Origin of the sequence: Promicromonospora alba, from assembly GCF_042654905.1 — a bacterium.
Classification (GTDB): Bacteria; Actinomycetota; Actinomycetes; order Actinomycetales; family Cellulomonadaceae; genus Promicromonospora; species Promicromonospora alba.
Genome location: NZ_JBHSFI010000012.1, coordinates 112,262 through 155,447, shown reverse-complemented (window position 1 = coordinate 155,447; position 43,186 = coordinate 112,262). Strand labels below are relative to the sequence as shown.

39 protein-coding genes are annotated in these 43,186 nt (G+C 72.0%); 16 read left to right on the top strand and 23 right to left on the bottom strand.

Annotation, left to right across the window (positions count from 1 at the left end):
• Positions 1-8: 8 nt before the first annotated feature.
• Positions 9-839, bottom strand: coding sequence for a GAP family protein (locus tag ACFO6V_RS28605; RefSeq protein WP_377142660.1), 831 nt, complete (start codon positions 837-839; stop codon positions 9-11).
• 109 nt (positions 840-948) lie between these two features.
• On the opposite strand from ACFO6V_RS28605, the gene ACFO6V_RS28600 reads away from it, so the two are divergent.
• The 3 genes from ACFO6V_RS28600 to ACFO6V_RS28590 all read left to right on the top strand — a co-directional run bounded on the left by ACFO6V_RS28600 (position 949) and on the right by ACFO6V_RS28590 (position 4,831).
• Positions 949-2,313, top strand: coding sequence for a sensor histidine kinase (locus tag ACFO6V_RS28600; protein WP_377142658.1), 1,365 nt, complete (start codon positions 949-951; stop codon positions 2,311-2,313).
• Entirely contained in the window at positions 2,310-2,969 is a 660-nt protein-coding gene (locus ACFO6V_RS28595; RefSeq protein WP_377142656.1) for a response regulator, read from the top strand. The genes ACFO6V_RS28600 and ACFO6V_RS28595 overlap by 4 nt, the downstream gene beginning before the upstream one ends.
• A 95-nt stretch (positions 2,970-3,064) precedes the next feature.
• The gene (locus ACFO6V_RS28590; protein ID WP_377142655.1) at positions 3,065-4,831 is read left to right on the top strand and encodes a cellulase family glycosylhydrolase; all 1,767 of its coding nucleotides are present in this window, start codon (positions 3,065-3,067) and stop codon (positions 4,829-4,831) included.
• 70 nt (positions 4,832-4,901) lie between these two features.
• Here ACFO6V_RS28590 and ACFO6V_RS28585 read toward each other — a convergent pair whose 3' ends face one another.
• The 4 genes from ACFO6V_RS28585 to ACFO6V_RS28570 all read right to left on the bottom strand — a co-directional run bounded on the left by ACFO6V_RS28585 (position 4,902) and on the right by ACFO6V_RS28570 (position 9,578).
• Positions 4,902-7,622 (bottom strand): FtsX-like permease family protein, encoded by a 2,721-nt coding sequence (locus ACFO6V_RS28585; protein ID WP_377142653.1) that lies wholly within the window; start codon positions 7,620-7,622, stop codon positions 4,902-4,904.
• Entirely contained in the window at positions 7,619-8,356 is a 738-nt protein-coding gene (locus tag ACFO6V_RS28580) for an ABC transporter ATP-binding protein (protein ID WP_377142651.1), read from the bottom strand. The genes ACFO6V_RS28585 and ACFO6V_RS28580 overlap by 4 nt, the downstream gene beginning before the upstream one ends.
• A complete protein-coding gene (locus ACFO6V_RS28575) occupies positions 8,353-8,937 on the bottom strand; it encodes a PadR family transcriptional regulator (protein WP_377142649.1) in 585 nt (194 codons plus the stop codon). The genes ACFO6V_RS28580 and ACFO6V_RS28575 overlap by 4 nt, the downstream gene beginning before the upstream one ends.
• Before the next feature lie 140 nt (positions 8,938-9,077).
• Positions 9,078-9,578, bottom strand: coding sequence for a DUF6069 family protein (locus tag ACFO6V_RS28570; RefSeq protein ID WP_377142647.1), 501 nt, complete (start codon positions 9,576-9,578; stop codon positions 9,078-9,080).
• A gap of 245 nt (positions 9,579-9,823) precedes the next feature.
• Between ACFO6V_RS28570 and ACFO6V_RS28565 the strand changes: the two genes are divergently transcribed.
• Both ACFO6V_RS28565 and ACFO6V_RS28560 read left to right on the top strand, forming a co-directional pair.
• Positions 9,824-10,921, top strand: coding sequence for a C2 family cysteine protease (locus ACFO6V_RS28565; RefSeq protein ID WP_377142645.1), 1,098 nt, complete (start codon positions 9,824-9,826; stop codon positions 10,919-10,921).
• 32 nt (positions 10,922-10,953) lie between these two features.
• The gene (locus ACFO6V_RS28560; protein WP_377142643.1) at positions 10,954-11,298 is read left to right on the top strand and encodes a hypothetical protein; all 345 of its coding nucleotides are present in this window, start codon (positions 10,954-10,956) and stop codon (positions 11,296-11,298) included.
• Here the strand turns inward: ACFO6V_RS28560 and ACFO6V_RS28555 are convergent.
• Genes ACFO6V_RS28555 through ACFO6V_RS28525 form a run of 7 tightly spaced genes read right to left on the bottom strand, consistent with a single transcriptional unit; the run spans position 11,295 to position 18,544 of the window.
• Complete coding sequence (locus ACFO6V_RS28555) at positions 11,295-12,695, bottom strand: alkaline phosphatase family protein (protein ID WP_377142641.1); 1,401 nt, start codon at positions 12,693-12,695, stop codon at positions 11,295-11,297. The two genes, ACFO6V_RS28560 and ACFO6V_RS28555, sit on opposite strands and share 4 nt — an antisense overlap.
• The gene (gene eboE / locus ACFO6V_RS28550) at positions 12,692-13,909 is read right to left on the bottom strand and encodes a metabolite traffic protein EboE (RefSeq protein WP_377142639.1); all 1,218 of its coding nucleotides are present in this window, start codon (positions 13,907-13,909) and stop codon (positions 12,692-12,694) included. The genes ACFO6V_RS28555 and eboE overlap by 4 nt, the downstream gene beginning before the upstream one ends.
• 10 nt (positions 13,910-13,919) lie before the next feature.
• On the bottom strand, positions 13,920-14,798 hold the full coding sequence (locus ACFO6V_RS28545; RefSeq protein ID WP_465264129.1) for a TatD family hydrolase: 879 nt from the start codon (positions 14,796-14,798) through the stop codon (positions 13,920-13,922).
• A gap of 2 nt (positions 14,799-14,800) precedes the next feature.
• Positions 14,801-15,445 (bottom strand): EboA domain-containing protein, encoded by a 645-nt coding sequence (locus ACFO6V_RS28540; RefSeq protein ID WP_377142635.1) that lies wholly within the window; start codon positions 15,443-15,445, stop codon positions 14,801-14,803.
• Positions 15,442-16,329: a sugar phosphate isomerase/epimerase family protein gene (locus ACFO6V_RS28535; RefSeq protein WP_377142633.1), complete on the bottom strand. Its 888-nt coding sequence runs from the start codon at positions 16,327-16,329 to the stop codon at positions 15,442-15,444. Before ACFO6V_RS28535 ends, ACFO6V_RS28540 begins: the two co-directional genes overlap by 4 nt.
• Positions 16,326-17,348, bottom strand: a complete 1,023-nt coding sequence (locus ACFO6V_RS28530; protein WP_377142631.1) for an SCO3242 family prenyltransferase — start codon at positions 17,346-17,348, stop codon at positions 16,326-16,328. Before ACFO6V_RS28530 ends, ACFO6V_RS28535 begins: the two co-directional genes overlap by 4 nt.
• A complete protein-coding gene (locus ACFO6V_RS28525; protein ID WP_377142629.1) occupies positions 17,345-18,544 on the bottom strand; it encodes an inositol-3-phosphate synthase in 1,200 nt (399 codons plus the stop codon). The genes ACFO6V_RS28530 and ACFO6V_RS28525 overlap by 4 nt, the downstream gene beginning before the upstream one ends.
• Positions 18,545-18,941: 397 nt before the next feature.
• On the opposite strand from ACFO6V_RS28525, the gene cimA reads away from it, so the two are divergent.
• Complete coding sequence (gene cimA, locus ACFO6V_RS28520) at positions 18,942-20,573, top strand: citramalate synthase (protein WP_377142627.1); 1,632 nt, start codon at positions 18,942-18,944, stop codon at positions 20,571-20,573.
• Between the two features lie 69 nt (positions 20,574-20,642).
• Here cimA and ACFO6V_RS28515 read toward each other — a convergent pair whose 3' ends face one another.
• Entirely contained in the window at positions 20,643-21,509 is an 867-nt protein-coding gene (locus ACFO6V_RS28515; RefSeq protein ID WP_377142625.1) for a MurR/RpiR family transcriptional regulator, read from the bottom strand.
• A gap of 177 nt (positions 21,510-21,686) precedes the next feature.
• Positions 21,687-22,817: an N-acetylglucosamine kinase gene (locus ACFO6V_RS28510; protein ID WP_377142623.1), complete on the bottom strand. Its 1,131-nt coding sequence runs from the start codon at positions 22,815-22,817 to the stop codon at positions 21,687-21,689.
• A 190-nt stretch (positions 22,818-23,007) separates the two neighbouring features.
• Between ACFO6V_RS28510 and ACFO6V_RS28505 the strand changes: the two genes are divergently transcribed.
• From ACFO6V_RS28505 to murQ, 6 genes are all read left to right on the top strand, one after another.
• Entirely contained in the window at positions 23,008-24,069 is a 1,062-nt protein-coding gene (locus tag ACFO6V_RS28505) for a lipoate--protein ligase family protein (protein WP_377142621.1), read from the top strand.
• 167 nt (positions 24,070-24,236) lie between these two features.
• Complete coding sequence (locus ACFO6V_RS28500; protein ID WP_377142620.1) at positions 24,237-25,532, top strand: sugar ABC transporter substrate-binding protein; 1,296 nt, start codon at positions 24,237-24,239, stop codon at positions 25,530-25,532.
• Positions 25,533-25,579: 47 nt separating this feature from the next.
• Entirely contained in the window at positions 25,580-26,488 is a 909-nt protein-coding gene (locus ACFO6V_RS28495; protein WP_377142723.1) for a carbohydrate ABC transporter permease, read from the top strand.
• Positions 26,485-27,315 (top strand): carbohydrate ABC transporter permease, encoded by an 831-nt coding sequence (locus tag ACFO6V_RS28490; RefSeq protein WP_377142618.1) that lies wholly within the window; start codon positions 26,485-26,487, stop codon positions 27,313-27,315. The genes ACFO6V_RS28495 and ACFO6V_RS28490 overlap by 4 nt, the downstream gene beginning before the upstream one ends.
• Positions 27,312-29,099: a glycoside hydrolase family 3 N-terminal domain-containing protein gene (locus tag ACFO6V_RS28485; RefSeq protein ID WP_377142616.1), complete on the top strand. Its 1,788-nt coding sequence runs from the start codon at positions 27,312-27,314 to the stop codon at positions 29,097-29,099. The genes ACFO6V_RS28490 and ACFO6V_RS28485 overlap by 4 nt, the downstream gene beginning before the upstream one ends.
• Positions 29,100-29,223: 124 nt before the next feature.
• Entirely contained in the window at positions 29,224-30,183 is a 960-nt protein-coding gene (gene murQ, locus ACFO6V_RS28480; protein ID WP_377142614.1) for an N-acetylmuramic acid 6-phosphate etherase, read from the top strand.
• A 115-nt stretch (positions 30,184-30,298) separates the two neighbouring features.
• Here murQ and ACFO6V_RS28475 read toward each other — a convergent pair whose 3' ends face one another.
• Positions 30,299-30,805 (bottom strand): GNAT family N-acetyltransferase, encoded by a 507-nt coding sequence (locus tag ACFO6V_RS28475; protein ID WP_377142612.1) that lies wholly within the window; start codon positions 30,803-30,805, stop codon positions 30,299-30,301.
• A gap of 76 nt (positions 30,806-30,881) precedes the next feature.
• Complete coding sequence (locus tag ACFO6V_RS28470) at positions 30,882-31,694, bottom strand: YggS family pyridoxal phosphate-dependent enzyme (RefSeq protein WP_377142610.1); 813 nt, start codon at positions 31,692-31,694, stop codon at positions 30,882-30,884.
• 117 nt (positions 31,695-31,811) lie between these two features.
• Here ACFO6V_RS28470 and ACFO6V_RS28465 point away from each other — a divergent pair, with 117 nt between their 5' ends.
• A complete protein-coding gene (locus ACFO6V_RS28465; RefSeq protein ID WP_116676562.1) occupies positions 31,812-32,225 on the top strand; it encodes a YccF domain-containing protein in 414 nt (137 codons plus the stop codon).
• An 86-nt stretch (positions 32,226-32,311) separates the two neighbouring features.
• Here the strand turns inward: ACFO6V_RS28465 and ybaK are convergent, their stop codons facing one another.
• Complete coding sequence (ybaK, locus tag ACFO6V_RS28460; protein ID WP_377142608.1) at positions 32,312-32,812, bottom strand: Cys-tRNA(Pro) deacylase; 501 nt, start codon at positions 32,810-32,812, stop codon at positions 32,312-32,314.
• 70 nt (positions 32,813-32,882) lie between these two features.
• Here ybaK and ACFO6V_RS28455 point away from each other — a divergent pair, with 70 nt between their 5' ends.
• The gene (locus tag ACFO6V_RS28455) at positions 32,883-33,632 is read left to right on the top strand and encodes a TSUP family transporter (RefSeq protein WP_377142606.1); all 750 of its coding nucleotides are present in this window, start codon (positions 32,883-32,885) and stop codon (positions 33,630-33,632) included.
• 20 nt (positions 33,633-33,652) lie between these two features.
• On the opposite strand, the gene ACFO6V_RS28450 is transcribed toward ACFO6V_RS28455, so the two are convergent.
• The 3 genes from ACFO6V_RS28450 to ACFO6V_RS28440 all read right to left on the bottom strand — a co-directional run bounded on the left by ACFO6V_RS28450 (position 33,653) and on the right by ACFO6V_RS28440 (position 38,952).
• Positions 33,653-34,936, bottom strand: a complete 1,284-nt coding sequence (locus ACFO6V_RS28450; protein WP_377142604.1) for an SGNH/GDSL hydrolase family protein — start codon at positions 34,934-34,936, stop codon at positions 33,653-33,655.
• 177 nt (positions 34,937-35,113) lie between these two features.
• Positions 35,114-37,900 carry a DEAD/DEAH box helicase gene (locus ACFO6V_RS28445; RefSeq protein WP_377142602.1) on the bottom strand — a complete coding sequence of 929 codons (2,787 nt, stop codon included), beginning with the start codon at positions 37,898-37,900 and terminating at the stop codon, positions 35,114-35,116.
• A gap of 35 nt (positions 37,901-37,935) precedes the next feature.
• Complete coding sequence (locus tag ACFO6V_RS28440) at positions 37,936-38,952, bottom strand: EamA family transporter (RefSeq protein WP_377142600.1); 1,017 nt, start codon at positions 38,950-38,952, stop codon at positions 37,936-37,938.
• 39 nt (positions 38,953-38,991) lie between these two features.
• On the opposite strand from ACFO6V_RS28440, the gene ACFO6V_RS28435 reads away from it, so the two are divergent.
• Complete coding sequence (locus tag ACFO6V_RS28435) at positions 38,992-39,540, top strand: CGNR zinc finger domain-containing protein (RefSeq protein ID WP_377142598.1); 549 nt, start codon at positions 38,992-38,994, stop codon at positions 39,538-39,540.
• On the opposite strand, the gene ACFO6V_RS28430 is transcribed toward ACFO6V_RS28435, so the two are convergent.
• Together ACFO6V_RS28430 and ACFO6V_RS28425 are read right to left on the bottom strand one after the other, a co-directional pair.
• Positions 39,522-40,097 (bottom strand): AAA family ATPase, encoded by a 576-nt coding sequence (locus ACFO6V_RS28430; RefSeq protein WP_377142596.1) that lies wholly within the window; start codon positions 40,095-40,097, stop codon positions 39,522-39,524. The genes ACFO6V_RS28435 and ACFO6V_RS28430 overlap by 19 nt on opposite strands.
• Complete coding sequence (locus ACFO6V_RS28425; protein WP_377142594.1) at positions 40,094-40,888, bottom strand: phosphotransferase; 795 nt, start codon at positions 40,886-40,888, stop codon at positions 40,094-40,096. Before ACFO6V_RS28425 ends, ACFO6V_RS28430 begins: the two co-directional genes overlap by 4 nt.
• A gap of 170 nt (positions 40,889-41,058) precedes the next feature.
• Between ACFO6V_RS28425 and ACFO6V_RS28420 the strand changes: the two genes are divergently transcribed.
• Positions 41,059-42,282 (top strand): DUF418 domain-containing protein, encoded by a 1,224-nt coding sequence (locus tag ACFO6V_RS28420; protein ID WP_377142592.1) that lies wholly within the window; start codon positions 41,059-41,061, stop codon positions 42,280-42,282.
• On the opposite strand, the gene ACFO6V_RS28415 is transcribed toward ACFO6V_RS28420, so the two are convergent.
• A complete protein-coding gene (locus ACFO6V_RS28415; protein ID WP_377142590.1) occupies positions 42,261-43,142 on the bottom strand; it encodes a phosphotransferase in 882 nt (293 codons plus the stop codon). The two genes, ACFO6V_RS28420 and ACFO6V_RS28415, sit on opposite strands and share 22 nt — an antisense overlap.
• Positions 43,143-43,186: the final 44 nt, after the last annotated feature.

Sequence of the window (43,186 nt, the reverse complement as noted above, 5' to 3'; positions counted from 1 at the left end):
CGGGCTGGTCAGGTCCAGAGGCGGCCTATCGCGTCGCGCGCCACGAGGAACCCCACGATCCCCACCACCCACGCGGTGGTGCTCGCCGCGTTCTTCGTCAGCCAGCCGTCCAGCCGTCCGAGCGGTCGTTCCACGAGGCGCGACGCGAACACCCGAGCCGCGGTCAGTACGAGGGCCGGCGCGATCATGACCAGGCAGTACCCGAGGATCCACAGGCCCGACACCGGCCAGCCCGGCCCCTGCGTCCCGATCAGGCCCAGCGCCGCGAGGTAGGGGAGCATCGTCGCGACCTCGACGAGCCCGGCCCCGATGGCGAGGGCCGCGAGCGCCCGCCCGCTGCCGGACTCGCTGCTGAGCACCCGTTCGCGCCAGCGGCTCAGCCGCCCGGCCCGGCCTGGCTCGGTGGCGGGCAGGGCGGCCACCTGGCTGTTCGCCGCACCGGCCGTCACGGCGCCGTCCGCCGTGGTGCCCGTCACCGGCGTCCCCGCAGCAGGCTCCGTCGGCTTCTTGCCGCCGACCGGGTCGAGCTTGAAGCTCCACGCGAAGAGCGCTGCACCGAGCACGAGCTGCGCGATGAGGAACGGGCGGGTCTCGGACAGGGTGCTCAGCGTGTCGCTCAGGGCGCCGGCGCCGAGCAGGATCGCCAGCCCGACCAGCGCGTAGAACCCGGCGATCGACCCGAGGTAGAGAAGCATCCGTCCCACGCGCACCCGCCCGGGCGACATGAGGAGCCATACGGGGATGAGCAGGGTCCCGAAGCTCGTCGAGTCGATGAGTGCGAGCACGGCCAGGGCACCGATCAGCGCGGCCCCCGTGAGCTCGGCGGAGAAGAAGTCCATGCGGCTCAGCCTGGTGCAGGCCCTGTCCGGGCACATCGGCCGAAGCGCCGAGAAGGCGATACATCCTTCGGATGACACACGCCGCGCCCCCGCGTGCTGAGATGGTGGCATGTCCCGCACTGCCGAGCTGCTCGCGCCGATCACCAAGGTGGTCTTGGCCGAGGACCGGCGCGGCGACGTCATCACGGCGGTCGGCCTCCTGGCCATCGCGCTCGCGCTCGACGCGCTCGGCCTGGTCCGGACGTCGTGGAGCGGCCTGGCCGGTGTGTCGTCGTGGTGGTTCGTCGCCCCCGCCGTCGTCGGCTGTACCGCGCTGGTGTGGCGCCGGTTCTACCCGCTCGGTGCGCTGGGCGTCGTCACCGTCGCGTTCGCCGCCGACGTGGCGCTCGGCGGTAGCGTCGGCCTGCTCGTGGTGCTGTGGGAGGCGCTGTACGCAGTGCACCTCCACGGCCGCCCGGCGGCGCGCCGGGTCACCGCGATCGGCGTCGGCGCGGCATCGCTCGCCTCGATGATCGTGGTCGGCGAGGCCACCGGTGAGGCGAGGTTCGCGATCCTCGCCGGGCTCCAGGCGGTCACCCTCCTGGTCATGCCGATGTGGTGGGGTGCGAACGTCCGGCAGGGCAGGGAGCTCACCGCGTCCGCGCACGAGCTGGCGCGGCTCGAGCGCGAGCGGGGCACCGCGCTCCTCAGCCTCTCCGAGGCCGCCCGGCACGACGCCGTCCGCGCCGAGCGCACCTCCGTCGCCCGCGACCTGCACGACGTCGTCGCCTCGCACCTCTCCGCGATCACCATCACGTCCGGCGCGGCGCTGGCGGGGGCGCCGGAGCCCGAGCGGGACCGTGCGGCGCTGCGCAGCATCCGTGCCGAGAGCCTCGCCTCGCTGCAGGACATGCAGGCCATGATCCGGGTGCTCTCCGCGGGCGACACCGGGGTCACAGCCCACAGCTCCGACCTGCTGGCCGCGCCGCGCGTCGCGCAGCTGCCGCCCGTGCTGGAGCAGGTGCGGCTCGCGGGACTGGACCTCGCGGTGGCCGATCCCGGTGGCGTGCTCAGCGGCGACGCGGTCCTGCCGGCGGCCGTGGACCATGCGGTGTACCGCGTCGTGCGGGAGTCGCTGACGAACGTGCTCAAGCACGGCGGGGCCCGTGTGGAGGTGCGGGTCGCCGCGGCCGACACGCTGGAGCTCGAGGTGTCCGACGACGGCGTCCGTCCCGGGAGTGCTACCCGCGACCCGGCCGACGTCGGCGAGGGGACCGGCCTGGGACTGGTGTCGATGCGGGAACGGGTCGAGTCGCTGGGCGGCTCGTTCGCCGCTGGACCGGCGGAGGACCCGTCGGGCGGCGGAACCGACAGCGCCGGATGGCGGGTCCGCGCGGTCCTGCCGCTGCCGGACAGAGTGCCGGACAGAGCGCCGGACAGAGTGGCTGCGGACTCCGCGCCGTCCGACCGGGCGATCCCGGGGCTCCACGCATGATCCGCGTCCTGCTCGCCGACGACCACGCGGCCATCCGCGCGGGCCTGCGCATGCTGCTCGCGACCGCCGGCGACATCGAGGTGATCGGCGAGGCCGGTGACGGCGCGGTCGCCGTGTCGAACGCGCGGGCGCTGCGGCCCGACGTCGTCCTCATGGACGTCCGGATGCCGGGGACCGACGGCGTGACCGCGACCCGGCAGATCGTCGAGGAGGGCCTGGCGGAGGTCCTGGTGCTCACGACGTTCGACCTGGACGAGTACGTGTTCGGCGCGCTGCGGGCCGGGGCCGCGGGCTTCCTCCTGAAGACCGCGGAGGCGACGGCGCTGGTCGACGCGGTACGGCACGTCGCGGCAGGCGACGGCGTGGTGGCGCCGGAGGTGACCCGTCGGCTCATCGCGAAGCTGGCGGAACCGCAGGGCGGGAACGGCGCGGCCGGCCGGGGCGGTCCCGTGCGGTCCCTGCCCGCGGACCTGACGCCGCGGGAACGCGACGTGCTGGCCGGTCTCGGGAGCGGCCTGTCGAACGCTGAGCTCGCCGCCGAGCTGGTGATCAGCGAGGCCACCGCGAAGACCCATGTGTCGCGGGTGCTCGCCAAGCTCGGCGTCACGTCCCGGGTCCAGGCCGCGATCGCGGCCCGCGACGCGGGTCTCGCGTAGATCATCGAAGCGCTTGCGTCCAGCTATTGACTTCACTCTCGGGGCACCCCCAGCATGGGAGCGTTCCCACAGGTGCACACGAGAAAGGCCTCGTCATGCAGAGAACTGCGCGCACCCTGGCCGGCATAGTCGCCGGCCTCGCACTGACCTTCGCTTCGGTCGCCCCGGCGGCTGGAGCCGCGACGACCACCGCCCCCGAGCCCGGCAGCGTAGCCGGCCAGACACAAGCCACGGACAAGCACAAGGGCAAGCACAAGCACAGCCGCAAGTGCAAGCACACCATCGCGGACATCGCCGCCGACATGCAGCCGGGCTGGAACCTGGGCAACACCTTCGACTCGACCGGCAGCGACGAGACGTCTTGGGGCAATCCGCGCGTCACCGAGGAGTTCCTGGACCAGATTCGCGCCCAGGGCTTCAAGAGCATCCGCATCCCCGTCACGTGGGGCCAGCACCAGGGCGGCGCCCCGGACCACACCATCGACCCGGCATATCTCGACCGCGTCGAAGAGGTCGTGAGCTGGGCGCTCGACGACGGCTTCCACGTGATGATCAACATCCATCACGACTCCTGGCAGTGGGTGAACACGATGCCCACGAACCACGACGCCGTGCTCGACCGCTACAGCGACACCTGGACCCAGGTCGCCGACCGGTTCCGTGACGCCGACACCCGCCTGCAGTTCGAGAGCGTCAACGAGCCGCAGTTCGCGAACAGCTCTGGCGAGGCCGCCGAGCTCGAGCTCCTGGCCGAGCTCAACAGTGTGTTCCACGAGATCGTGCGCGGCTCCGGCGGCCGGAACGCCGTCCGGCCGCTGGTGCTGCCGACGCTGCACACCGGGTCCGATCCGGCCCTGCTCGACGCGCTGGCCGCGGAGATCGCCGCTCTGGACGACCCGAACCTCATCGCCACCGTGCACAACTACGGGTTCTGGCCGTTCAGCGTGAACATCGCCGGGTACACCCGGTTCAACGCCGAGGTGCAGCAGAACCTGACGGACCAGCTCGACCTGGTGCACGCCGCGTTCACCGCCCGTGGCATACCGGTGGTCATCGGGGAGTACGGGCTGCTCGGGTTCGACCGGCACACCGGGACCGTCGAGCAGGGCGAGAAGCTGAAGTTCTTCGAGTTCTTCGGCCACGCGGCCCGGCAGCGCGGCTTCACCACCATGCTGTGGGACAACGGCCAGCACTTCGACCGCACCGCGTACAGGTGGCGGGACCAGGCGCTGTTCGACCAGATCTCGTCGAGCTGGACGGAGCGGTCCGGGACGGCGTCGTCGGACCTGGTGTTCGTGCCCGCCTCGGGCGACGTCGCCGCCCAGAGCCTGACGCTCAACCCGAACGGGACCACCTTCGACGCGCTCCTGCACGACGGCGCGGAGCTGACGGCCGGGACCGACTACACGCTCACGGGCGACGAGCTCACGCTGTCCGCGGCGCTGCTGGAACAGCTCGCGGGGGACCGCACACCAGGTCCGGCCGACGAGCTGGTGGTCCGCTACTCGAGCGGCGTGCCGTGGACGGTGCGGATCCTCAACCAGGAGACGCCCGTCCTGCAGGGCGCGTCGGGAACCACCGGATCGTTCGCGATCCCGACGTCGTTCACGGGCGACCAGCTCGCGACGATGGAGGCGAAGTACGCCGACGGGACCAACGCCGGGCCGCAGAACTGGACGTCGTACAAGGAGTTCGACGTGGCGTTCGCGCCGGACTACGCCGCCGGGACGATCAAGCTCACCCCGGCGTTCTTCGCCGAGGTCAACGACGGGACGGTCAACCTGACCTTCCACTTCTGGAGCGGTGACACGGTGACCTACACCCTGACGAAGAACGGATCGACAGTGGTGGGGGCGCCGTAGCGCCTCCGGGCAGTGTCCGTGGGCCGAGGAAGGTGGCAAGGCCGCTACCTCGGCCCACGGGCTGGAGGAGCTACGCCAACCGCCGGGTCAGCGTCAGCCGCGGACGGGTTACCAGCCAGGCCGCGCCGATCGCAAGGACCGGAAGAACCACCGCCAGGCCGATGAGCCACAGCCAGGGAACCTCGACGGTCCAGGCTGCGGCGGTCGACGCCGCCTCCCAGGAACGCAGGAGGCGGACGAGGGCGGCGCCGAGGACTCCGCCGGTGCCGAGCCCCAGGACCGTTCCGACTACCGAGATCGCTCCCGCCTGCGCGGCGACGACCGTCCGGCGGGTCCAGGGTGTGGCGCCGACTGCTTCGAGCGTTGCCAGGTCCGGCCGGGACTCCGCTGCGGCCAGCCCGGCCGCGAGCCAGGTGACCCCCAGTGCGACGGCCGCCGCGATCAGCGCGATGAGCAGGGCTGTGAAGGCCTCGCCAGTGGGTTCGGGGCCCCGCTCGGTGCTGGCGGTCACGAACGCCGTGCCGCCCCCGGCCGAAGCCGACCCGGCCACGCCCGGGTCGAGCCCCGGGGGGAACGTGAGGTCGCCGAGCCGGTCCGCGAGGGTCTCTGTCTGAGCTGTCGTCGGGACCGTGCCGGTCTCGACCACGAAGCGCTCGAGTCGTTCCTCGCCGCCCAGCTCATCGAGCAGCGCGGGCGGGACGATCGGAAGATTCGGCACCGCTTCCACGCCGTCGCCTACCTCCGTGGCGGGGACCCGGACGGTCCGGACATCCAACGTCTCGCCCATCTCGTCCGCGCCGACGGTGGAGTAGGTCTGGATATCCAGCCGGACCGTGCCGTCAGCGGCAGCCGTGCCGTGCGGGACGACCACTCGGCCCGCACGGAGGGCCGCGACCGCGGCGTCCGCCGTCTTGCCGGTCAGACCGAGCACCGGAACCAGATCGCCGTCGTCGACCACCGGCGTTCCGAGGCCACCGGGACCGCGACCGCGCCCGGCACCGGACGGGTCGACGGTCATGACCATCGTGTTGGTGCCGTCCGTCGCGTCCGCGAAGACGGGGACGGGAGTGATCGCGGTGACCCCCGGGAGGACGTCCCGGATCGTGGCCTCTATCTCCGGACGCGGCCCGTCGAGAGGCAGCGCCGTGTCTGTGGAGTGGACGACCGTGGTGCCGGGCGCCGAGATCGGCATGTGGACGTGCTCCCGGAACTGGGCACCGGACGTCAGGTAGATGAGGCCCGCGGTCGCGCCGGCGACGGCGACGAGCACCGCGGCGATGGCCGGCGACGTCCGTGAACGGTGCCTGGCGGCGTCCCGCAGAGCGAAGCGGGCGGGCAGCGGGAGCCTCCCGGAGATCCTGGCGAGCCCGGCCACGATGCCGCCGGTCGTCATGACGAGCCCGATCTCGGCAACGACGATGCACCAGGCGAGCACGTTGGCGTTTCCGTTGGCGGCCGTGGCCGCGAAGGTGCCGGCCAGCCCGGCGCCCGCGAGGAGGACGCCGAACGCGGCGACCCATCCAGTGGCCCGGCGGTTCCCGCGGCGCCCGGTGAGCGTGGCGACGATGTCCAGCCGGGCCGCGGTCCGGGCCGGCAACCACGCCGCGGCGACCGCCACGACCAGCCCGACGAGCACCATGCCGCCGACCCGGGACCACGGCACGACGACGGCGGGCAGCTCGTAGTACGCCACAGGAACAGCGGCCACGGCGATCCCGGCGAGGGCCGCGACCACCGACGCGCAGAGCCCGATCACGACGGCGGGAGCCATGGCCAGCGCGCGGAGGGCTCTCGGGGAGGCGCCCTGGGCGGCAGCGATCGCGAGCGAACGCTCCTGCCTCCGCGCGCTGACGGCGAAGGCCGGACCGACGACGAGAATCCCCTCGAGCAGGGCGATGATCGTGATGGCGCCGCCGAGCGCGATCTCGTCCGTGGTCCGGCCCCCTCCGGGACGGAAGAGGGTCTCCTCCTCTATCGGCGGAAGGTTCGTCAGCACCTCCTGGCTGATGACGGCGACGCCGTGCTCGTTGAGGCGCAGCGCGTCGTCCCACGTCACCGGGGTGGGCCCGGAGACGAACCACCCGACCTCCGGGGTGGGGCCGTGCCCGATAGCCGGTGACACGTCTTCGGGATCGGTGTGCACCACCGCGCCCGCCTCCTTGGGGAGGTGTCTGGCGAGCAGCCCCGAGACCGTGCGGGTCTCGGTGCCGCCGCCCCGGACCTGGACCTCGACGCTGTCGCCGATCTCGACGCCTATCTGCTCGGCCACGCCGCGTGAGAGGGCGATCTCGCCGGGTCCGGGGGCGGCTCCGTCCCGCAGCTTGAAGGCGGCCGTGACGTCCGCGTCGCGCAGGTCTGTCCGCGCCATCCTGCTGGTGAGGTGCAGCTCCGGCCCGTGCAGCACCACCTCGACCGCCTCGACCGGCACGAGCCGGTCACCCGGTGGCAGCACGTCGGAGAGCTCCGCCTCGTACTCGGCCCGGGTCGGCAGCTCTCCGGGCTCTGTACCTCCGTCCCAGGTGGTGTTCGTCGCGTCGAACGTCTGCCGCACGTGCCCGCCCTGATAGATGAGCGAGGCCTGCAGGTCGGGCCCGAGCGACTCGACGCGGACACGCTCAGGGCTGTCCTTGCTCGACTCCAGCGCGATGAGCGCCGTGGTCCCCGCCAGCACCGGCAGCGCCACCATCACGGCGACCAGTACGGTCCGGCCGACGTGCCGCCGCGCGTCCCGCCGGGCGAGCCGCAGCCCGAGCCGCCAGCGGGCGAGGAGGGCGCCACGCGTCCCGCTCATGTGTCGGCCTCCATCAGGTCGGCGGGCTCGCCCATCGGGCCGACGGGGTAGCCGCCGGCATCCGTGCCGACGATCTCGCCGTCGCGAAGGTGGATCGTGCGGTCCGCCCACGCCGCGTACCGCGCGTCGTGGGTGACGAGGAGGCCCGCCGCGCCGGCGTCGACCCGGTCGCGGAGCAGACGCATCACTGCCTCGCCGGTCACCGAGTCGAGCGCGCCGGTGGGTTCGTCCGCGAGGACCAGCCGGCGCGGTCCCACCAGGGCTCGCGCGATCGCGACCCGCTGCTGCTGCCCGCCGGACAGGTCCTCCGGGAACCGTCGGTGCGCCGAGGCCAGCCCGACGGCATCCAGCGCGTCGACGGCCTGTTCCCGCGCCGCGCTGACGCCCATGCCGTCGAGCTCCAGCGGGAGCGCCACGTTCTCCAGCGCGGTCAGCGCCGGGATCAGGTTCAGGTCCTGGAACACGTAGCCGACGTCGCGCCGCCTCACCTCCGCGCGACGCCGCGCGTCCATCGCGGTGACGTCGCGCCCACCGACGAGCACGGTGCCCGACGTCACCGAGTCCAGGCCGCCTGCCACGTTCAGCAGGGTCGACTTGCCCGATCCTGACGGGCCCATCACGGCGACGAGCTCGCCCTCCCGGACCGTGAGGTCGACGCAGTCGAGAGCGCGGACCTGCGTCGGTCCTTGTCCGTGGATGCGAGATACGTCTGCCAGCTCCAGCACGACGCTCATCGTGTGCTCCTCTTCGGTGGTCGTTCGGTCTGGGGTTCGCCGGCCACCGTCGCCTCGACGTGATCCAGCCAACGGGCCTCCGCCTCGATGGCGAAGACCTGTGCGTCCAGCACCAGGGAGCGGGCCCGGTCGGCCGCGGGGTCTACCTGGCGTTTGGCCCGGGTCAGCGCGCGCAGCGCGCGCATGGTCTCGGCCCGCTGGTGGCGCACGACGGCGGCCACGTCGACCCCCGGGACGGTGACGGCCAGGGCGATCTTGATCGCGAGCTCGTCGCGCTCGGCCTTGCCGCGGGGGACCGGCGTCTCCCACCAGCTGACGGCCGCTCGCCGGCCCTGCTCCGTGAGGTGGTAGCGCTCGGCGGTCCGGCCGGTCGTGGAGGCGGTCGGCGGGTCGACGTCGGTCGTCTCGCCGGTGGTTGCCTCGACGAGCCCGTCACGGGACAGCCGGTTGAGGGTGGTGTACGCCTGGCCGATGTTGAGGGGCCAGGAGCTACCGGTGCGACGTTCGAACTCCTGACGGAGCTGGTAGCCGTGCATCGGTTGTTCGCTGAGCAGGGCGAGGAAGCCCTGTCGGACGGACACGATGGCCTCCAGTAGTTACCGGGTAAGTATCTGTCGGAGGCATGCTTACCCGGTAACTATCGTGGATGTCAACAAGAACGCCTCGGGCCCACAGGTCGCACGAGGCGGCCTGTGGGCCCGAGGCATCGAAGGGCTGGTTGTCAGGCGGTCGTGCGACGGACCACCGTGCGGCTCAGCGTTCCCGTGAGCAGGGACCAGACCGCACAGCCGATGACTATCCACACGATCGCCGCGAGGATGGCCGGAACGATCTCGAACTCGCCCGCGAAGGGCACCATCGCGAGGATCACCGTGGCCAGCGCGACGACCCAGCCGAAGAACGACCTCGGCCGTGGCGTGCTCATGACGAGCAGGTAGAGCACTATCGCCGCCACGAGGGCGAACAGCGCGCCTGCCACCACCCAGGCCATCATGTCGGACCCGGTGGCGAACAGGTCGGCCTGCGCCCGGACCTCGAGGTTGAGGACCTCCTCGAGGATGAAGTCGGCGGCCAGCCCGATCAGGGCCGCCACGGCCATCGTCGCCAGCGCACCTGCCCAGAACCGGCCGACCTCGAGGCCGAGCCGCGGGTCCTCGGTACCGGACGTGACCGGCTGCACGTGTGCTTCGTCGGGCGTCTGTCCCACCGCCTGGGTGGGCATTCCCGGCGCCTGAGCAGGCGGCGGATGGACCGGCGGTGGCTGCTCCCCATACTCCTGCCCGTAGGGGCGGTTCGGGTCACTCATGGTGTACCTCCCGGTTGTGAGCCCTATGTCCCACTCCACCATGGAACCGAAAGGAGTGCGCGGTCGCAACAGGACGAACGCGGGTAGTGATGCCCATGGTGTCCGCGTCGTGCGATCGCTATGGTCCGCAAGCCCTATTGTCTGCACGTGGAGGTGTGGGTATGAGCGAAATGTACGGCGCAGACGTCGAGGCGCTGCGAGCGCTGGGTCATGCCATGAAAGAACACGGCGAGACCCTCGAGCTTGCGGTCGGGCAGCTCACCGATGCCGTGACGTCGGTCCAGTGGTCCGGACAGGACCACGAGGAGTTCGTCAACGAGTGGCAGGTGGGCCATGCCGTGGCGCTCCTGGCCGTGGCGCAGGCGATCGCGGCCGCGGGGGCGAAGGCGGTAGCCAACGCGGACGCGCAGGAGCAGACGAGCGAGTCCTACGACGGCGGCGGGGGCCCGTCGGGGATCCCGGAGGGGACCGACGGGAGCTCGTCGGAGGGGCAGGGGAACAAGCGGAAAGAGCCGGAGGGCGCGCCGAGCGGCCTGGGCAAGGTCGAGGACATCGGCGCGGTGCCGCTCGACACCGCGGCGATCGACGCGAGCAAGATCGAGCAGGGATCGCTCGCCGACTGCTGGTTCCTCGCGTCCGCGGGTGCGGTTGCCGAGAGCGACCCGGAGTGGATCCAGGAGCACATCAAGTACAACGCCCAGGACGGCACCTACACGGTGACGTTCTACCGGGACGGCGAGCCTGTGGAGATCACCGTCGAGGACACCGCGTACCAGAATGCCGCGGGTGACCCGAGCGGCGACCCGTCGTGGATCACGGTCTACGAGAAGGCTGCCGTGGTGTACATGGGCGGCGAGTACGGGGACATCGAGTACGACAGCGCCTCGAAGGCGATGGAGATGATCACCGGTAAGGACACCTCGAGCGAGTCGCTCGACCCCGCCCTGCCGTGGGAGGACCCGCCCAGCCTGCAGTCCATCGGCGAGCGGGTGAAGAACGGCGAGCCCGTCGTGGCCGCCAGCCCGGACGGCGGCGGCTGGTTCGGCGACCCGCCACCCGACAAGGAGGTCGTGAACAACCACGTGTACACCGTGCAGGGCGTGTCGGAGGACGGGAAGACCATCACCCTGGTCAATCCGTGGGGACCCGACGGCGGCACCGGGTCGGACGGCAACACGAAGCCCGGCACGATCACGATGTCGGCGGACGAGTTCTACGAGAACTTCGACTCGGTGACCTACGGTGAGTCGACCAAGTGACCGACCTCGAAGCCCTGGCGGAAGGACCTGCCGTGCCTGACGAAGGACGCCCCACCGTGCCCACGGAGTCCGTGCCCGCGGAATCACCGGTCCGCGTGAAGCAGAGTGCTCAGCTGCGGATCGGGACGGCTCGGGTCGCCGTGATGGTCGCCGGCCCGCGCGAGGGCGTGCCGACGGCGCGCCTGCTCGTGCGCGCCGACGACGGCCGCCGCGCCCAGACCGACGTCGAGGTCGGTCAGCGGGTGGACCTGTTCGACGAGGGCGAGCTCGAGCTCGTCGGCGTCGAGGGCGGCCGCGACCCGAAGGAGAAGAGCGCCGTCCTGGTCCGGCACGTCCCCCACGGGCCCGGACCCCACCGGCCCCGAACAGAGTCCTAGCGGAGGCCCTGGAGGTCCAGGACCAGCTCCTTGACGGCGGACGCCGGGACCTGACCGGCGTCGTCGTCGACCCAGCGGGCCACCGACGCCGGGACGTCCGCGTCCGAGCACAGCACGAGCGGCGTGTCCGCCGACGAGTCCGGCAGGCGCCCGTGCGTCCCGCGCACGTAGGACGCGTCGAGCGGCGTCGTGCTCATGGCGTACCGCAGGCCGAGCTTCTTGCGCACCAGGTTCAGGCCCGCCTTCGCCTTGGCCAGGGGATCGGCGGGGTTGAAGAACAGCTCGGCGGGGTCGTAGCCGGGCTTGCGGTGGATGTCGACACCGCGCGCGAACTCGGGCGCCCGGTCGTCGTCGAGCCAGTAGTAGTACGTGAACCACGCGCGCGGCTCGGCAACGACGACCAGCTCGCCCGCGCGCTCGTGGTCCAGCCCGTACTTCGCCTGCGCCTCGCGGTCCAGGACCTCGTCGACGCCGGGTACGCCCCGCAGCAGGTCCGCGACCCGGTTCACGTCCGAGGCGTCGTCGACGTACACGTGCGCCACCTGGTGGTCGGCGACGGCGAAGGCGCGTGAGGTCCACGGGTCGAGCTGTTCGCGGCCGTCCTGGGTGTAGACCTCCAGGAAGCCCTCGCGCCGCAGGATCCGGTTGATGTCCACCGGCTGGTTCGCAGGCCCGATGCCGTACTCCGACACGACGACGACGGTGACGCCCGCCGCCTCGGCGTCGTCCAGGAGCGGGGTCAGCACGACGTCGAGCTCGGCCGCCGCCCGGTCCGCCTCGGGCGACTCCGGACCGAACCGCTGCAGGTCGTAGTCGAGGTGCGGCACGTACGCGGTGGTGAGCTGGGACTTCCGGGTCCGCAGCAGGTGCCGGGTCACGTCGACTATCCACCGCGACGAGGCGATGGATGCCGTCGGGCCCCAGTAGGTGAACAGCGGGAAGTCGCCGAACCTGCCGACCAGGTCGTCGTGCAGCGCCGCCGGCCGGACGTACGCGTCGGGCGACTTGCGCCCGTCGGCGTGGTAGATCGGGCGGGGCGTGATCGTGACGTCAGTGGTCATGCCCATCGCGTACCACCAGCAGACGTTGTCGGCGGTGTACATCGCGTCGTGCCGACGGCCCGCCTCCCAGATCTTCTCGCCCCCGACCAGCTTGTTGTGCTGCCGCCAGAGGTACACGTCGCCGAGCTCACGGAAGTACCAGCCGTTGCCGACTATCCCGTGCTCGGCCGGCATCAGGCCGGTGAGCATCGTCGACTGCACGCTGCACGTCACCGCGGGCAGCACGGTGGCGAGCTCGGACTGCCAGCCGGCTGCGGACAGCCGCCGCAGCCGCGGCATGTGGGCCAGCGCCCGGGCGGTGAGCCCGACGACGTCGAGCAGCAGGACGGGCCTCATGCGTAGGTTCCTTCCGGAGAGGTGGCGGCGGCGGTGCCGGTGGCGTCGGCGCGGATCAGCAGGTTCTCCCGGGCCCAGCGCAGCTCCGCGGCGATCCCGGTGACGAGCTCGTCGGCGCCGTCGGGAAGCACGTCGGGCGGCAGGACGGACCACGTGTACGTCTCGACGTCGAGGTGCGCCTCGGCGCCGTGCGGCGCGGCCCGGACGGCGGCGACGGCGTCGCGCAGCACCTGGGTCGTCGCCGTGAGCGGAGGCGCGGGCTCGTGGTGCAGCGGCACGTGGAAGTGCACGCGCCACGGGCCCTCACCTGGCAGGCCAGGCCGGCGCTCGGTGTCCCCGAGCGCCACGGGCAGGTCGTCCGAGGCCAGCACGTCGCCGGTCGCCGTCAGCTCGCGTACCTGGTGCAGGTACCGCTTCTCGACGAACCGTCCGACGGCGTCCCGCGCGCCCGGCGCGGACACGTCCGCGACCTCCAGGGCCGCGGACGCCTGCACCTTCACCACGCGCAGGCCCGCGTCGGTGATGCGGCGTACGGCGCCCGCGGGGTCGGCGAACGACACCGCCAGGTGGCACGTGTCCAGGCAGACGCCGACGTACTCGGGGTCGATCCGCCGGTCCTCGGGCCACTCCGGCCCTGTCCGGGCGGCGAGCCACGCCACGACGTCCTCCACCGTGTCGAGCACGCAGCCCGGCTCCGGCTCGACGGCGATCCGCACGGTCCTGCCCGTACGCCGTTCCAGCTCGCGCAGCTCTGCCGAGAGCGTGGCGAACGCCTTGGTCGCCTCGTCGTCGTCGGCGCGGGTCCAGGGCGCGCGCCACGCCAGGGGCAGGGTGGAGATCGACCCGGGGACGCCGTCGGGCAGCAGGTCGGCCAGCACCCGCGCGCACGCGAGCACGTAGTCGAGGCGGGCGCGCTCGGCCCAGGTGGGGGAGTAGACGGCGAGCTTGACCACCTCGCGGTGGAACCCGCCGTACGGGAAGGCGTTCAGGGTGTGCACCTGCAGGCGGTGCTCGGCGAGCGCCGCGCGTAGCCGTTCCCGGTCCTCGGCGGACGAGTCGAGGCGGTGTGCCAGCTCGGCGGGCAGCCACAGGCCGACGCCGAGGGTGTCGAGGCCCGCGGCCTCGCGCACCGGGCCGGCGTAGCGGGCGAGCTGGTCGATGACCCCGTCGAGGTCCTCGGAGGGGTGGACGTTGGTGCAGTAGGAGAGCAGCATCGTGGTCCCTTCAGGCCCGCGCGCCGCGGAGCACGGACGAGCCCTCGAACTCGACGCCGGGGGTTGGTGGCGCCCCCTCGGTGAACCCGGGGACGGGATCGAGCACGAGGTTGCCGGACTGCCCGTAGAACGCGACGGGGTTGCGCCACAGCACCTGGTCGACGTCGTCGTCGGTGAACCCGGCGGCGAGCATCGCCCGGCCGGTCTTCGCGGTCTTGAGCGGGTCCGAGCGGCCCCAGTCGGCGGCGGAGTTCACGATCATGCGCTCCGTCCCGTACTCCTTGAGCAGCGCGACCATGCGGTCCTCGTCCATCTTGGTGTCGGGGTAGATGGAGAACCCGGCCCACGCCCCGGCGTCGCGCACCAGCTCTACGTTGGTCTCGTTGAGGTGGTCCACGAGCACCCGCTCGGGCGGCAGGCCCGACTCCCGCACCACGTCGAGGGTGCGGCGCGTGCCGGCGAGCTTGTCGCGGTGCGGGGTGTGCACCAGGACGGGAAGCTCGGCGTCGTGCGCCATCTGGAGCTGGGCGGCGAACACCTCGTCCTCCTCGGGCGTCATCGAGTCGTAGCCGACCTCGCCTACGGCCACGACGCCGTCCTTGAGCAGGTAGCGGGGCACCTCGGCGAGCACCTCGCGCAGGCGCGGGTCGTTCGCCTCCTTGGGGTTGAGCGCGATGGTCGCGTGGTGCCGGATGCCGAACTGCGCGGCCCGGAACCTCTCCCAGCCGAGCAGGGAGTCGAAGTAGTCGGTGAACGAGCCCACGCTGGTGCGCGGCTGCCCCAGCCAGAACGCGGGCTCGACGACGGCGCGCACGCCCGCGGCGTACATGGCCTCGTAGTCGTCGGTGGTGCGGCTCGTCATGTGGATGTGGGGGTCGAGGATGCGCAACGTCACTCCTTCGTGAGCCGGTCGAGATCTGTAGGTACTGGACGGCCGGCCGCCCGGCGTTCGGCCGCGAAGTCGCGGGCCATGCGGTCCAGCTCGTCGTCGGCCCGGGTGTCCAGGTCGCTGACGGCGCCGAGGCTCACGCCCTGGAAGACGAGCTTGAGGACCGCGTGCCGCCACGTGTGCTGGTCGAGGTACCGGGCCCCGAACGGGCCGACGGCGGCCGCGACGAGGCTCGGGTCGTTGGCGCGCAGGGCGTCCGCGGCGAGGTCGAGGCCTGCCGCGACGAGCGCCCCGGCGTCACCGCCACCGAGGCCGCCCTGTTCCGTGAGCGCGTCGAGCCCGCGCAGCACCCCGCGCCGCTCGGCGGCGTCGCCCTGGCGGTAGAGGGAGACCAGGCGGTCCGCGCAGTCGGGACCGGTGCCGACCGCATCTGCCAGCGCGACGACGAGGGCCGCCCGGGCGGCGTCGTCGACTGTGCCGTGCACGACGCCGGACGGGTCGGCGTCGGGCTGCCGCGGCGCGCGACCCACCCGGCGGGCGGCGAACGCGAACGCGCGGGTGATGCTGTCGGGGTCGCGGGCGACCTCGGCAAGGGCAGTGGTCAGCCAGTCCGAACCGGCCCGGTCGATGGGGAGGTCGGCGTTCATTGCCCGGTCCTTTCTCCGGTGGGCGTGCCGATGACGGCGCCCCACGCCCGCATCAGGGCCGCGCGGCTGTCGAGGGCGAGCCGGGGGGCGTCGTGCGAGTGGCGGGGCAGCTCGACGGCGGCGACCCCCGTGTAGCCGATGTCGGCCAGGGTGGCGAGCACCATCGGCAGGTCGATGGCGCCCTCGCCGAACGGCCTGTGCTCGTGGTGCGTGCGCGGCATGTCGTCGAGCTGCACGTTGCTCAGGTACGGCGCGGCGGCGCGGAGCGCGCCCTCCACGCCGCCGGGCTCCACGACGAGGCAGTGCCCGACGTCGACGGTGATCCCCAGCTCGGGCGGCAGGCCGACGTCGGCCAGGAGCCGCAGGGCGTCGTCCACGGTCTCCACGAGCATGCCCGGTTCGGGCTCGACCGCGAGCCGCACCCCGCGCTCCCCGGCGTACTCCACCAGCGCCGGGATCCGGTCCCGGAGCCTCGCCCAGCCGTCCGCCGGGGCGGCGTCGTCCGGCAGGATCCCCGAGAAGAACGAGACGCACCGGGCGTCGAGGTCCGCGGCGATCTCGACGGCTCGTTCGAGGTAGCGCATGCGCAGCGTGGCGTCCCGGTCGACGAGCGTGGGCCGGTGCTTGTGCAGCGGGTCGAGCAGGTACCGGGTGCCGGTCTCCACGACCACCGCCGCACCCGTGCCGCCGCGCATCCGCGCGAGATGGGCGCGGAGCGCGGTGACGTCGTCGCCGGCCAGCGGCGCGAACGGGTCGAGGTGCGGAAAGCCCAGGGTGAGCGCCACCGCGTCGTACCCGACGTCGTCGAGCACGTCGAGCGCGCTGTGCAGCGGGTGGTCGCCGAAGCCGTTGGTGCCGTAGCCCAGCAGGAACGGGGGCTTCATGTGATGCTCACCCCTGCCTTGCCGCGAGCACGGCCCAGGAACCGCAGCCCGTACCCGACGGCGGCGACGCCGGCCAGGAGCGCCGTCGTGCCGAGGCCCCCCGAGCGGGCGGCCCAGGTGGCCTGGAGCGGCACCATCGCCTGGATCCCGGACCGGGTGGCGGCCTTGGCGTTGCCCGCGGTCGGCGTGACCGCCGTGCGGACCTGCGCGGGCAGGCAGGCCGCCGCGTAGGCGCCCGCGGCCGCGACGGTGGTCCAGCGGACGGCCGTGCGCCGGCCGGTGGAGCCCGCGGCGGGCGCGGTGGCAGCGGCAGCGGCAGCCCCCGCGAGGGTGCCGACGGCGACGCCGCCCGCGACCCGCGTCGTCGTGCCGTGCACCTCGCCGCGCGAGAGCACCGTGACGCCGAGCGTGTGGGCGGCGAGGCCCGCGGCGGCCGGGAGCGCGGACCGCAGGTGCCCCGGCGTCGCGCCGAGCAGCACGTCCAGCCCGCGGCAGGCAGCCATGACGAACGGCCCCGTGGGGTGGTCCTTGGCGACCAGGTCGTAGGTCCAGACGCAGGCGGCGAGCGGCACGGCGACCGCAAGGGCCCGGCGTCCGCCCGCGAGGCCTGCCGCCGCCACGCCGGCCGCGGTGAGCGCCGTGCCCACGCCCAGCGCGCCGCGCGGCGTGACCCGGCCGGAGGGGATCGGCCGTTCGGGCCGTTCGACGGCGTCCAGGTGCCGGTCGGCGTAGTCGTTCAGCGCCATACCGCCCAGGTAGAGGCAGGCCGACGCGACGGGGAGCAGGGCGTGGCGGCCCCGGAGCGCCGTCGGCGTCCCCGCGCGGGCGGCGGCCAGCCCGGCGAGCGAGTCGCCGACCACGCTCAGCGCGGCGGGCGCCCGGACCAGCTCGCCGATGTCCCGGAGGCTCGGCCGCACATCAGGCAGGCGTGGGGCCGTGTACCGGGCGGGTTCGTCCGACGAGTCGCGGAGTGGAGGGTCGAAGCGGGGGGTGAACCGGGGTTGCGGCACCGGGTTCATCGTTGAACCTGCGCCGACGTACGACGGACCCATTCCTCGAGGGCGCGGGCCTGATCGGCGGCGTCGTGCACGTCGGAGCCCCACGGATCCTTGAAGAAGAATCCCAGCTCCTCGATGGTCCCGCTGATCCCGGCGGCGTGCGCGAGCGCGAGCAGGCGGGCCAGGTCCAGCACGAGCGGCGCGGCGAGCATCGAGTCGTGGGCGCTCCAGGTGGTCTGGAGCGTGAGCCGCGAGCCGAGGAAACCCTCGACGTGCACGTGGTCCCAGGCGACCTTGATGTCCCCGAGGTCGGGCACGTTGTCGATGTGCAGGGGCGTCGTCTCGCTGCCCGTCAGCGCTGTCAGGCCGCGGGCCTTCGTGGCGAGCTTGCTGCGGACGGCGTCCGGGTCGGCGAGCGTGGCGCCGTCGCCGCCGCCCAGCAGGTTGGTGCCGGACCACGACAGCACCTTCAGGTTGCGCGCGGCGAACGCCGGGGCCAGGACGGTGCGCAGCCAGGTCTGGCCGGTCTTGCCGTCCTGTCCCGCGACGGGGATGCCGCGCTCGCGTGCGAGCCGGGCCAGGGCGGGGATGCCCATGCCGGCCGACGGCGTGAAGGCGGCGTACGCGGCTCCGGCAAGGATCGCCGCGTACGCCGAGACGGAGGACGGCGGGAGCACCGCGCGGGTCGGGTCCGCCAGGGCGGTGAGCAGGGCGTCGGTGTCGTCGTGCTCGGGCACGTGGACGACCGGTGGCTCGGTCGAGGAGAGGTCCACCAGCACTACCCGGGCCAGGTCGTGCCGCTCGCGGAAGGAGGTGATGTCGGCCGCGAGGCGTTCGGCGACCGCCTGCTGAGAGGCGTTCTCCTTGCCCGCGTGCGGGTCGTACCCGGGACGCACCTCAGCGTCGGCCCGTTCGAGCGCGTCGTGGGTCGCGGCGAGCAGCCGCGGCGGGATCATCCCCGTCTCGACGAGGGCTTCCGCCCGCTTCGCCATGGTGACGGAGGAGATGTCGTGCCCGCCCACCACGAGGTCGGCGAACCCGGGCAGCCCCGCTGAGGCGAAGGGTTCACGTGCCGTGACGCAGCCCGTCGGCGGGGACTGCCCGTCGGCGATGGCCGCGAGGCCTGCTGTTGCGGTACTGGCCACGGAGCCCCTGGCTCCGACGAACCAGATCCCCGTGCGTTCTGCTGCATCGTGGCGTGCAGAGGCGTCGTGCATCATCGCTCCCCGGTTCGACGTCGTCGTCCCGAGCAACCTATCCCGGACTTATGGCGATTAGCAAACAAAAGTTCAAACATCCGCGTAAGAAGCGAGATGCCCGACATGGACCGGAACTTCTCCGCCGCTGACGGACGCGGCCCGGAGAAGCTCGGGCGGCCCGCTGGTCCGCCTGCTGGTCACCACTTCCGTCGTCCGCCGCGCTATGGCACGATGACCCGCATGACGACCCCGCGCTCCACCCTGCGACTGGTGATCATCATTTCTTAGCGCGTCCGGAGACACCCCACCGGACGCGCAGACCTTCCACACTCGGAGGGTCTTTTTTTGTTGGCCCGTCAGCCCCGCTCCAGCGGGCGCGTCAGCCATCTCGTCAGCCACATCGTTGGGAGCATCGATGACCACCGCCTCGTTCCAGGTGTACGACACGACGTTGCGCGACGGCGCGCAGCAGGAGGGGATGAGCCTCTCCGTCTCCGACAAGCTCGCTATCGCGGTACTCCTCGACGAGCTGGGCGTCGGTTACATCGAGGGCGGCTGGCCGGGCGCGGTCCCCAAGGACACCGACTTCTTCGCGCGGGCAGCCTCGGAGCTCACCCTGAAGAACGCGGTGCTCGCCGCGTTCGGTGCGACGCGTCGCGCCGGGGTCCGGGCGGGCGACGACCCGCAGGTACGCGCCCTGCTCGACGCGGCGACCCCCGTCGTGACGCTCGTCGCCAAGTCGGACGTGCGGCACGTGGAGCGGGCGCTGAAGACGACCCGCGCCGAGAACCTCGCGATGATCGCCGACACCGTGAGCTTCCTCGTCGCGGAGGGCCGCCGTGTGGTCCTCGACGCCGAGCACTTCTTCGACGGCTACCGGCACGACGCCGACTACGCGACGAGCGCCGTCACCACCGCGTTCGAGGCGGGGGCGGAGGTCGTCACGCTCTGCGACACCAACGGCGGGATGCTGCCGACCTGGGTCGGCGAGGTGGTGCGCGAGCTGCGCGCCCGGACCGGCGTCGGCCCGGAGCAGAGGCTCGGCGTGCACGCGCACAACGACAGCGGGTGCGCCGTCGCGAACTCGCTCGCCGCGGTCGAGGCCGGCGCGACGCACGTGCAGGGCACGGTCAACGGGTACGGCGAGCGCACGGGCAACGCCGACCTCGTCACCGTCGTCGCCAACCTGGAGCTGAAGGCCGGCATGTCGCTCCTGGCCGACGGCGGCCTGCGGGAGGCCGCCCGGATCTCGCACGCCATCAGCGAGATCACGAACATCTCGCCCTTCGCGCGCCAGCCGTACGTCGGGGCGAGCGCGTTCGCGCACAAGGGCGGGCTGCACGCCAGCGCCATCCGCGTGGACCCGGACATGTACCAGCACACCGACCCCACCCTGGTCGGCAACGACATGCGCATGCTCGTCTCCGACATGGCCGGCCGGGCCTCGATCGAGCTCAAGGGGCGCGAGCTCGGCTTCGACCTCGCGGGCCAGGGCGAGCTGCTGTCCCGGGTCACGAACCGCGTGAAGGAGGACGAGGCGGCCGGCTACACCTACGAGGCCGCCGACGCGTCGTTCGAGCTGCTGCTGCGGTCGGAGCTGGGCGGCCGCCCGGAGTTCTACACGGTCGAGTCGTGGCGGACCATCATCGAGACCGTCCCCGCGGGTGCCGCCCCGCCGTCGGTCCACGCGCCCGACGCCGTCGCCGTGGCCGAGGCGACCGTGAAGATCCGGGCCGGCGGCGAGCGCATCGTGACGACGGGGGAGGGCAACGGTCCGGTCAACGCGCTGGACCACGCGCTGCGGACCGGGCTGTCCCGCGTCTACCCGGAGCTCAGCCGGTTCGAGCTCATCGACTTCAAGGTACGCATCCTCGACCAGGAGCTCGGCACCGACGCGATCACGCGCGTGCTGATCGAGACGACCGACGGCGAGCACTCGTGGTCCACGGTCGGCGTCGGGCCCAACGTGGTCGAGGCGGCGTGGGAGGCGGTCACCGAGGCGTACGTGTACGGCCTCCTGAAGTCGGGCGTGGAGCCCCGCCTGTAGCAAGGTCCGCGAAGTAGAGCGCCTGTCCGAGTCTCCCTGGCGACACCCAGGGAGACTCGGACAGGCGCTCTACTTCGCGGACCCTGCTTGGGGGTCAGGCGACCGGGGCCGCCGGGTGCTCCGTCTTGGCCCTGCCCAGGTCGAGACGCTGGTCGCGCACCGCTTCGACGTCGCCTTGATGGCGATCGACGAGCGGTCGTACGTGCGCTGCGCGACGCGGACGAACAGGTAGTCCACGACAGTGAGCTGCGCGATGCGGCTCGACATGGCCCCGACCCGGAACTGGGTCTCGCGGGCCGTGGTGGCCAGGACGACATCGGACACGAGGCCGATCGGCGCGTCCGGGAAGTTCGTGATCGCCGCGGTGAGGGCGCCGCGCTTGCGTGCGATCTCGAGCGCCTGGTTGGTCTCCCGGGTCTGACCCGAGTGCGACACGGCGATCGCGACGTTGCCCGGCTCGAGCAGCGCCGACGAGGCGAGCTGCTGGTGCGGGTCGGGCGAGGTGAACACGAAGACGCCGATGCGCTGCAGCTTCATCGCGAGGTCGGCGGCGGCGAGGTTGGACGAGCCGACGCCGTAGACGTCTACCCGCTTGGCCTCGGCGATGGCCGTGGCCACCCGCTCGATCGCGTCGGTGTCGATCATGCGGGCGGTCTCTTCGATGGTCCGCGCCTCGTGGAACGCGATCTTCGAGACGACGGCCTCGATGTCGTCGGTCTGGTTGATCTCGCCTTCGGCGATGCCGGACCGCTCCATCTCGACCTCGCGCCGGCTGGTCGCCTGGGCCAGGTCGATCCGGAACTCGGGGTAACCCGCATAGCCGACGGCGCGGCAGAACCGCACCACCGTGGCCTGTGACGTGTCCGCGTGACCGGCGAGCTCCGTGATGGTCGACTGGACGACGGTGTTGGGGTCGTCGAGGACCGTCTGAGCCACTCTGGCTTCTGCTGGTCGCAGCGTCGGTAGTGCGCGCCTGAGTCGGACGAGGACGTCACCTGTCATGTCGCATCTCCCGGGATGGGGTGGTGGGGGTCTGGGGCTCGTGAACATACACCCGTACCGGGGATTCGGGCATAACGCAGTAGTAAAGGACCTGGCCAGAGCAACAGCCGGTCACTGAAGCTCGTCACCAGGCAGTTCGGTGGCCGAGAGCTCTGCGGCGAGGATCTCCTTGGCGCCGGTGTCTTCCGGAGTCTCGTGCAGGGTGTGGTGGCCGTCGACACGGACGGTCAGCCACGGGCGGAAGCCACCGACCGACTGCGGCGCGTTGGTCAGGCGCCGGGCCAGGGTGAGCGCACCGTCCAGCGGCGTGCCGCCGCTGGGTACGAGGGAGACGTCGGGCCGGTCCTCGGAGAGGTGCTTGGTCAGCGACACCGTGAGCGGTGACTCCTCCTGCACCAGGCGGCCGGTCGTCGAGGCGAGTGGCGGGATCCCGCGGCCGAGCGCGCTCGAGAGCGTGTCGGCGAGGTGCCGCCCGGCCTCTTCGAGGATGCGGATCGACGTCGGGTCGCCCTCGGCAGCGGCGATGATGACCTCAGGGGCCATCGAGGCGAGCTGCTTGGCGCGCTCAGCGTTCTTGTAGAACTGGTTGGGCCAGCTCTCGATGAGGCCGAACTTGGCTACGGCTGCTTCCAGCAGGCGCTTCGAGGCGCCGCGGCTCGCGCCGTCGTGGTACCGACCGGCGGCACGCAGTGCCTCGCCACCGACCCAGACACCGGCTCCGAGGTCACCGAGCAGGTGGCCCCAGCCGTCGGCGCGACGCCAGCGGTTCACACCGTCGAACCCGAACGCGACAGCACCCGTGCCGACGGAGAGCACGGCACCAGCGCGCCCGCGGAGGGCTCCGATGTGTGCGGTGAGCGCGTCACCCGCGACGGCGGTCCGGTTGGTCCGCAGCTCGCGGGCCAGGATGTCGTGGATCTCCATGGGCTTCTCGACCAGGGAGGTCAGCCCGGTGATGCCGACGGCGGCGGACGAGACGGGAGCGGTGCTGCCGTCGCTCATGCCGTCGTGGCCCATGCGAGCGGCCCACGCGTTGAAGGACTGGCACAGGGAGGCGACGACCGCCGCGGCATCGCTGCCGTGGTGGTTCACCTTCACGGCGCGGCCGGTCAGGCTGATGCGCTCGGGGTGCGTGGAGTTGCCGAACTCTGCGACCAGGCGCGAGCCACTACCGCCTACGTCGAGAGCGACGACCCAGGCGTCGATCGCCACTTCATCGATATCCAGTGCGAGTTCGGACACCAGGTCATTCTGACACGGAACCGGGGCAAGGATGTCTAAAGAAAGGAGGAAATTCTGGTCTGTTCTGCCGCGCCATCTTGCCAAATGTCGCTTGTGTCCGACCGGTGTGCCCGACGCCGGAGTCGCACCTTCCGTACCAAGGGCGGATCCGGCGCCGGACACCGCAGGCACCGTCGCCTACTGTGAACACGTGCGCGGAGAGTTCAAGGTTCCACACGGAAAGCTGGTTCGTGTCGAGACCGAGGTGGTCGACACCGAGGGGCCGGCCGGCCGGCTGGCCGACACGAGGGTGAGCGGGGACTTCTTCCTCGAACCCGACGAGGCCCTGGAGGCCATGGGCGAGGCCCTCGACGGACTGCCCGCCGACGCCTCCAAGGCCCAGCTGGCCGAGGCGGTGCGGGGGGCGCTGCGGGGTGCCACCGCCGTAGGGTTCGACGCCGACGCCGTGGCCGTCGCCGCCCGGCGGGCGCTGGGCCACGCGACCGCCTGGGAGGACCACGAGTTCCAGGTGATCCGCACCCCCGCGGTGTCGCCCCTGCTCAACGTCGCGCTCGACCAGGTGCTGACCGAGGAGCTGGGTGCCGGACGGCGTGGGCCGACCCTCAGGTTCTGGGAGTGGGACGAGTCCGCGGTGATCATCGGATCGTTCCAGTCGCTGCGCAACGAGGTGGACGTCGAGGGCGCCGCACGGCACGGGGCCCGCGTGATCCGGCGGATCTCCGGGGGTGGCGCCATGTTCATGGAGCCCGGCAACACCATCTCGTACTCCCTGTACGTGCCGGGCTCGCTCGTGGACGGGCTGAGCTTCGAACGGTCCTACGCGTTCCTGGACGACTGGGTGATCGGCGCCCTGCACGGGCTCGGCATCGACGCCGCGTACGTGCCGCTCAACGACATCGCCTCGCCGGCCGGCAAGATCGCCGGCGCCGCCCAGAAGCGGCTCGCCGGGGGCGCCGTCCTGCACCACGCGACCATGGCCTACGACATGGATGCCGACAAGATGACGGACGTGCTGCGGATCGGGCGCGAGAAGCTCAGCGACAAGGGCACCCGCAGCGCCAACAAGCGCGTGGACCCGCTGCGCTCCCAGACCGGGCTCGGCCGGACCGCGGTGATCGACGCGCTGGAGGCGTCGTTCCGTGCGCGGTACCGGACCGTGACCGGCGAGATCACCGCCGCCGAGTGGGCGCTCGCCGAGGGCCTGGTCGAGTCGAAGTTCGGCACGCAGAAATGGACCGCCCGCGTGCCATAGGCCTCAGGCGATGATGAGCAATCACAGTTTGGTAACACCCCTAGCAGATCATTCATCACGACAGTAATCTCCACGCAATGCCGCGTATTGGGAATTTCATTTCTCAGCAATTTCACCTGGCTACTCTCGCGGCGCTCAGCGCAGGACCAGCGGAAGGAAGCCGAACGATGACTCGAGCGATGCGGCGGCCCATAGCGGCGGCCACCGGTGCACTGCTGATCGCGGCCACGACGGCGGCGTGCGCCGGCGGTAGCGGGAGCGGCGACGGCGAGGGAGACGGCTCCCTCAGCGTGTGGATCATGCAGGGCACGAACCCGGACGCCGAGGACTTCTTCGCAGACGTCTCCACCGCGTTCGAGGAGCAGACCGGCGCGACGCTCGACGTTGAGTTCGTCGAGTGGGGCGACGCGCACGACCGGTTTGTCACCTCCATCGCCGGCGGTACCACCCCCGACGTCGCGGAGACCGGCACCACCTGGACGCCCGAGTTCGCCGACGCCGGCGCGCTCGCGCCGCTCGACGAGTACGTGGACGGCGCCGGGATCGGCGACGACCTGGTCGAGGGCCTCGTGGAGGCCGGGACCTACGACGAGCAGCTCTACGGCATGCCCTGGTACGCCGGCGTGCGCTCGCTGGTCTACAACACGGAGATGTTCGAGCAGGCCGGCGTCGAGCCGCCCACCACGTGGGCCGAGCTCGAGGAGGCCGCGGCGGGGCTCAAGGAGGAGTACCCCGACAAGATCGCCGTCGCCGTCCCGGGCGACGCCGAGTTCACGGTCTACCCGTGGGTGTGGGGTGCGGGCGGCGAGGTAGCCACGCTCGAGGGCGACACGTGGACGTCGGGTCTCGACAGCCCCGAGTCGCAGGAGGGCATCGAGTTCTGGACCGGGCTGGCCACCGAGGGTGACTACTCCTCGGAAGGCGCCACCACGTGGCGGGAGACCGACGTGCTCGACGCGTTCGCAGCGGGCGACGTCGGCATGGCGGTCATGGGCTCCTGGACGCCGGCCGCGATCGTCGAGGCGAACGCGGACATGGAGGGCAAGTTCGCCGCCGTGCCGATCCCGGGCAAGGAGGGCGGCATCGCCCCCTCGGTCCTCGGCGGCTCGCACCTGAGCATGTTCGAGACGGCCGAGGACAAGGAGCTGGCCTTCGCGTTCATCGAGATGATGACCACCGGTGAGTTCGCGCAGCAGTGGGGCGAGCAGTCCGGGTACTTCCCCGGCCAGGTCTCCCTGCTGGACGAGACCCTGGCGAGCACCGACCCGCTCGTGGCGCCGTTCGCGCAGCAGTTCGTCGAGGGCGGCGCCTCCGTGCCGGTCGCGCCCACCTACGGCGCGGTGCAGGCGAAGCTCACCACGAGCACGATGATGCAGTCGATCCTCTCCGGGGACGCGGACGTCGCGGAAGCGAGCAAGGCCGCCGCCGAGGAGATGACGAGCGTGCTGAACGGGTCTGAGTGACCCAGCAAGCGACTCAGCCGCTGGCGGAGACCCGTCCGCGAGAGAGGCTGCCGCGGCTCAGCCGGGCCAGGGCCGCCGTCGTGCGGCCCTGGCTGCTGCTCGCCCCCGCGCTGATCGTGCTCGCGGTGCTGCTGCTGTGGCCGCTCGTGCGGGTGTTCCTCTTCTCCCTGCAGGACTACGGCCTGCGCGAGATCACCACCGGCGAGCCGAACTGGATCGGCACGGCGAACTACGCCGAGATCCTCACGTCCCCCGAGCTGTGGACGGTGGTGCTGCCCAACACCGTCGGGTTCGCCGTGCTGTCCGTGGCGGGGACCGTCGCGTTCGGCACCGGCGTCGCTGTCCTGCTCGCGTCGCTCGGGACCTTCTGGCGCACCGTCACGTCCAGCGCGATCATGGCGGCCTGGGCCATGCCGGCGGTCACCGGCACGTACGTGTGGGTCTGGATCTTCGACGCCGACCGCGGGGTCTTCAACGACGTCCTCATGGGTCTGGGCCTGTTGGACGACCCCACCAACTGGTTCACCGACCGGTGGTCGTTCTACGCCATCGTGCTCCTGAACGTGATCCACCACGGCTTCCCGTTCGTCGCGATCACGGTGCTCGCGGGGCTGCTCGGGGTGCCGAAGGAGATGCTGGAGGCCGCCGAGATGGACGGCGCCGGATCGTTCCGCAGGTTCTTCTCGATCATCGTTCCGCAGCTGCGGCAGGTGTTCGCCGTCGTGATCATCCTGTCGACGATCTGGGACTTCAAGGTGTTCGCGCAGGTGTACCTCATGCCCGGCGGCGCCGGCTCGAATCGATCGGTGCTCAACCTCGGGGTGTGGTCGTACGTCGAGTCGTTCGGGCAGAACAGGTACGGCTTCGGCTCGGCGATCGCCGTCCTGCTGACCCTGCTGCTGCTCGCGATCACCGCGGTCTACGTGCGTACCGTGCTGGCGGAGGAGGAACGATGAGCTCACGGCGCTCACCGCTGCGGCAGCTCGGCAAGGGCGTGCTCGTCGCGCTCCTGCTCGTGTTCACCCTGTTCCCCGTCTACTGGATGCTGAACAGCTCGCTCGACGCGCGGGCCGGGCACACCAGCAGCTTCTGGCCGGCCGAGCCGACCCTCGACCACTACGTGTTCGTGCTCACCGAGGGCGGGTTCGGCACGTTCCTGCGCAACTCCCTGCTCGTGGCACTCGGCACCGTGCTGGTCTCCTCGGTGCTGGCCCTGCTCGCGTCGGTCGCCGTGGCGCGGTTCCGGTTCCGGATGCGCACGCAGATCCTCATGCTGGTGCTGATCGTCCAGATGGTGCCGCTCGAGGCGCTCGTCATCCCGCTGTTCGTCCAGGTCCGTGACCTGCAGCTGCTGGAGACCCTGGCCGGCCTCGTGGTGGTCTACGTGGCGCTCGCGCTGCCGTTCGGGATCTGGATGCTGCGCGGCTTCGTCGCGGCGGTCCCGGTCGAGCTGGAGGAGGCCGCCTATCTCGACGGCGCGAGCTGGGGCCGGATGTTCTGGTCGGTCCTGCTGCCGCTGGTGGCGCCGGGCCTGGTCGCGACGAGCATCTTCAGCTTCATCACCGCGTGGAACGAGTTCATCTTCGCGATGACGATGCTCGGCGGCGCGACGGAGAACTACACGGTGGCGATCGGCCTGCGCTCGTTCTTCGGCGTCCACTCCAACGACTGGGGCGCCATCATGGCGGCCTCGACGATCATCACCGTGCCGGTCATGATCTTCTTCATCCTGGTCCAGCGCCGGCTCGCCTCGGGTCTGACCGCGGGGGCCGTCAAGGCATGACGGCGGAGCCCGCCGGGCCTGCGCGCACCGCCTCCCGCACCATCTCCCGCACCGCCTCCCGCACCGAGCGCGCGGTCAACGGCGTGCTCCTGCCGGGCTTCGAGGGCGTGCAGGTACCGGACTGGCTGGCCGACGCCGCGCGCGCCGGCCTGGCCGGCGTCGTCTACTTCGCGCGGAACACGCCGGACGTCGCCACCACCGCCGCGCTGTCCGCCGCCCTGCACTCGATCTCGCCCGACCTGCTGATCACGGTCGACGAGGAGGGCGGCGACGTCTCGCGGCTCGAGGCGTCGACCGGGTCGTCCCTGCCCGGTGCGGCGGCGCTCGGCGCCTACCCCGGCGGCGGCACCGTCTCCCTGGACGCCGGCCGGGCACTGGGCCGGCTGCTGGCCGCGACCGGCATCGACCTGCTCCTCGGCCCGGTGCTCGACGTCGTCTCCGAGCCGGACAACCCGGTGATCGGCGTCCGCGCCTTCGGAACCACGCCCGACGCCGTAGCCCGGCACGGCATCGCGTTCGCCCGCGGCGTGCGCAGTGCGGGTGTGGGCGTCTGCGGCAAGCACTTCCCCGGCCACGGCGCCACCACCGTCGACTCCCACGTGGGGCTGCCGGTCGTCGACGAGCCGCTCGACGTCGTCCGGGCGCGCGACCTGCTCCCCTTCGCGCGCGCCCTGCGGCCCGACGGCCGGGACACCGGCCAGTCGGCCCTCGACGCGGTCATGACCGCCCACGTGCTCTTCCCCGCGCTCGGCCCGGCGCCCGCCTCCGTCGAGCCGGCCGCCACCCGGCTGCTCCGCGAGCTCGGCCACACCGGCCCGATCATCACCGATGCGCTCGACATGGGCGCCCTCCGCCAGCTCACGGGCTCGGTGGGGGAGGCCGCCGTCCGCGCCGTCGAGGCCGGAGCCGACCTGCTCTGCCTGGGACTCGACCCGGCCCTGTACCCGGAGTCGTACGACGCGCTGAGCCGAGCCGTCGCCGCCGGCCGCCTGACCGTCGAGCGGCTCGAGGAGTCGGGGGAGCGCACGCAGGAGCTCGTGGCAGCGCTCGGGGACCGGCGGGCCGCAGCCGGTGCGGCGACCGGCGACCATGCCGCGCGGGAGGCGCTCGCGGACCTGTCGGCGCTCGGGGCGCACATCGCGGACGCCGTCGTGCACGTGCGGGGCGGCCGGCTGGTGCCGCTCGCGCCGGAGGCCGAACCCGACGTCGTCGACCTGCGCACCCGGCTGGACCATGCCGCCGGACGCACGGCCCGCCACGTGCAGTCCGCGATCGCGGCGGTATGGCCGGGCGCCAGGCTGTCGCGGAGTCCCTCACCGGACGAGGCCGGGAAAACGCCTGGTGAGGAGGCGGCCGGGGAGAGGGCTGCGGAACTTCTTCTCGACGAATCTGGACTTGCGGTGCTTATTGCCCGAATCTCCCGGTACGGTGTATCGGCGGATCTCGACAGAACTGGTGTCAAACGTGGCGCAGAATTTCCTGGGGGCGTTCCCCGGGGTGTGCCCCGCTCCGGACCACTCGTCGTGATCACCCGTGAACCCGTCCCGGGTTCGGCTGAACGTGCCTGCCTGGAACGGCTCTGGGCGGTCCGGCCGGATCTCGTAGTGGTCCACACGGGGCTTCCCGGACCGGTGGACGACTGGTTCGGGACGCTGAGTGGTGGTGGCCCGGCTGTCGTGGTGGCGTGCGGGACCGGACGAGCGAACGCGGCGGCCGCCGTCGAGCGTCTCCGCGGCCCTGTGGACCGGCGGGACAGCGAAGAACAGCGCAGCAGCGAGCAGTGAGAGCAGCCATGAGCGATGAGCAGTACGGGTTCCAGAAGAGGGACCGAGATCAACAGCAGGACAGAGACCGACAGCAGGACAGAGACCGACAGCACAGAGCAGGTAATGAGAGAGGGGCCCGCCGATGATCGCGGAGGCTGGATTCGAACGGCACGCACAGTCGTTGCCGCGCCCGGTCTCACCCACCGAGGAGCGCAACCCGCGGACCCGCGACATCGACGTGGTCTCCACGGCCGAGATGGTGCGCATGATCACCGACGAGGACGCCGCGGTGATCGCCGCCGTACGCGCCGCGCACCCGCGCATCGTCGAGGCGATCGACATCGCGGTGGACGGGATCCGCGCCGGCGGGCGGGTGCACTACGTGGGCTCTGGCACGTCGGGTCGCATGGGTCTGCTCGACGCCGCGGAGCTCCTGCCGACCTTCGGCGTGGGCGAGGAGATGTTCGTGCCGCACCTCGCGGGCGGGCTGAACGCCTTCAAGAAGGCGGCTGAGGGCGCGGAGGACGACATCGCGGCGGGTGGCGCGCTGGTCGCCGACGTCGGGCCGGCCGACATCGTGTTCGGGATCGCCGCCAGCGGCGGCACCCCGTACGTCGGGGGAGCGCTCGACATGGGCCGTGCCCGCGGGGCGCGCACCGTGCTGCTCGCGTCGAACCCCTTCGCGTCGCTGGCGCCCAAGGCGGACATCCCGATCCTGGTGAACACCGGGCCCGAGGCCATCACGGGGTCCACGCGCATGAAGGCCGGCACCGCCCAGAAGATGGTGCTCAACACCTTCTCGACGGCGGTCATGGTGCGGCTCGGGAAGACCTACTCGAACCTCATGGTCGAGGTGCTCGCGACCAACGCCAAGCTGCGCATGCGGCTGATCCGGCTGCTCACGCAGGCGACGGACCTGGAGCCGGACGTGTGCGAGAACGCGCTGGCCGCGACCGACGGCGACCTGCGGGCCGCGCTCGTGATGCTCGTGGCGGGCGTCGACCGGTCGGTGGCGACGCGTGCGCTGGCCATCACCCCGGGCAGGATCGGTGGCCCGTCCGTGCGTGAGGCGCTGGCAACCCTGGGCATCGCCCCGGCGTGACGCGAGGGGGTCCGCGAGGTGGGTTCCGCGAAGTAGAGCGCCTGTCCGGGTCTCCCTGGCGACACCGGGGAGACCCGGACAGGCGCTCTACTTCGCGGAACCCACCTCGCCGGCGTCAGACGGCGGCGGCCAGCTTCGCGACCAGGATGTCGCCGCCCTTGGTGAGCTGCTGCCCGCGCTCCTCGAACCCGAGGCGGCCGTGGAAGCGCAGCGAACCGGGGTTCGGCGGGTCCAGGTTGACCTCGCAGGTGACGACGTCGTGTCCGGCCGTGCGGGCGGCGTCGAACACCGCGTCGTAGAAGAGCTTGCCGATGCCCCGGCCCCGGGCGCCCTCGCCCACCACTATGCGGTCCACGTACAGGTGGTCCAGGCCCCGCTCCTCGAACCAGGCGTAGTTCTCGCCGGCCCAGTCCTCGCCGCCCTCGAGCGCGACGACGAAGCCGAGCGGGTCCGCGGGCGTCTCGGGGTCGACGGCGACCAGGGCGAGCGACGAGGCGTCGAGCAGCTCGACCATGTCGTCGGCAGGAGTGTCCGGGACGGCGGGGATCGATGCGTTGTTGAGCGTGACCAGGCGAGAGACGTCGGCGTCAGTGGCGGGGCGCAGCAGGGTGGCCATGGGCATGGCGCGATCACTCCAAGGAGGTCGAGGGGGAGCCCCCGACGTTAGCCGTTTCGCCCGCGCGGGTCTGTGACCTGGGTCAAAGAGTGGTGGCGGTCACTCGTGGACCGAACACCGCGGTGCCCACGCGCACGATGGTCGCGCCCTCGGCGATCGCCAGCTCCAGGTCGCCGGTCATGCCCATCGAGAGGTTGACGGCGGCGCTCGTCCCCGGGGCGCCCGACGCGCGGACCTCGTCACGGACTGCCCGCAGCCGCGCGAACCCCGCACGGACCGCGTCCTCCGCCGAGCCGTCGTCCGCCGCGCCGTCTCCCGTCGGATCGGGGAGGCGCGCGCCGATGGTCATGAACCCGGTCAGCCGCAGGCCCGGCAGAGCGGCGGCCGCGATCGCGAGCGGTACGGCGTCGTCGGGCCGGACGCCGTACTTGCTCTCCTCGCCCGTGACGTTGACCTGGACCATCACGTCCAGGGCGTGGTCGCCGGTGCGGCCGTTGCGCACGCAGCGGTCCGAGACGGCCTGGGCGAGCTCCAGCGAGTCGAGCGTCTCCAGGCCCGTGGCGGTCGCCAGCACCTGGTTGATCTTGTTGCGCTGCAGGTGGCCGATCATGTGCACCTGCAGCGCGCCGGCCGCCACCCGGTCCGCGACGGCGGGCGCCTTCGCGACCAGCTCCTGCACCCGGTTCTCGCCGATCAGGTCGACGCCCGCCGCCAGCGCCTCGAGCACGGCCTCCGGCGTCTGCGTCTTGGTCGCGACGAGGAGGCGCACCTCGGCCGGGTCACGTCCGGCGGCGACGGCGGCCGCGGCGATGCGGTCGCGGACGACGGCGAGCCGGGCGGCTACCGACCCGGAGGCGCCGGGCTCTGTTGCGGAGGGCTGGGACTGGTCGGGCACGCGGCGAGTCTATTTCGGCAGGGCCGTGCGGTTGCACGGCCGTCCGCTGCCGGTTCAGGGTGGGATCAGGGGGTTTCCCGGTTCCGAGGACCTGTTCACTACGGAAGGATGGGACCCATGAAGACGCTGCTGAACATCATCTGGGTCATCTTCGCGGGGTTCGGGCTGTGGCTCGGATACATGCTCGCGGGGATCATCTGCTGCCTGCTCATCGTCACCATCCCGTTCGGCATCGCGTCCTTCCGCATCGCGGGGTACGCCCTGTGGCCGTTCGGCCGTGAGGTCGTCGAGAGCCCACGCTCCGGTGCGTTCGCCCTGATCGGGAACGTCATCTGGGTGATCGTGGCCGGCTGGTGGCTCGCGCTGGGGCACATCGTCACCGCGATCCCGCTCGCCATCTCGATCATCGGCATCCCGATGGCCTGGGCGAACCTCAAGCTCATCCCGGTCTCGCTCATGCCGCTCGGCAAGCAGATCGTCTCCAGCGACGCCCTCCTCCCGACCTACCGCAAGCAGGTCACTGCGGCCTGATCGAGCACGGCCGCCGACAACGGGGTTGTGTTCCTCACCAAGCGCGGTGAGGAACACAACCCCGTTCTCGCCGGGCCCGGCCCCGGTTAGTCGCGGGCTATCGGGGCCGTTCGTCCGGCGGTCAGGGTCAGCAGGGCCGACGGCGCCAGGCCGATGTCCAGGCCGCGCCGGCCGCCGGAGACGTAGACGACGTCGTACGCCTCAGCGGACTCGTCGAGCACGGTGAGGTGCCGCGTCTTCTGGCCCAGCGGCGAGATGCCGCCGACCACGTACCCGGTCGCCCGCTCCGCCGCCGCGGGCTCGGCCATCGCGGCCTTCTTGCCGCCGGCGGCCCGGGCGAGGGCCTTGAGGTCCAGCTTGCGGTCCACCGGCACGATGCCGACGACGAGCTTCCCGTCGACGTCGGCGAGCAGCGTCTTGAACACCTGCGGGGCGTCGACGCCTATCGCCTCCGCCGCCTCCATGCCGTAGCTCAGGTCGCTCGACGGGTCGTGCTCGTACGGGTGCAGGGTGTGCTGCACGCCGGCCTTCTCGAGGGCCACGACGGCCGGTGTCCCATGGCTGGCGCGCGCTGTCTTCTTGACCACCACGTGATTGTGCCCCCGCCGGGCATTCCCGGGCGACTCGGTCGGGAAGCAATCAGTTAGCGTGGGTAACGTGTTAGCCCTCCTGGTCGTCGCCATCCTCGTCGGGGGCTCCCTGCAACGCGTCGCGGGGATGGGCTTCGGGCTCGTCGCCGGCCCGTTCATCGTGCTCCTCCTCGGCCCCCTCGAGGGCGTGCTCTTCGTCAACCTCGCCGGCGCGATGATGGCGCTGCTGGTGCTCGGGCGCACGATCCGCGGCGTCGACTGGCGCCGCTACCGCTGGCTGGTGACGGCGTCGGTCCTCGTCACCGTGCCGGCCGCCCTGCTCATCCGCGACGCGAGCACGTCCGTCCTGGAGATCGGCATGGGCGCCATCGTGGTCGGCGCGATGGCGCTCGCCCAGGTCACCTCGCGCCTGCGCGGGGCGGAGCGCGCGTTCGCACCGGAGGCGCGTCTGCCGCTGCTGATCACAGGCGCGGCGGCCGGGTTCGGCAGCGTCGCGGCAGGGATCAGCGGCCCGCCCATCGCCGTCTACTCCGTGCTCGACCGGTGGGACCCGCGCGCGTTCGCGGCGACGGTCCAGCCGATCTTCCTGACCAACGCGTTGGCGGCGATGACAGCGAAGCTCCTGGTCGCCGACGCCACGTTCCCGGACCTGGCCATCTGGGAGTGGGCGGTGGTCCTGGTCGCCCTCCTGGCCTCCGTCGGGCTGGGTGAGCTGCTCGTGGGACGGATCTCGGCGAGCGCCACGCGCAAGGTGCTCGTGACGCTCGCCTACGTCGGAGGGCTCGCGACGCTGACGCGCGGCCTCCTCTCCCTCTGACGCGATCACCACCACATCGGTCAGCCCTTGGCGAGCGGCCCCAGGACCATCGACGGTTCGCCCGACGGCGTGAGCCTGGCTGTCCCGAGGTTCCCGACGGTGCAGCTGCCGCTGCGCGGGGCCCCGCCGTTCCACACCTGCCGCAGGCAGTTGCGCATCGCGAGCTGTCCCCAGTAGCTCGGGTGCAGCGACTCCTGGACGAAGTACGGCGAGTCACCGATGGTGGTGACCGTGCGGACCTGGTTGACCCACTCGGTCCGGTCGGCGGCGCCGGGCGACTGCCAGCTCGGCAGGCCCAGCTCCTCGTACAGGCCGACGCCCTTCTCGCACAGCCGCTTGCCGTCGAACGCGTGCGTCATGTCAAGTGTGCGAACGTTCGATAGCCCGACGTCGGACGCGGCACCCAGCAGCGCACCGTTGATGGTGGGCAGCGCCGTGGCGTTTGCCCAGTCGGCGTCCTGGTTCCAGACGCCGCACCCGCCGACGGACTGGCGCGTGTAGCCGGACTCGGAGTACCGGAAGCCGGAGCCGCTCGGCATGGGTGACGGATAGGTCTGGACCACCAGGGTCCACTGGGAGGTGCTGTACCCGGCGTTGCTCATCGCGGTCGCGACGTTGCCGAGGGCTCCGGCCACCCGGGACCGGATGGCGGCCACGTTCGCGGCGGTGAAGTTCTCCGCGACGGAGCTGTCGTCGTGGCAGTAGTTCTTCCACCAGGACGGCGACGTGAGGAAGTTGACCACGCAGGTCTGGACGGCGCTCGCGAACTCGAAGTCGTTCCCGCCGATCGAGACGACGACCATGCGCACGTTCCTGCTGGCGGCTGCCTCCTGGAGCATGAGCGCCTGGCCCTTGCCCGCCGAGCTGTTGAAGAAGTCGATGCCGGGCTTGAAGTTCGTGCCTGCTGCGGTGGCGGTCCGGGCCCCGCTGCAGGCGAGGTTGAGTCCGTTGACGCCGCCGCCGATGTGGGCCTCGGCGGTCGACGCGCGATGGCAGCGGGCGATGGTCTCGCCGGTGCCGTCGGCGTTGTCGTGGTACGCGTTCGGGCCGAGCGCGTCGGCGCGCCGGTAGTCGTCGTTGGAGGCGCCGGCCCAGCGGCCGGCCTCCCCGGAGATGTAGGAGTCGCCGAGGGTGACGACCCACGGTGTCCCGACACCGGGGCCGTCGGCGGCCAACGGTGCTGCGGACGCGGAAGGAGCAGTGCTCACGAGGCCGAGGAGCAGGCCGAGCAGGCCGAGGCCTGCGGCGAGCGGACGGTTGAGGTGGCGGAGGTGACGGTCGGGGTTTCGCAGGTGCGTCGACATTGGCACTCCTGTGTCCACAGCGGTGCCCGAGCGGCACTGCTGACCGGAACTCTAATAAGGGAAGTTTACGCCAAGCCGGTCTAAAGGTAAATGAACGGCAAACCGCGACGGGCGCGCGAGAACGCGACAGGCGCGCAGGTCACGGGGTGACCTGCGCGCCTGTCGGGTCGGCAGGGGTCAGATCTGCCCGACGCCCAGCACCGTGAGCACTACCTCGCCCGCCTCGTCGCTCGCCGCGAGGTCGACCAGGGCGGTGAAGGCCCAGTCGCGGTTGCTGTCGGCGTCGTCGAGCACCTGCCGGACCCACCAGGTCCCGGCCTCGACGCGGACGGCGTCGCCGTCGGCGCTTCCTGGCAGCTCGGCACCGGGCTCGAGGATCGTCAGCAGCGCGCCCGACCGGGCCTCCGGGCCGAAGCCGACGGCGTCGTCGCCCTGTTCCTCGAACAGCGGGTCCAGGGCGTCCGCCCACGCGTCGGCGTCCCAGCCGCCGCCCAGCGCGGCCAGCGCCCCGTAGGACTCGCGCGCGATCAGCTCGACGCGGCGGAACATCGCGTTGCGGACCAGCCGGCGGAACGCGCGCGGGTTGCCGGTGACCGGTCGCGCGGGGGCCTCGGCCCCGGCGTCGGCCAGCTCGCCGTCCGTCACGAGATCGGCATCGTCGTCCACGGGGTTCGCCAAGCGCTCCCACTCGTCGAGCAACGACGAGTCGACGCCGCGCACGAGCTCGCCGAGCCACTCGATGATCTCCTGCACCTCTTCGGTGCGGTGCTCGTCGGGGACCACCTGGCGGACCGCACGGAAGGCGTCGGCGAGGTAGCGCAGGACCACGCCCTCGGTGCGCTCCAGCCCGTACACGCTCACGATCTCGGCGAACGTCATGGCCTTCTCGACCATGTCGCGCACCACGGACTTGGGGGAGAGCTCGGCGTCCGCGACCCACGGGTTGGTGCGGCGGTAAGCCTGGAACGCGGGCTCCAGGAGGTCGGCCAGCGGCTTGGGCCACGTGACCTCCTCCAGGAGCTCCATGCGCTCCTCGTACTCCAGCCCCTCGGCCTTCATCGCCGCGACCGCCTCGCCGCGGGCCCGGTTCTGCTGGCCCATGAGCACCTGGCGCGGGTCGTCGAGGGTGGCCTCGATGATGGAGACGACGTCGAGCGCGTGCGTCGGGCTCTCGACGTCGAGCAGGTCCATGGCGGCCAGGGCGAACGGCGACAGCGGCTGGTTCAGCGCGAAGTCCCGGGGGAGGTCCACCATGAGGCGGGCGGACGGCCGGAGCCGGCCCTCGGCGTCCGGCACCCGGACCTTTTCCACGACGCCCGCGATCCGCAGCGAGCGGTAGATCCGGAACGCCTGCCGCACGTGCTCGGCCTGCTGCGTCTCGGTGTCGTGGTTGGCCGTCAGGAGGTGGCGCATGGCGTCCACGGGATCGCCTGCCGCGCCCGCGACGCCATGCCCGGCCGACCGGGCCGACGCACGGGCCAGCACGTTCAGCACCATCGCGTGGTTCACGCGGAACTGGGAGACGAGCGGCTCCGGATCGGCGTCGCGCAGGCGCTCGAAGGTCGCGTCGGTCCAGTTCACGCTGCCCGACGGCGCCTTCTTGCGCACGATCTTCTTCAGCTTCTTCGGGTCGTCGCCGGCCTTGGCCAGGACCTTCCGGTTCTCGATGACGTGGTCGGGCGCCATGACGAGCACCTCGCCCACCGTGTCGAACCCGGCGCGGCCCGCGCGGCCCGCGATCTGGTGGAACTCGCGGGCGCTCAGGTGGCGCATGCGCTCGCCGTCGTACTTTACGAGGCTGGTCAGCAGCACCGTGCGGATCGGGACGTTGATGCCGACGCCCAGGGTGTCCGTGCCGCAGACGACCTTGAGCAGGCCCTTCTGCGTGAGACGCTCCACGAGGCGGCGGTACTTCGGCAGCATGCCCGCGTGGTGCACGCCGACGCCGTGCCGCAGGAACTTGCTGAGCGTCTTGCCGAACCCGGTGCCGAACCGGAAGGCGCCCATCTCCGCGATGATCGCCTCCTTCTCCGACTTGGTGGAGACGTTCATGGACAGCATGGACTGCGCCCGGTCGACGGCGTCCTTCTGCGTGAAGTGGACCACGTACACCGGGGCGCGGTGGGTCGTGACGAGTTCCTGGATGACGTCGGTGAGCGGCTCGACGACGTAGGAGAACGTGAGCGGCACGGGGCGCTCGGCGCCCGCGACCTCGGCGACGGGCCGGCCGGTGCGCTCCTCGATGTCCTCGCGCAGGCGGGACGTGTCGCCGAGGGTGGCGCTCATGAGGATGAACTGGGTGTCCGTGAGCTCCAGCAGCGGGACCTGCCAGGCCCAGCCGCGCTGGGGGTCGCCGTAGTAGTGGAACTCGTCCATGACGACCTGCGAGATGGCGTCGTCGTCGGCGTCCACGCCGCTGCCGCTGCTGCTGTCACCGCGACGGAGCGCGACGTTCGCGAGGATCTCTGCGGTGCAGCAGATGATGGGGGCGTCCGGGTTGACGGCGGAGTCGCCCGTCATCATGCCGACGTTCTTCGAGCCGAACGCCGCCACCAGGTCGAAGAACTTCTCGCTGACCAGCGCCTTCAGCGGCGCCGTGTAGTACGTGCGCCCGCCGCGCCCCGACCGGTGGGCGGCCAGGGCGGCGAACTGCGCACCCATGGCGACCATCGACTTGCCGGAACCCGTCGGCGTCGCGAGGACGACGTGGGAACCCGTCATGACCTCCAGGAGGGCTTCCTCCTGGTGCGGGTAGAGCGCGCGCCCGCCCCCGGCGGCCCACTCGCTGAAGCTCTCGAACAGGACGTCCGGATCGGGATCCTTGCCCGTGGGCGCGGGCAGGTACGGGATGAGGGTCCCGGCAGGCTTCGGGGTGGCCGACGCCGGTCTGGGATCGCTGGTGGCGGAGAAGTCTGTCACGGAGGTCGAGGTTGTCGAGGAGGGCGCCGTCATGGTGCTGCCCATTCTTGCAGGCGGGTGAAGCGTGCTGTCGGACACGCCTACGGCTCGCGCGCCGGCGCGGCCCCCGACCGCTTCTCGCCGGCCTGGACCGCGACGACGCCGGCGAGGATCAGGACGCCGCCCACCAGCTGGACCGGCCGGGGCAGCTCGCCCAGCAGCAGCCAGGCGAACCCGATGGCCGCGACGACCTCGAACAGCCCGACGAAGGAGGACAGGCGCGGACCGAGGAGGCGGCCGGCGGCGATCCCCGCGACGTAGGCGAACCCGGCCGTCACGATGCCGAGGCCGAGCACCGGCAGCCACCACGGCACCTCCGTGCCCGCGTAGACGGGCGATGCGGTGCTGTAGGTCAGGGGCATGATCCCCGTCGCGCCGAGCAGGCCCAGGGCGAGGGAGGCGGTGGTCAGGCCGCCGGCGGCCAGGGCGAGCGGTGGCAGGCCGGTGTCGGGGTTCGCGTTGATGACGAAGTAGGTGGAGACGCCGAGCATCGCGACGAGGGCCCAGGCGACGCCCGCGGGATCGACGGCGGTGGCGCCCGGGTCGCCGGAGACCAGGTTCAGCACCAGGACGAGCCCGACGGCGGCGAGCAGCGTACCCATGACGGTGGCCCTGGTCGGCCGCTGGCCGTGCCGCAGCCAGAACCAGAGCACCACGGCCGCCGGCGCCGTGTACTCGATGAGGAGGGCCGGGCCGATGGCCATGTACTGCACGGCGGAGAAGTAGGCGAACTGGCAGCCGGCCACCGAGACCGCGCCGTAGACCGCGATGAGCCCGAGGTTGCGCCGCACCGGGCGCCAGTCCCCGCGCAGCGACACGATGCCGAGCGGGAGCACCACCACCGCCGCCAGCACGACACGGGCCAGGACCATGGCGCCCGGGCTCCAGCCGGTGTCGAGCAGCCCGCTGGCGAACACCCCCGACAGGCTGAACGCCGCGGCGGAGAGACCCGCGAACACGAGGCCGGTGGCCAGCCGCCGCGTGGGTGGCGTCCGGACGGCGTCGGCTCCGGTGGCGATGGTGCCCGCCCCGCTCGTGTCAGGTGTCACAGCGCTCATAGGTCCTGACAGTAGGGGGCGTCGCGATAAGGTGTCAACGTGGTTTTCACTCATGACACCGAGGAATCGCTCCAGGCCACCGTCGCGCTGGTGAACGCTGCCGAGCCGCCGGTCACCCTGACGACCGTCGCGGAGCTGGACGCGTTCTTCGTCCGGCACGGCTACACGGGGCGGCACGACAGCACCCGGGCCGAGCTCGACGAGGTGCTGGAGCTCCAGGCCCCCCTGCGCGAGCTGCTCACGGCGGACCGGGACTCGGCGGCGCGCCTGGTCAACGAGATGCTGGCGGACGCGGGCGCGATGCCTCAGCTCGTTCGCCACCCGCCCCTCGACTGGCACATCCACGCGGTGCCCTCGGACGCCCCGCTCGCCACCCGCATCCTCGTGGAGACGGCGATGGCGATGATCGACGTGATCCGGGACGACGAGCTGTCCCGCCTCACGATCTGCGCGGACAGCGACTGCCAGGGGATAGTCCTCGACCTCTCCCGCAACCGCTCACGCCGCTACTGCTCCACGACGTGCAGCAACCGCAACGCCCAGGCGGCCCACCGGGCACGCCGGGCGGATCAGACGGTGACCGCGTAGCGGGTTCGTCCCGACCGCACCGCGGCGACAATCGCGTCCGCGACCCCGGTGACGCCGTCTGGCAGGTCGGTCAGCACGACTCCCGGGGCCGACGAGCCCTGCTCCGACGTCGCCCGGACGAAGTCCTCGTGCATGTGGCGTGCCGCGTCCAGGTCGGTGAACCCGTGGCCCGTACGTGTGGACACCCGCTCCAGGCAGGTCTCGACCGGCGGCAGCAGCACGACGTAGTCGATCGCGTCGATCCCGGTCAGGGCGGCGAAGGTGGGCAGGAACCACTGCCCGATCACGCCGTCGTACACCACTGTCATGCCTCCGTCGGCGAACCTGCCGGTCGCTGCCGCTGCGGCGCGGACAGTCGTGTCGTTCTGCGCGTGCGCCCCCGGCAACCAGGGCGCGATCGAGCCGCGGCGCAGGAAGGCGAAGAACGCGTCGCCCTCCACGAGCACGCTCGGCTCCCACCGGTCGGCGAGCGCCTCGCACACCGTCGACTTGCCCGAGCCCGGCGGCCCGGTCACGACCAGCAGCCGCGGCGCGGGGCCGCTCTCCGGCGTGCTCATCCCAGGTCCCACAGGAGCCGGTAGTAGGCGACGCGGTCCGGGTCCTCGTCGATCCCGTACGCGTCGTAGACGAGGTGCTCGTAGCCGGGCCCGTAGTTCCAGCCCAGGCTGTAGGTAGCGATGGACAGGTCGGCCCAGCGGTCGGCGACGCCGAGCGCTCCGAGGTCTACGTGGCCGGCCCAGCGGCCGTCGTCGTCGAGCAGGGTGTTGGGTGCGCAGGCGTCACCGTGGCAGACGACCAGCCGGTCGTGGTCCGGTGCGTCGGCGGCGCGTGCGCGCGCCTCCGCCGACCAGCCGTCGGACGCCTGGCCGCCGGCCGCCAGCGCCTCGGCGACGGCGATCCGGTCGTCGATGCTCCAGGTCCACGGGCACTCGTCGACGGGAAGGGCGTCGTGGAGCGCGCGCAGCCCGGCGCCGATCGCCCGGGCGGCGGTCTCGGGCTCGGCGAGCCACCGGGGGTCGACGGCGGAGCGCGCGTCGATCGCCACCGTCGCGAGCCACTCGGCGTCCTCGTCGGCGCCGGCCTCGAGCACCTCCGGCACCGGTGTCCAGCGAGCCGCCCACCGCATCCGTTCCGCCTCGCCGGCGAGATCGACGCCCTCGATGGCGGCCCGGTCCGAGCGGGGCGCCCACTTCACGAAGTAGGCGGGCCGCTGCACAGACGCCGGCACCGGGTCGACGCGGAACGTGAGGCCGCCGAGCTCGTTGCTCCAGGCCGGCGTGACGAGCGCTTCGCCGGCAAGCTCCCGCACGACGTCGGGCACGGTGATCTCGCCGGTGGGGATCGTCATGCGGCCCAGCGTGCCAGACGCCGCCGCGCCGCCACGACGTGTTTTCCTTCACGCCACGCCGGGTGGGGCGAAGAAGGTCGGCCGGGGGTCCTCCGAACGATGTACGAGGGCGGCAGGAGATCGTCCGTCCGGCCGACGACGCGGGGGCCCGCCCGCGACAGGGTCGGGGCATGCCTGCCAACACACCACCAAGCACGTCACCCTCGCGGACGCCGGAACGGACGCCGGCGTCCGCAACCACGCCGGCGAGCGTCACGCCGAGCAGCGGCGGCCGGATCGCCGCGCTCGACGTGCTGCGCGGGCTGGCGATCATCGGCACGCTCGCCAGCAACATCTGGATCTTCAACGCGCCCGGCGGGCCCGCCGAGTGGATCTCCGGCGGTTTCGCCGGTGCGGAACCGGTGCAGCGGGTGCTGCAGGCGCTGTCCAACGGCAAGTTCCTCGGGCTGCTCACCCTGCTGTTCGGGGTGGGGCTCGAGCTGCAGTACCGGTCGATGGTCCGCCGCGGCATGCCGTGGCCGGGCCGGTACGCGCTGCGCGCCGGGATCCTGTTCGTCGAGGGTCTGGTGCACTACGTCCTCGTCTTCGAGTTCGACGTCCTGATGGGCTACGCCATCGCGTCGCTCGTGGCCGCGTACCTCATCGGGCGGAGCGACCGGGTAGTGCGCGCCTGGGGCGGCGTGCTGGCAGGGCTCTTCGTGGTGGCGATCGCGGGCGCCACCGCGCTGACGGTCGCGACGAGCGGGTCGGAGCCGGCCTCGGCCGGAGCCGGTGGGGCGCGGACCGCCGACGCCGCGGCCCTGTCGACGGCCAGCTGGTTCGACCAGGTGCTGCTGCGTCTCGAGTACATGGCGGTGTTCCGGATCGAGCTGATCCTGATCGTGCCGTCGGCGACGGTGCTGTTCCTGGTCGGCTCGCGGCTCGTGCGCGCGGGCCTGTTCACCACCACCGAGGACGGGGCGCGGCTGCGCCGTCGGCTCGCCTGGGTGGGACTGGGCGTCGGCATCCCGCTCAACGCGCTGACGGCCTGGGCCGGGCCGGACTGGTTCCTCGTCGACCGGTACCTCGTCCCGCCGTTGGTGGCCGTGGGCATCCTGGCGCTGGGCACCACGCTCGTCGCGCGGGCGAAGACCCGTCCCGGCCTGCTCCGCCGTGGGGTCGAGGGCGTCGGGCGGACGGCGCTGTCGTGCTACGTGCTGCAGAACGTGCTCGCGTCGGTGCTCTGCTACGACTGGGGGTTCGGGCTCGCCGGCGGCGGACCCTGGCAGGTCGTGGCGATGTGGGCCGGCATCTCGCTGGCGCTGATGATCCTGGCGCCGCTCTGGCTGCGGCGGTGGCCGCGCGGGCCCATCGAGCTCCTGATGCACCGCGTCTACGACGCGCGGCGCCGCTGACGGAGCGCCGCTGCCCGGGCGCCTCCAACGTCGGGCACCCCCTGCCGGACGCGCACGCTCTCCTCGGCGTCCCACAGGGCCCGGTAGTAGGCGGTGCGCTCGCGGTCGGGTGCCACGCCGTAGGCGGTGAGCACCAGGGGTTCGAGCCCGGGTCCGTAGCGACGCGTGACGCTGCGCGTGGTCACCGCGATGTCGGACCAGCGGTCCGCGACGCCCAGGTCGCCGACGTCGACGTGGGCCACGAACCGGCCGTCCCGGTCGAGGAGCGTGTTCGGCACGGTGGCGTCCCCGTGGCAGACGACCGGCCGGTCGACCGGCGGCGGGGTCCCGAGCGCGGCAGCGGTCGTCGCACGCTCCGCAGTACCCAGCTCGGCCGTCAGCGCGGCGACGCGGGTCTCGGCTGTGCGGACGAAGGGGCAGGTGTCGGTGGGCAGTGCGTCGTGGAAGCGGCGCAGGCCGATGCCTATCGCTATCGCGGAGCGCTCGGCCCGGTCGTGCCACCGGGGCTCGATGGCCGACGACGCGATCTCGCCGCGGACCTCGACGGCCGCGGTCAGCAGCCACGAGCCCTGGGCGTCCCGCCCGGCGTCCAGCACCCGGGGGACCGGGGTGAACGACGCCGCCCAGAGCAGGCGGTCGGCCTCGGCGAGCGGGTCCGGGCACGGGGCCCCGTCGGGCACCCACTTGAGGTACGACCGCTGGCTGCCGCACTCCGTCTCGAGCCGGACCGTGAGGCCGCCGTACTCGTTGCGCCACACCGGTACGACCGTCGCCCCGGACCGCAGCCGATCGGCCAGGTCATGTACGACGGACGGCACTTCGACGGGCGTCGGACCGATGCCGACGAGCGCGTTCGACACACCACGATGGTCCCATGAAGCGGGTGAAAAAGTGCTCCTGATTC

Bases quoted from the DNA above. Each gene is read 5' to 3' on its own strand.
- ACFO6V_RS28605 (WP_377142660.1), bottom strand. From the start codon at position 839: ATGGACTTCTTCTCCGCCGAGCTCACGGGGGCCGCGCTGATCGGTGCC.
- ACFO6V_RS28600 (WP_377142658.1), top strand. From the start codon at position 949: ATGTCCCGCACTGCCGAGCTGCTCGCGCCGATCACCAAGGTGGTCTTG.
- ACFO6V_RS28595 (WP_377142656.1), top strand. From the start codon at position 2,310: ATGATCCGCGTCCTGCTCGCCGACGACCACGCGGCCATCCGCGCGGGC.
- ACFO6V_RS28590 (WP_377142655.1), top strand. From the start codon at position 3,065: ATGCAGAGAACTGCGCGCACCCTGGCCGGCATAGTCGCCGGCCTCGCA.
- ACFO6V_RS28585 (WP_377142653.1), bottom strand. From the start codon at position 7,622: ATGAGCGGGACGCGTGGCGCCCTCCTCGCCCGCTGGCGGCTCGGGCTG.
- ACFO6V_RS28580 (WP_377142651.1), bottom strand. From the start codon at position 8,356: ATGAGCGTCGTGCTGGAGCTGGCAGACGTATCTCGCATCCACGGACAA.
- ACFO6V_RS28570 (WP_377142647.1), bottom strand. From the start codon at position 9,578: ATGCCCACCCAGGCGGTGGGACAGACGCCCGACGAAGCACACGTGCAG.
- ACFO6V_RS28565 (WP_377142645.1), top strand. From the start codon at position 9,824: ATGAGCGAAATGTACGGCGCAGACGTCGAGGCGCTGCGAGCGCTGGGT.
- ACFO6V_RS28555 (WP_377142641.1), bottom strand. From the start codon at position 12,695: ATGAGGCCCGTCCTGCTGCTCGACGTCGTCGGGCTCACCGCCCGGGCG.
- eboE (WP_377142639.1), bottom strand. From the start codon at position 13,909: ATGCTGCTCTCCTACTGCACCAACGTCCACCCCTCCGAGGACCTCGAC.
- ACFO6V_RS28540 (WP_377142635.1), bottom strand. From the start codon at position 15,445: ATGAACGCCGACCTCCCCATCGACCGGGCCGGTTCGGACTGGCTGACC.
- ACFO6V_RS28535 (WP_377142633.1), bottom strand. From the start codon at position 16,329: ATGAAGCCCCCGTTCCTGCTGGGCTACGGCACCAACGGCTTCGGCGAC.
- ACFO6V_RS28530 (WP_377142631.1), bottom strand. From the start codon at position 17,348: ATGAACCCGGTGCCGCAACCCCGGTTCACCCCCCGCTTCGACCCTCCA.
- ACFO6V_RS28525 (WP_377142629.1), bottom strand. From the start codon at position 18,544: ATGCACGACGCCTCTGCACGCCACGATGCAGCAGAACGCACGGGGATC.
- cimA (WP_377142627.1), top strand. From the start codon at position 18,942: ATGACCACCGCCTCGTTCCAGGTGTACGACACGACGTTGCGCGACGGC.
- ACFO6V_RS28500 (WP_377142620.1), top strand. From the start codon at position 24,237: ATGACTCGAGCGATGCGGCGGCCCATAGCGGCGGCCACCGGTGCACTG.
- ACFO6V_RS28490 (WP_377142618.1), top strand. From the start codon at position 26,485: ATGAGCTCACGGCGCTCACCGCTGCGGCAGCTCGGCAAGGGCGTGCTC.
- ACFO6V_RS28485 (WP_377142616.1), top strand. From the start codon at position 27,312: ATGACGGCGGAGCCCGCCGGGCCTGCGCGCACCGCCTCCCGCACCATC.
- murQ (WP_377142614.1), top strand. From the start codon at position 29,224: ATGATCGCGGAGGCTGGATTCGAACGGCACGCACAGTCGTTGCCGCGC.
- ACFO6V_RS28475 (WP_377142612.1), bottom strand. From the start codon at position 30,805: ATGCCCATGGCCACCCTGCTGCGCCCCGCCACTGACGCCGACGTCTCT.
- ACFO6V_RS28465 (WP_116676562.1), top strand. From the start codon at position 31,812: ATGAAGACGCTGCTGAACATCATCTGGGTCATCTTCGCGGGGTTCGGG.
- ACFO6V_RS28450 (WP_377142604.1), bottom strand. From the start codon at position 34,936: ATGTCGACGCACCTGCGAAACCCCGACCGTCACCTCCGCCACCTCAAC.
- ACFO6V_RS28445 (WP_377142602.1), bottom strand. From the start codon at position 37,900: ATGGGCAGCACCATGACGGCGCCCTCCTCGACAACCTCGACCTCCGTG.
- ACFO6V_RS28440 (WP_377142600.1), bottom strand. From the start codon at position 38,952: ATGAGCGCTGTGACACCTGACACGAGCGGGGCGGGCACCATCGCCACC.
- ACFO6V_RS28430 (WP_377142596.1), bottom strand. From the start codon at position 40,097: ATGAGCACGCCGGAGAGCGGCCCCGCGCCGCGGCTGCTGGTCGTGACC.
- ACFO6V_RS28425 (WP_377142594.1), bottom strand. From the start codon at position 40,888: ATGACGATCCCCACCGGCGAGATCACCGTGCCCGACGTCGTGCGGGAG.
- ACFO6V_RS28420 (WP_377142592.1), top strand. From the start codon at position 41,059: ATGCCTGCCAACACACCACCAAGCACGTCACCCTCGCGGACGCCGGAA.